The following is a 56353-nucleotide window of genomic DNA, read 5'->3' on the forward strand; positions in this document are numbered from 1 at the left end:
GGGGCGGGTACGTTTGGGCCCCCCCCCCCTCCTCGTGCCTTCGCACCAATCTCAGGCGGTCAGCTCCCGCGCCCTCGCGACCAGGTCGCGGACCGAGTGGTCGGTCAGCTCGGGCAGGCGGTCGTAGTCGAACCAGCGCAGGTCCAGCGACTCCTCGCTGATCAGCTCCTGCGCCCCGGGCGGGGCCACCGCGATGTACTGGACGTCCAGGTGGGTGTTCTCCGGCCGGTCCTTGCCGGTGCAGCGGACGAGGTGTCGGTCGAGCTTGGCGGGCACCGGCAGACCGTCGACGGCCAGCAGGGCGAGGTCCGGGATGCCGGACTCCTCGGTGGCCTCGCGCAGCGCCGCGGCCGCGAGGTCGCGGTCACCGGGCTCGCAGTGGCCGCCCATCTGCAGCCACATGCCGACCTTGGGGTGCAGGGTCAGCAGCACCCGCCCGGCGGTGGGGTCGACGACCGCCGCGCTGGCGGTGACGTGGGCGGGCAGGCAGGACCGGAACAGGCCCTCGGGCTGCTCGGCCAGGTGGTCCAGGTAGTCGCGGCGCAGCTGCTCCTGGTCCGGGTCGGCGGGCCGCCAGCGGCTCAGGGTGCGGACGGCGTCCGCGTGCAGGGCGGACGGGCCCGTCTCGGTGAGCGTCATGCGGTGGGCTCGCCCTTCCCGTTCTCGTCGTCGTCCTTCTTCTCCAGGTCGGGCTTGGAGCCCTCGGAGGACGCGGCCGCCTCGCCGAGCAGCTTGTCGATCGCGTCGAAGTCGATGCCGCCCTCCAGGTCGCTGGCCGCGTCCCGGTGCACGAAGGCGTCCGGGTCGTCCAGGTCGGCGGCGGTGGGGAGCATGTCGGGGTGCTGCCAGAGGTCGTCGCGGCCCTCGACGCCGCGGGCGTCGGCGAGCAGCGCCCAGAGCCGGGAGGCGTCGCGCAGCCGGCGCGGGCGCAGCTCCAGGCCGACCAGGGTGGCGAAGGTCTGCTCGGCGGGCCCGCCGGCCGCGCGGCGGCGGCGGACGGTCTCGCGCAGCGCGCCGGCCTGCGGCAGGTGCGGCTGGGCGGCGGCGTGGACGACGGCGTCGACCCAGCCCTCGACCAGCGCGAGCGCCGTCTCCAGGCGGGCGAGCGCGGCCTTCTGCTCGGGGGTGTCCTCGGGCTGGAGCAGGCCGCCGGCCAGCGCCTCCTGGAGCGCCTCGGGGTTGCCCGGGTCGAGCTGGCCGACCAGCTCCTCCATCCGGGAGGTGTCGACCTTGATGCCGCGCGCATAGGCCTCGACGGCGCCGAACAGGTGGGCGCGCAGCCACGGCACGTGGGCGAACAGGCGCTGGTGGGCGGCCTCGCGCAGGGCGAGGTAGAGCCGGACCTCGTCGGCGGGGACGTTCAGGCCCTCGCCGAACTCGGCGATGTTCTGCGGCAGCAGTGCGGCCTTGCCGGCCGGGGCGAGCGGCAGGCCGACGTCGGTGGAGCCGACCACCTCGGCGGCGAGGGCGCCGAGCGCCTGCCCGATCTGGGTGCCGAACATGGCGCCGCCCATCGAGCGCATCATGCCCATGAGCGGGCCGGCCATGGCCTGCATCTCCTCGGGCAGGACGCCGCCCATGGCGTTGCCGACCCGCTCGGCGACCGGGTCGACCAGGTCCTTCCAGACCGGGAGGGTGGCCTCGATCCACTCGGCCCGGCTCCAGGCGACGGCGGTGCCGGCCCCGGAGGGGAACTCGGTCGCGCCGTCCAGCCAGAGGTCGGCGAGCCGGACGGCCTCGGCGACGGCCGAGCGCTCGGCGGCGCCGACCGACCGGTCCTTGGACTTGCCCTCGGCGGGCTCGGCGACGACGGTCTGGCGGGCGATGTCCTTGGCGAGGTCCCAGTTCACCGGGCCGCCCTCGAAGGAGAGCATCTGCCCGAGCTGCTGGAAGGCGGCGCCGAGGTCGTTGGGGTTGAGCCCGCCGAACATCGCGGCGAACGGGTTGTCGGCCCCGCCGGGCGTGCCGGGGGTGCCGGGGCCGCCGGGCATCCCCATGCCGAACAGCGCGCCGAACGGGTTCCCGCCGAAGCCGAAGGGCTGCGGGCCGCCCTGCTGCGCCTCTCCCGGGTCCTTCTTCGCCTGCTCGTCGCCGGGCTTGCCCTTGCCGTCCTCGGGCTTGGCCTTGCCGTCCTCGGGCTCCTCTGGCGGAACGCCGAATCCGAAGGGAAGGTCGCTCACGGGGTCCTCGATCCGGTCGGCCGTCATGCGGGGTGGTGGCGGGAAAAGTCTGCAGGCCCGGGGCGGTCGGCGGAGTGGGGGACTCGTGGCCGGTGGGCGGCTCCCGCGCGGCTGGTCCGTGCCGGGTGCACCGCCGGGCCTTCGCCTCGGGCAGGATGGACGTACGTGACACGCGTACGTACGCACATAAGCTAACCGTGGAGGATGGCCGGTGAGTTCCCCGCCTTCGGACGTTCGCTCTGGGCTGACCGGAGGAGAGGACGCCCCGGACATCACGGCGTCGCCGCCTCCAGCCTACGGCGGCAAGCCGCTGACCGTGGCCGTGACGGGCGCCGCCGGCGTCCTCGGTGAGCGGGTCGCGGCCCGCCTGGTGGCCTCGCCGGGGGTGAAGAAGGTCCTCGCGGTCGACGACCGCCGGGGCGAGGTGCCGGGCGTGCAGTGGCGCGTCCTGGACGTCCGCGATCCGGCGGTGGCCGAGCGGCTGGCCGGGGTGGACGTGGTCGTCCACCTCGCGATGGACCTCGGCATGGAGTCCGACCCGCGGGCCCGCAGCGCCTACAACGTGCGCGGCGCGCAGACCGTGCTGACCGCGGCCGCGGCGGCCGGCGTGCACCGGGTGGTGCTCTGCACCTCGGCGATGGTCTACGGAGCGCTGGCCGACAACGAGGTGCCGCTGGCCGAGGACTCGGAGCTGCGGGCCACCGAGGAGGCCTCGCTGGTCGGGGACCTCCTGGAGATCGAGCGCCTGGCCCGGCGGGCCCCGCGTGCCCACCCCGGGCTCCAGGTGACGGTGCTGCGCCCGGCCGTCGTGGTCGGTCCCGGCGTCGACACCGTGCTGACCCGGCACTTCGAGGCGCCCCGGCTGCTGGTGGTGGCCGGCTCCCGGCCGTGCTGGCAGTTCTGTCACGTGGACGACCTCGCGGCGGCGCTGGAGTACGCGGCGCTGGGCCTGGTCGAGGGCGAGGTGACGGTCGGCTGCGACGGCTGGCTGGAGCAGGAGGACGTGGAGCGGCTGTCGGGGATCCGGCGGATGGAGCTGCCGGCCGCGCTGGCGCTGGGCACCGCGGCCCGGCTGCACCGCCTCGGCCTGACCCCGGCCCCGGCGGGCGACCTCGCCTACACGATGTACCCGTGGGTGGTCTCCGGCAGCCGGCTGCACGAGGCCGGGTGGCGGCCGGCCCACACCAACGAGCAGGTGCTGGCCGAGCTGCTGTCGCAGGTCTCCGGCAAGCACGCGGTGGCGGGGCGGCGGCTGGGCGGCAAGGAGGCCGCCACCAGCCTGGGCGCGGCCGGGGCGACGGTGGCGCTGGTCGGTACCGCGGCGCTGGTCCGGCGGGCGCGCAAGCGGCGCCGCTTCTGACGGGCCGGGGTTCTGACGGCCCGGGGTTCCGGGTTCCGGGCGCCCGGGTTCTGAAGCCCCGGGGTTCTGAGTGCCCGGGTTCTGAGCGCCCGGGTTCCGAGGTCCGGGGCTCTGAGGGCCTGGCGCGTCGAACCCCCTCTCATTCTCACGATGCGAAATTTCGCAATCGTGATGCGGAAGCCCCTTGCCCGAAACCACTCGGGATGGGGAATCATGGGGTCATGTCCGAGAACCACGACCCCATCCGCCTGCTCGCCATCCGCGACACCCCGCTCTCGCTCGACGAGGTGTACGAGGCGGTCGGCGACGACGCGGCCGGCGGTACGACCGTCTTCGTCGGGACGGTCCGTGACCACGACGGCGGCAAGTCGGTCGCCGCGCTGGAGTACAGCTGCCACCCCACGGCCGAGGCGGAGATGCGCCGGATCGCCGAGAAGATCGTCGCGGACTTCCCCGTCCGCGCGCTCGCGGCCGTCCACCGGATCGGCCGGCTGGAGATCACCGACAAGGCCGTGATCGTCGCGGTCTCCTGCGCCCACCGCGGCGAGGCCTTCACCGCCGCCCGCCGGCTGATCGACGACCTCAAGCACGAGGTGCCGATCTGGAAGCACCAGGTGTTCGCCGACGGCGAGGAGGAGTGGGTGGGCGCGGGCAACTGCTGACCTGCTACAACTCTCCTGACACGCAGGCGCGCCGGGTCCTCACTCGAACGGGTGCGGGCCGGTACGCCGAATACTCCCTGGCAGTGAGCCGATCGGCCGTCCCGTAACCCGGACAGCGCCACCCGCGTTGTCCGCCGGGGTGGTTAATCTGCTCATAGACACGACGAGCTGGGAGTACTGACATGGCTGCGCTCGCCTGGTTGATCATTCCGGTTGTCGCCGCCCTGCTCGCCACGGTGTGGGCGGGCTGGGCCCAGCGGGCCCCGAGAGCCACGGGGGACCCCGCCTCGCTCGCCGAGCACCGCCGCTTCATGGCCGCGATGGAACGGACCACCGCAGGCCCCGGCGAGGGCTCCGGCCGGTAGCCCGGGGGGCGCCCCGTCACCGGCGTCCCGTACTGTCGAGGCATGCCACGCCGCTCTGCGACGATGCTCGCCGCCACCCTGCTGCTCATAGCGCTGCTCTGCGCCTCGGTGCTGATGAAGGTGCCGTACACCGAGATGAGCCCGGGGCCGACGTACAACACGCTCGGCGTGCAGGACAAGACGGGCACGCCGGTGATCACCATCACCGGCCACGAGTCGTACCCGGTCAGCGGGCACCTCAACATGACGACCGTCCAGGTCACCGGAGCCCGGTACGAGCCGAGCCTGGTCAACGCGGTGGTCGGCTGGCTCCGCGACGACGTCCTGGTGGTGCCGCACGACAACGTGTACCCGCGGGGGCAGAGCGACGCGGAGGCCAAGAAGCAGAACGCCGAGGAGTTCACCCTCTCCGAGGACCACGCGCGGACGGCGGCGCTCACCCAGCTCGGCATCCCGATCGGCAGCGAGCTGATCGTCCAGTCGGTCACCGCCGGCGCCCCGGCCGAGGGCCGGCTGCACGCGGGCGACCGGATCATCGCGGTCGACGGCACCCCGGTCACCGACGCGGACGGCGTGGCCAAGGCGGTCACCAAGCACCAGCCCGGCGAGTCGGCGGTCTTCACCGTGCTGCCGATGGTCAAGGACGGCGGCAAGGCCGACCCGGCGGCGGCCCGGACCGACATCACCGTCCCGACCGTGAAGTCGCCGGACACCGGCAGTGCCATGGTCGGCATCCGCCCCGGCGTCCGGCACACCTACCCGTTCCAGATCGACATCGGCCTGCAGGACGTCGGCGGGCCGAGCGCCGGGCTGATGTTCTCGCTCGGCATCATCGACAAGCTGACGCCCGAGGACCTCACCGGCGGCAGGTTCGTGGCCGGGACCGGCACCATCGACGACGGCGGCAAGGTCGGCCCGATCGGCGGGATATCGATGAAGCTGATCGCCGCCCGGGACGCCGGCGCCGAGTTCTTCCTCACCCCGGCCGCCAACTGCGCCGAGGCGGGGAAGAACACCCCGTCCGGGCTGAGGCTGGTCAAGACCGAGACGCTGGACGGCGCGCTGAAGTCGTTGGAGCAGATCCGATCCGGGCAGACCTCCGCGCTGCCGTCCTGCGCCGGGTAGCACCGCCCCGCGCCACGGAGGAGCGGGGCGGGGGAGCGAGCGGCTAGGAGAAGGTCGCGAGCAGGGCCTCGGTCAGGCCCGGGACGAGGTCGGGGCCGGTCAGCACCTCGCGCGCGACGTCCTTGGAACGCAGCCGCAGGGCGATCTCCTTCTTGCCGTTGCGCAGCACGGCGGCGGTGATCCGCACCTCCTCGCGCTTGGGGTGGTTGGCCACCCACTCGGCGAGCTGGGCGTCGGAGGCGTTGCGCGGGCGGGACTGCTCGGAACCCGGCGGCAGCATCAGCCGCTCGACCACCAGGGCGCAGCCGGCCACGGCGTCGGGCCAGGCGATCGTGCCGAGGAACTTGTCCAGCTCCATGCCGGCCGGCAGTTCGTCCTGCTCGACCGGGGTGAGGCCGGGCTCCTCGCTGTCGCCGAGGCCGAGCTGCTCGGCGATCCGGGGGTCGGCCTTGCGCAGCGCGGCGCTGTCCACCAGGGCGAACAGCCGGGCCGGGAGGTCCCAGCCGAGGGTGGCGGCGTACTCGTCGATCTCCAGGGCGGCCCGGGTCAGCGGGGTCGCGGCCGGGAGCTTGGAGACGTCGTCGGGGGAATTGGTGGCATCGGACATGCCTCAATCCTCACACGCCGGGCGCCCCGGGCGGTGCCACCGGCGGGCGCGGGCGGCGGGCCGGTGCGCCGGGGGAAGGTTGTCGTAACCGTCTGCTAACGGCGGGAACTCGGCTAAAGCCTGGTTAAGTTGCACTGACGACCGACCGATTCCAGACGACACAGCTGAGGTGCCCGTGGTATTCCAGATGCCGGAACGCTCAGGGCCGGGATTCCGGCGCAGGGTAGGCCCGCCCTCCCGGCGCGCGCGGGTGCTCCTGCTGACCCTGGGCGTACTCGCGGTGCTCTTCCTGCTGTTCGTCATGTTCGCCGGGTTCTGGACGGACTGGCTCTGGTTCAAGTCGGTCCACTACTCCTCGGTGTTCACCACCCAGCTCTGGACGAAGATCGGCCTGTTCGCCGTCTTCGGCCTGCTGATGGCGGTGATCGTCGGCTTCAACGTCTGGCTGGCGCACCGGCTCAGGCCGCCGCTGTCGGCGATGTCGGTGGAGCAGCAGAGCCTGGACCGCTACCGGGCCGGGCTCGCGCCGTTCAAGCGCTGGGCGCTGGTCGGCGTCTCGCTGGTGATCGGTCTGGTCGCGGGCGCCGCGGCGTCCGGCCAGTGGCGGACGTGGCTGCTCTGGACCAACGAGACGTCCTTCGGCGTCAAGGACGCGCAGTTCGGCCTGGACGTCTCGTTCTACGCCTTCGAGCTGCCGTTCTACGAGTTCCTGCTCGGCTTCGCGTTCAGCGCGGTGATCGTCTCGCTGCTGGCCTCGGTGCTGGTGCACTACCTGTACGGGGGCCTGCGGCTGCAGGGCCCGGGCCGCCGGGCCAGCGCCGGCGCGCAGGGCCACCTGGCGGTGCTGCTCGGCGTGTTCGTGCTGCTGAAGGCGGTGGCGTACTGGCTGGACCGGTACGCGCTGGCGGTGAAGACCGGCTCGTACAAGGGCGTCACCGGCTGGACCGGCCTGCGCTACGTGGACGCCAACGCGTTCCTCCCGGCCAAGACCATCCTGTTCTTCGTCGCGATCATCTGCGCGGTGCTGTTCTTCCTGACCCCGGTCCGCCGCACCTGGGCCCCGGCCCTGATCGGCCTCGGGCTGATGGTGCTCTCGGCGGTGCTGATCGGCGGGGTGTACCCGGCGATCGTGCAGCAGTTCCAGGTCAAGCCGAACGAGCAGGCCAAGGAGACGCCGTACATCCAGAAGAACATCGACGCGACGCGGAAGGCGTACGGGATCGCGGACAGCGAGGTCACCACCTACGAGCCCGGGAACGCGACCAACGCGGACGCGTTGAAGCCGGACGCCCAGACCATCGCGGACATCCGCCTGCTGGACCCGAACGTGGTCGGCCCGACCTTCCAGCAGAACCAGGCGCTGCGGAAGTACTACGCCTTCCCCAAGTCGCTGGACGTCGACCGGTACGGCTCGCAGGACACCGTGCTGGGCGTGCGCGAGCTGGACCTCAACGGCATCCAGCGGAACTGGATCAACGACCACTTCAACTACACCCACGGCTACGGTCTGATCGCCGCCAAGGGCAACCAGGTCGACGCCAACGGCAACCCGGTCTACACCGAGTCCGCGCTGCCGACCAAGGGCGCGTTCGGCCCGTACGAGCAGCGCGTCTACTACGGCGAGAAGACGTCGACGTACTCGATCGTCGGCGGCGGGTACCAGGACATCGACTACACGGCGGAGGACGGCACCCCGGTGCACTTCTCCTACACCGGCGACAGCGGTGTCTCGCTGGGCAACCCGCTCACCCGGGCCGCGTACGCGGTGAAGTTCGCCGAGCCGCAGATCCTCTACTCGGACGCCATCAAGGACGGCGCCAAGGTCATCTACGACCGCACCCCCAAGGAGCGGGTCGAGAAGGTCGCCCCCTGGCTGTCCATCGACGCCGACCCGTACCCGGTGGTGCAGGACAACAAGCTGGTCTGGGTGCTGGACGGCTACACCACCTCGGACGGCTACCCGTTCTCGTCCAAGACGACCCTGGGCGACGTCACCAAGGACTCGCTGACCAACCAGCGCGGTGAGCTGCTGACCGCCGCCAACAAGGTCAACTACATCCGCAACTCGGTCAAGGCGACCGTGGACGCGTACACCGGCGAGGTGACGCTCTACCAGTGGGACGAGAGCGACCCGGTCCTGAAGACCTGGATGAAGGCGTTCCCCGGCACCGTCAAGGCGAAGGCCGAGATCCCGTCCACGCTGATGCCGCACCTGCGGTACCCGCAGGACATGTTCAAGGTGCAGCGCGACCTGCTCGCCGAGTACCACATGACCGACGCCGGCGGCTTCTTCAACGGCACCGACATCTGGCAGGTGCCGGCCGACCCGACCACCAACACCAACGAGGTGCAGCCGCCGTACTACCTGACGGTCCGGATGCCCGAGGCGCAGGCGGCGACCTTCTCGCTCACCACCAGCTTCGCGCCGAGCGGGCGTGACAACCTGGCCGCCTTCATGTCGGCCAGCGCGGACCCGGGCCCGGACTACGGGAAGATCCGGATCGCCAAGATGCCGACCGGCTCCGGGGCGCTCGGCCCGAAGCAGGTGCAGGCGAAGTTCAACTCGGACCCGACGGTCGCCAACCAGCTCACGCTGCTGAAGACCGGCACCGACTCGGACATCGAGTACGGCAACCTGCTGACCCTGCCGGTCGGCGGGGGCCTGCTCAACGTCGAGCCGGTGTACCTGATCGGCCGCAGCGCCAAGGTGCCGGTGCTGAAGAAGGTGCTGGCGACGTACGGGAACGAGAACGCCGTCGTGGCCGTGGAGGACAACCTGGAGAAGGCGCTGGCCAAGGTCCTCGGCGGCGCGGTGACCGGTGCACCGGTCACGCCCACCGTTCCCGGCACCTCGCCGACTACGCCCGTCACGCCGACGACCCCGGTCACGCCGACCACGCCGCCCACGCCGGGCGCCGGCGTCCCGGCGGACCTGCAGAAGGCGATCGCGGACGTGCTGAAGGCGCAGAACGACGTCGACAACGCCCTCAAGGCCGGCGACTGGGTGGCCCTTGGCCAGGCGCAGAAGGCGCAGAGCGAGGCGGCCAAGGCGCTGGCCGCGGCCCAGCAGAAGGCGGGCCTCGCCCCGGCGGCCACGCCGTCGCCGTCGGCGGCCGCGACCGGCTCGCCGGGTGCCACGCCGTCGCCGGGGGCGAGCACCGGCCCCTGAGCTGCGGTAACCGATTGCTGTTCCGCCCCGCGACCGTGCTATGGTTCAACTACCGACGCGGGGTGGAGCAGCTCGGTAGCTCGCTGGGCTCATAACCCAGAGGTCGCAGGTTCAAATCCTGTCCCCGCTACTCAGTAGCAACCAGAGGCCCGGAGGATCATCCTCCGGGCCTCTGGCGTTTTCCCCGGGGGGTGTGTGGGTCCGCTCCGGTACTATCGACCGTCGCCAATGACGCCGGCATTGGGGTTTGTGGTGCCGAAGTGTCGGGAAATCGACAAAGCGTCGAAGCAATTTCGTCGGCTTCGGATCCGCCTCGCCGAAATCGGCCGGGGCAGGTGTACGCGGGTTGCGGGTGATGCGACGATGGGACACATGGGGGACGCCGACCGGCTGCTGACCGGTCGTCCGATCCGACGCGTCCCCTGGGGGTCCCCCCGGCCGAAGGCTGGGGGCAAATGCCGCGACACTCTGGGGGAGCGGGAGTCGGCATGAGGCTGATCGGCAGGAACGGACCAGGGGCCAAGCCCGCTGCGGCCGCCGAGGCGGACACCGACGCCTGGGCGGAGAGCCCCGAGAACCACCCCGGCGCGCTTCCCGCCCAGCGCACCAGCGGCCTGACGGAGCGCCGCCCCTCCGGCGGCTACGGCCCCGACAGCCTGGTGCACGTCTCCGCCCGTCAGTTCGCCGCCTCCATCGGCCCCTACGGCGCCATGACGGAGGCCGCCGACGGGGAGGACGGGCGCGACCCCGCCCGCCGCTACGACGACGGCGACGAGGCCGGCTTCGACTCCGCCAGCTTCGAGACCGCGCTCGCCGCCCGGGAGCAGGCCGCCCTGGAGTCCCGGCACCGCCAGGCCGCTGACGACGGCGACCCGGACGCCGCCGGCCGGCTCGGCACCCTGCTGCTGCGCCGCGGCGACCTGGAGGACGCCGAACCGTACCTGCGCAGCGCCGCGGCCGCCGGGCTGCGCTCCGCCGCCAACAACCTCGGGGTCCTGCTGCACCAGCAGGGCCACCGGGCCGAGGCCGCCCAGTGGTGGCGGCAGGCGGCGGTCGCCGGCAGCGCGCCCGCCGCGCACGCGCTCGGCCTCCAGCTGCGCGACCAGGGCGAGGAGGAGGCCGCCGAGTACTGGCTGCACTTCGCCGCCGACCACGGCCACCCGCTCGGCGCCTACGCGCTGGGCGACCTGATGGAGCACCGGCGCGACGTCCGCGCCGAGCGCTGGTTCAAGGTGTCCGCCGACGCCGGGCACCGGGAGGCCGCCTACCGACTGGCCCGGATGCGCGAGGCCGCCGGGGACAAGGAGACCGCCGAGACCTGGTACCGCACCGCCGCCGCCCGCAGCCACGCCCGCGCCGCGCTGCGGCTGGGCGTGCTGCTGGAGGAGCGCGCCCGCACCGACCAGTCGCTGCTGGACGAGGCCGCTCGCTGGTACCGGCAGTCGGCGCAGAACGGCGAACCGCGCGCCGCCTGCGCGCTGGGCTTCCTGCTGCGCGACTCCGGGGACGTCACGGCCGCCGCCGAGTGGTGGCAGGAGGCCGCCGAGGCCGGCGACGGCAATGCCGCCAACGCCCTCGGCGCACTGCACGCCTCCCGCGGCGAGGCCGCCGAGGCCGAGCGCTGGTACCGCGGCGCGCTGGACGCCGGCGACCAGAACGGCGCCTTCAACCTGGGCCTGCTCTGCGCCGGCACCGGCCGCGACCAGCAGGCCGAGCAGTGGTACCGCCGGGCCGCGTACGCCGGGCACCGGGAGGCCTGCAACGCGCTGGCCGTGGTCCTGCTCCAGCGCGGCGACGAGTCCGGCGCCGAGCCGTGGTTCTCCAAGGCGGCCGAGGCCGGCAGCGTGGACGGCGCCTTCAACCTGGGTGTCCTGCACGCCGGGCGCGGCGAGAACCGCCAGGCGCAGGAGTGGTACGCGCGCGCCGCCGCGGAGGGGCACGGCGAGGCGGCGCTCCAGCTGGCCGTCGTCCAGGAGCAGCGCGGCAACCTGGCGGGCGCGCTGGAGCGCTACCGGCAGGCGGCCGCGGGCGGTTCGGCGGAGGGCGCCTTCCGGCTGGCCTCGGTGCTGGACCGGCGCGGCGACGCCGACGCGGAGGCGGAGCACTGGTACGCCCTCGCGGCCGACGCCGGCCACCGGCGGGCGCAGGTGCGGATGGGCGTGCGGGCGGCGGAGCGCGGGGCGCTGGAGATCGCGGAGAGCTGGTACCGGCGGGCTGCCGAGGCGGGCAGCCGCAGTGCGGCGTTCAACCTGGGCCTGCTGCTGGCCCGGCAGGACAGCGAGGCGGAGGCGATGCTCTGGTACACCCGGGCCGCCGATGCCGGCCACGGCCGGGCCGCGCTGCGACTGGCCCTGCTGGCGCTGCGCCGGGGCGAGCCGGTGCAGGCGGAGAACTGGTGCCGGCGGGCCGCGGACTACGGGCCGGCGGAGGTCGCGGAGCGCGCCGGGCGCCTGCTGGGCGCGCTGCACGCGGAGTTGAGCGCGTAACGGGCGTCGGCGGCCCGGTCAGGGTCTGTTGGTACAGGCCGGACAGAGGCCCCGGTAGGTGATCTCGGCGCCGGAGACGGTGAAGCCGAAGCGCTCGGAGGCGGGCAGGGCGGCCAGCGGGTCGCCCTGCGGGTGGACGTCGCGGATCGCGCCGCAGCCGGAGCAGACCAGGTGCTGGTGGGCGTGGTGCGCGTTGGGGTCGTACCGCTTGGCCCGGCCGTCGGTGGCGACCTCCAGGACCTCGCCGAGGACGACCAGTTCGCCGAGCGTGTTGTAGACCGTCGCGCGGCTGATCTCGGGCAGCAGGGCCACGGCGCGGGCGTGCACCTCGTCGGCCGTGAGGTGGACGTGTTCACCGTCGAGGACCTCGGCGACGACCCGGCGCTGCGAGGTCAGCCGCCACCCACGTCCGCGAAGTCGTTCCAGCAGGTCACTCATGCGTACAGGGTAGGTGAGACTCCGAGTCTGGTTCCAGTGTTGACTTAGACAAAGTCCAAGTTAGGATCGAGTCCGTCACGATCGGAACCCGCGGAGGCACCCTCTTATGACTACCCAGGACGAGCTGCGCCCCACCCTCACCACGGAGGCGGGTGCCCCCGTCGCCGACAACCAGAACACCGAGACCGCCGGCCTCGGCGGTCCGGCGCTGATCCAGGACCAGCAGCTGTTCGAGAAGCTCGCGCACTTCAACCGGGAGCGCATCCCGGAGCGCGTGGTGCACGCCCGCGGCGCGGCGGCGTACGGCACCTTCACGGTGACCGCCGACGTCACCGCCTACACCCGGGCGGCCTTCCTCGGCGAGGTCGGGAAGCAGACCGAGACCTTCCTGCGGTTCTCCACCGTGGCCGGCAACCTCGGCTCCGCCGACGCCGTCCGCGACCCGCGCGGTTTCGCGCTGAAGTTCTACACCGAGGAGGGCAACTACGACCTCGTCGGCAACAACACCCCGGTGTTCTTCATCAAGGACGCCACCAAGTTCCCCGACTTCATCCACACCCAGAAGCGGGACCCGTACACCGGCTCGCAGGAGGCGGACAACGTCTGGGACTTCTGGGGCCTGTCGCCCGAGTCGACCCACCAGGTGACCTGGCTCTTCGGTGACCGCGGCATCCCGGCCACCTACCGCCACCTCAACGGCTACGGCTCGCACACCTACCAGTGGCAGAACGAGGCCGGCGAGCACTTCTGGGTCAAGTACCACTTCAAGACCGACCAGGGCATCAGGAACCTGACGGCCGAGGAGGCGGCGAAGCTCGCGGGCGAGGACCCGGACAGCCACCAGCGCGACCTGCGCGAGGCGATCGAGCGCGGCGAGTTCCCGACCTGGACGGTGCAGGTCCAGATCATGCCGGCGGCGGACGCGGCCCAGTACCGCTTCAACCCGTTCGACCTGACCAAGGTCTGGCCGCACGAGGACTACCCGCCGATCGAGATCGGCAAGCTGGAGCTGAACCGCAACCCCGACAACATCTTCGCCGAGGTCGAGCAGTCGATCTTCTCCCCGGCGCACTTCGTGCCCGGCATCGGCCCGTCCCCGGACAAGATGCTGCAGGGCCGCCTGTTCGCCTACGCGGACGCCCACCGCTACCGCGTCGGCATCAACGCCGACCACCTGCCGGTGAACCGCCCGCACGCCACCGAGGCGCGCAACAACAGCCGCGACGGCTACCTGTACGACGGCCGCCACGGCCGCCAGAAGAACTACGAGCCCAACAGCTTCGGCGGCCCGGTGCAGACCGGCCGTCCGCTCTGGGCCCCGACCGCCGTCACCGGCGCCACCGGCACCCACGAGGCGCCCTCGCACAGCGAGGACAACGACTTCGTGCAGGCCGGCAACCTGTACCGGCTGTTCTCCGAGGACGAGAAGCAGCGGCTGATCGCCAACCTGGCCGGCTTCATCGCCAAGGTCTCGGCCGACCGTGACGACATCGTCGAGCGGGCGGTCGAGAACTTCCGCAAGGCCGACGCCGACTACGGCCGGCGGCTGGACGCGGCGGTGCGGGAGCTGCGCAAGCAGCAGTAGCGGCACCCCCGATGAGCAGCGGGCCCGTCCCGGCCGGAAGACCGGTCGGAACGGGCCCGCACCCATGTCCGGACGAGGCGCCCGGGGCCCTGCGGCTCAGACGCTGAGACGGCGCAGGGTCTCCTCGTGCAGCAGGCCGTTGGAGGCGACCGCGTCGGCGCCGCCCGGGCCCGGGATGCCGTCCAGACCGGTGAAGCGGCCGCCGGCCTCCTCGACGATGACGCAGTTGGCGGCCATGTCCCAGAGGGAGAGCTCGGGTTCGGCCGCGATGTCCACCGCACCCTCGGCGACCATCATGTACGACCAGAAGTCGCCGTAGGCGCGGGTGCGCCAGCAGGCCCGGGTGAGGTCCAGGAACGGGTCGAGCCGGCCGCGGTCCTCCCACCCGGTGAGCGAGGAGTACGAGAACGAGGCGTCCTCGATCCGGGAGACGCCGGAGACGTGGATCCGGCTCGCCTTGGCCAGGCTGCGGCCGGCGAAGGCGCCGAGGTCCTTGGCCGCCCACCAGCGGCGGTTCAGCGCGGGGGCGGAGACGATGCCGACCACCGGGCGCTCGACGCCGTCCGGGCCGTCCTCCAGCAGCGCGATCAGGGTGGCCCAGACCGGCACGCCGCGGATGTAGTTCTTGGTGCCGTCGATCGGGTCGATCACCCAGCGGCGCGGGCCGGAGCCCTGGAGGCCGAACTCCTCGCCGAGCACCGCGTCGCGCGGCCGGGCGCGCTGGAGCACGCTGCGCACCAGTTCCTCGGCGGCCTTGTCGGCGTCGCTGACGGGGGTGAGGTCGGGCTTGGTCTCGACCTTCAGGTCGAGGGCCCGGAAGCGCTCCAGGGTGACCGAGTCGGCCGAGTCGGCGAGGACGTGGGCGAGTCGGAGATCGTCGTGGTAGTCGGCCATGGCCAAGACCCTAGCGAGCCCGCCCTGATCGGGACAGTCGGGCTCGCGGAGCGGACAGGAACGTTCCGGCCGGTGTGCAGCCCCCTCGGGCCGGCCCGAGGCGGGCCGGGCGCGTGCGGGCCCGGCGCGTGCGGGCTCAGTGCGTGCGGGCCGGGCGCGTGCGGGCTCAGTGGGCGGAGCCGCTGAGCTGGAGGCCGATCACCCCGGCGATCACCAGGGAGATCGACACCAGCTTGAGCACCGAGGTGGCCTCGTCCAGGAAGAGCATGCCGTAGATCGCGGTGCCGGCCGCGCCGATGCCGGTCCAGACCGCGTACGCGGGGCCGACCGGCAGGCTCTTGAGGGAGAGGGTCAGCAGGCCGAAGCTGCTGAGCGCGAAGACGCAGAAGCTGATGGTGGGCCAGAGCTTGGTGAAACCTTCACTGAGCTTGAGGTTGATCGCGAAGCCGGTCTCCAGGAGGCCGGCCAGGATCACCAGGGCCCATGCCATCGCGTGCTCTCCCTGTCGATCGACGGGTCGGGCGGTGATCCGGCCCGACTTTCCTATGATCACCAGGCAGGGGCGCTCCGACACCTCGAACGCCCGAAATCGGCCGGGGCCGCCCGTTGTCAGTCGCCCTCGCGGGCCTCCTTGCTGGAGAGCAGGCGGCGCAGCGAGTAGAGCCGGGCGGGATCGGCGTGGCCGTCCGCCACCCACGCGTCCAGCGCGCAGTCCTGCTCGTCGTGGCTGCACGCGCGCGGGCAGCCCTCGGTTCCCGGCTCCAGGTCGGGGAAGGCGTGGATCACCCGGGACGGGTCGATGTGCGAGAGGCCGAAGGAGCGGAAGCCCGGGGTGTCGATCACCCAGCCCGGGTCGAGCGCCTTCTTCGACCCCGGCTTGGCCCCCGGGGGCGGCGGCAGCCGCAGCGCCAGCGCCGAGACGGTGGTGTGCCGCCCGCGGCCGGTCACCGCGTTGACGTGCCCGGTGGTCCGCTGGTGCAGCGGCACCAGGGCGTTGACCAGCGTGGTCTTGCCGACGCCGGAGTGGCCGATGAAGACCGTCGAGCGGCCGCGCAGGTGCGCCCGGACCGCCTCGGCGCCCTCGGTGGCCAGCTCGTCCCGCCGGGTCACCACGTAGCTGATGCCGAGTGGGGCGTAGGACTCCAGCAGCGGTTCGGCCGGGGCCAGGTCGGACTTGGTGAGCACCAGCAGCGGCTCCATGCCGGCGTCGTACGCGGCCACCAGGCAGCGGTCGATCAGCCGGGGCCGGGGCTCCGGGTCGGCCAGCGCGGTGACGATGGCGAGCTGCTGCGCGTTGGCGACGACGATCCGCTCGTACGGGTCGTCGTCGTCCGCGGTGCGGCGCAGCACCGAGGTGCGCTCCTCGACCCGGACGATCCGGGCCAGGGTGTCGGCGTCCCCGGAGAGGTCGCCGACGATGTTGACGACGTCACCGACGACGACGCCCTTGCGGCCCAGCTCACGGGCCTTCATGGCGACGATCTCGCGCTCGTGCTTCGTCCCCGCGTCGAGCAGGCAGGTCAGCCGGCCGCGGTCGACGGTGAGCACCATCGCCTCGGCTGCGTCCTCGTGCTTGGGGCGGATCCGGGTCCGCGGCCGGGAGCCCCGGCGCGCGGGGCGGTTGCGGATGTCGTCCTCGTCGGCGTCCTTGCCGTAGCGGCGCATGTGCCCAGTCTCCCGCTCAGCCGCCCGCCACTGTCCCGGTGAGGAGCTCGTCCCACATCTTCGGGAAGTCCGGCAGGGTCTTGGCCGTGGTGGCCACGTTCTCCACCTGGACGCCCTCGACGGCGAGGCCGATCACCGCGGCGGCGGTGGCCAGGCGGTGGTCCTCGTAGGTGTGGAAGACGCCGCCGTGCAGCGTGCGGGGGCGGATCCGCAGGCCGTCCTCGGTCTCGGTGACGTCGCCGCCGAGGTCGTTGATCTCCTTGGCGAGCGCGGCCAGCCGGTCGGTCTCGTGCAGCCGCAGGTGGGCGATGCCGTAGAGGTGGGACTCGGAGTCGGCGAGCGCGGCGACGGCCGCGATCACCGGGGTCAGCTCGCCCACGTCGTGCAGGTCGGCCTCGATGCCGTGGATCCGGCCGGTGCCGGTGAACTGCAGGCCCTCGTCCGTGAACTCGCACGCGCCGCCCATCCGCGTGTAGATCTCGCGGAGCTGGTCGCCGGGCTGGGTGGTGTGCTTCGGCCAGTCGCGGACGGTGACCCGGCCGCCGGTGACCAGGGCGGCGGCGAAGAACGGCGCGGCGTTGGAGAGGTCCGGCTCGACCACCATGTCGCGGCCGATCAGGGCGCCGGGGGTGACCCGCCAGACGTCCTTCTCGCCGCCGTCCTCGGGGGCGTCGACCTGGACGCCGGCCAGTCGCAGCATCTCGACCGTCATCCGGATGTGCGGCAGCGAGGGGACCGGGCCGCCGACGTGGCGGACCTCCACGCCCTGGTTGTAGCGGGCGCCGGAGAGCAGCAGGGCCGAGACGAACTGGGAGGAGGACGAGGCGTCCAGCTCGACCGGGCCGCCGTCCAGCCCGCCGGTGCCGTGCACGGTGAGCGGGAAGGCGCCGCGGCCGCCGTCGTCGATCCGGGCGCCGAGCGCGCGCAGGGCGTTGATCACGCCGTGCTGCGGGCGCTCGTAGCTGCGCGGGTCGCCGTCGAAGTGCACCGGGCCGTCGGCGAGGACGGCCAGCGGGGGCAGGAAGCGCATGACCGTGCCGGCGTTGCCGACGTCGACCGAGGCCGGGCCGCGCAGCGCGGGCGCGGGGATGATCCGCCAGGCCTCGCCGCCGCCGGTGCCACCGGCGTCGTTGTTGACCTGCTCCTCGATGCCGACACCGAGTGCGCGCAGGCCGTCGGCCATCAGCTGGGAGTCGCGGCTGCGCAGCGGGCGCCGCACCCAGCCGGGCTCGGTGGCGAGTGCCGCCAGCACCAGGGCCCGGTTGGTGACCGACTTGGAGCCGGGGATGGTGACGGTGGCGTCAACGGGGGTGGTCGCGACGGGGGCGGGCCACAGGGTCTCGGTCATGGGGCAAGTTTAGGGGCCGTACGGGAACCGCCCGCGCGGTGGCCGGATGGCGGAACGGGGCTGTGGCCCGCCCGCTCGCCTCCGGGCGCTCGGGCCCGGCGCCGACGCTCATCGTTGCGGCGCTCGTTCCTCGCTTGTCGCTCATCACTTTCGGCACCGGCGCGCCCTTCGGCTCGGGGCGGGCTTAGGCCGCGGGCAGCAGCCAGCTCGCGCCGAGGGCCAGACAGGCGAGTGCGGTGATCAGGAAGAGGGCGATCCAGGCGAGGCCGGGGATGCCGGTGAGCCGGGCCAGCTGGTCGGCGTCGGAGTCCTGGGCCTGGCCGCGGCGGCGCTGGTGCTGGAGCTCCAGGACCGGCCGGACGGCGCCGAGCAGCAGGAACCAGGTGCCGAGATAGGCGAAGCCGGCCTGCACCTCGGGGGTGCCGAACCAGGAGACCAGGAAGAACGCGCCGCCGGCCAGCAGGACGGACAGGAGGCCGAAGGCGTTGCGGATCCGGACCAGCAGGGCCAGCAGCAGGGCGATGGACAGCCAGAGCAGCAGGGTGATCCGGTCGGCGGCGAGCAGCGCGGCGCCGCCGAGGCCGAGCAGGGCCGGGGTGGTGTAGCCGGCGGCGGCGGTGAGCACCATGCCGGGCCCGGTGGGGCGGCCGTAGGAGAGGGTGAGGCCGGAGGTGTCGGAGTGCAGCCGGATCCCGGCCAGTCTGCGCCGGGTGGCGCGCGCGGCGAGGCCGTGGCCGCCCTCGTGGGCGATGGTCACGGCGTTGCGTCCGATCCGCCAGAGCGGCCGCACGAGGACCAGGAGCAGGGCGGTCGCGCCGGTGGCTAGGACGAGCCAGCCGGGCGGTGCGGGCTGGGTGCCGGTGACCCGGTCCCAGACCTCGCCGATGTTCTGTGCGTCCATGTCCGTCTCCGCCTCCGTCCGGCCGTGCCCCGGCCGGGCGCGGGTCGCGGCCGCCGGGGTGGCAGCCTCCCATGCGGGGACGGCCGGGCGGGAGGCGGTGGTTCGTTCCGTGGAATGAGGAAGTGGTGAGAACGGCGGCCGTGGCAAGCTGACGGCATGTGTGGTCGCTTCGCCGCCGGCACCAGGCCGGAGGACATCGTGGAGCTCTTCGGCGTCCGGCAGTGGGACCCGGCCGAGACGCTGGCGCCCAGCTGGAACGTCGCCCCCACCGACAGCGCCTTCGTGGTGCTGGACCGGGTGCCCAAGGGGGAGTCGGCGCCGGTGCGGCAGCTGCGGGTGCTGCGCTGGGGCCTGGTGCCGGCCTGGGCGAAGTCGCCGGAGACGGCGGTGAAGATGATCAACGCCCGCTCGGACACGGTGCACGAGAAGCCCTCGTACCGGCAGGCCTTCGCGTCCCGCCGGTGCATCCTGCCGGTCGACGGCTACTACGAGTGGCAGACGCTGCCCGGCGAGCGGGGCAGGGCGAGGAAGAAGCCGTTCTTCGTCTCCAGGGCGGACGGCGGCCCGCTGGCGCTGGCCGGGCTGTACGAGTTCTGGCGCAACCGGACGGTGCCCGCCGGCCACCCCGAGGCCTGGCTGGTGACCTTCACGATCGTCACCACCGAGGCCGAGGAGCTCCTCGCCCCGATCCACGAGCGGATGCCGCTCTTCCTGGACCGGGAGTCGTACGACGACTGGCTGGACCCGGGGCAGGCCGACCCGGACGAGCTGCGCCGGCTGCTGATACCCCCGCCGCCCGGCGCCCTGCGGGCCACCCCGGTCTCGCCCGCGGTGGGCAGCATCCGCAACAACGGCCCCGAGCTGACCCGGCCATGGGACGAGCCCGAGTACGAGACCACGCTGTTCTGACCCCCCTTTCCCCTGGAGCCCCTGCACGATGACCACCGAACTCGTCCCGACGCCCGCCGGGGACGCCCGGATCACCTGGCACCGCGCGGCCGCCCCGAAGGCGGTGCTGGCGCTCGGGCACGGCGCCGGCGGCGGGACCACGGCGCGCGACCTGGTCGCGCTGGCCGCCGCCCTGCCGGCCCGGGGGGTCACCGTGGCGCTGGTCGAGCAGCCCTGGCGGGTGGCCGGGAAGCGGCTCGGGCCGGCGCCGAAGACCCTGGACGCGGGCTGGACCCCGGTCGCCGAGCTGCTGGCGGGCGGGGGCCTGCCGCTGGTGGTCGGCGGGCGCAGCGCCGGGGCCCGGGTGGCCTGCCGGACGGGCGCGGCGACCGGCGCCGCCGGGGTGGTGGCGCTGGCGTTCCCGCTGCACCCGCCGGGCAGGCCGGAGAAGAGCCGGGCGGCGGAGCTGCTGGAGTCCGGGCTGCCGACGCTGGTGGTGCAGAGCGCGGCGGATCCGTTCGGGGGCCCGGCGGAGTTCCCGGAGCTCCCGGCCGGGCACACGCTGGTGCCGGTGCCGTACGGGAGCCACGGCTTCGAGGTGCCGAAGCGGGCGCCGATGGGGCAGGACGAGGTGCTGGAGCTGATCACCGGGGCGGTCGGGGACTGGGTTCTCGGGCTGCTCTGAGTGGGCTGCCGCGGGGCGGGCCGTGCCGCTCCCGGCCGTTCCCGGCCGCCGCGGACGGGCTGTCGCCGCCCGCTCACCCGTGCGGGTGAAAAGCCGCCCGGGGGCGGGAATGCGGGCGCCGTCGGCGTGGTTGGAACCCCTGTCAGCTTGAGTCCCGGTGGAAGGCAGCACAGATGGGTTCGATCGCGTGCCCCGAGCGGCCGGAGGAGCGCGAGGCCGCCGCGGCCTTCGCCCCTGCGTGGTCCGACTGGATTGTCGCGGGCGAGAAGCCCGTCAGCCCGATATCCTCCATTTCGGGGCGGCCCGCGGTGGGTCGTGCCCGCCATGGCGAGGAGGTGGGTCCGGTCGTCGGGACCGAGCACGAGGCCGAGCCGGGCCGGGGCCCGGAGGAGAGCCTGCCCGCGGGGGAGGCGCTCACCGGTGAGGAGCTGGCCGAGGCGATCGGTGAGGACACCTTCCGGGTGTCGGCGGAGGAGAGCGAGGAGGCCCGGCGGGAGCGTTTCGAGCGCGACGCCCTGGGCTACCTGGATCCGATGTACTCGGCGGCGCTGCGGATGACCCGCAACCCGGCCGACGCGGAGGACCTCCTCCAGGAGGCGTTCGCCAAGGCGTACGCGTCCTTCCACCAGTTCCGCGAGGGCACCAACCTCAAGGCCTGGCTGTACCGGATCCTCACCAACACGTTCATCAACTCGTACCGCAAGAAGCAGCGGGAGCCCCAGCGCACCGCCGCCGAGGAGATCGAGGACTGGCAGCTGGCCCGGGCCGAGTCGCACATGTCGACCGGTCTGCGTTCGGCCGAGACCCAGGCGCTCGACCACCTCCCGGACAGTGATGTGAAGGACGCCCTCCAGGCCATCCCGGAGGAATTCCGCATCGCCGTCTATCTCGCGGACGTCGAGGGCTTTGCGTACAAGGAGATCGCGGACATCATGGGTACTCCCATCGGTACGGTGATGTCCCGACTGCACCGCGGCCGCCGGCAGCTGCGCGGCATGTTGGAGGACTACGCCCGTGAGCGCGGGCTGGTCCCGGCCGGTAGCGGGGCAGGGCAGGAAGCGAAGGGCTCGGGTTCATGAGCTGCGGCGATCCGCACGACACCGAGTGTGGCGAGGTCCTCGACCACCTCTATGAATTCCTCGACAACGAGATGGCCGAGGGTGACTACGCCAAGTTGCGGGTGCACTTCGAGGAGTGCTCGCCGTGCCTGGAGAAGTACGGGCTGGAGCAGGCCATCAAGGCACTGATCAAGCGCTGCTGCGGGTGTGACGACACCCCGGCCGACCTCCGCGGCAAGGTGCTGGCCAGGATCGACTCGATCCGGGCCGGGCAGCGGTCCGGCGAGGCGGTGGTCGCCGTCGACCCCACGGCCGAGGGGCACGGCGAGGTCGCCGGGCAGGGCCGCACGGCCCCGGCCGGTGAGGCCGTCGAGGCCGCGGCCAGGCCGGGTACCCCGGTCGAGGCGGGCGCCCCGGCGGAGTGAGCGGGCCGGCCCGCCGTACGGCGGACGGTCCGGCGCGAGGACGAGGCGGCCCCCGGAGCAGGTGCTCCGGGGGCCGCCCCCTTTCTGCTTGCGTGCGCCGTCACTCGTTCGAGTGAGTTGGCGGTGCGCCAACTGCGGCATTCCGCGATCATGCGTCCTCGTGCCGGAACGGCGGCCTATCCTCCTGACGGACGCTCACCGCCGGTCGCCCCGGCGCGCCGAGCGCAGACCGGGCCAGGACGGCGGGGAGGTCGAGATCGCTACCGACAGTGGAGACCCGGACCTGCCACCGGGTGCGGCGCGCTACCTCGTGGCCGTCCCCGTGGCGGCGCTCTGCTGCCTGCTGCCGCTGCTGGCGGCGCCGCTCCCGCTGGGCGTGCCGCGCTGGCTCGGCGCACCCGTCGACTGGCCCAAGGTCGGACTGCTGGCCTTCCTGCACGGGTGCTGGGGATCGCTCGCCCAGGGGATGCCGACGCCCTGCCTGCGACTGGTCCGCGCCCTGCTGCGCCGTCCGCTGCCCGACCGGGCACCGGCCCGGCCCTGCGCCAACGCATTCTTCCCGGTGCTCTTCGCCGGGGTGCTGATGCTGCCGCCGGCCGCCGCCGCCCTGGTCGCGGTGGTGCCCGCGCTGCTCGGCCCCGGCGAGCCGGAGGGCCGGCGGCGGCAGCTGTGGAACGGCGCCCAGCTCGCGCTCTCCGCGTTCGCCTCCTCCGTGGTCTTCCACCTGCTCGCCGGGCCGCAGCTGCTGCTCGGCTCCCGGTTCCCGGCCGCGCTGCTTCCCGGCTTCGCCTCCCTCGCCGTGTTCTGCCTGGTCAACGGTGTGCTGGTGAGCGCCATGCTGCTGCTGGCCGAGGGTCGGCGCCCGACCCTGCTGCGGCGCGGCCAGGCCGCCGCGGTCGGACTGCCGGTCCTGGTGCACGCGGCCGGCGGGCTGATGGTCGCGGTGCTCTGGCAGGGGCCGTACGGGGCCTTCGCGGCGCTGCTGGCGCTGCTGCCGCTCTCCATCTCGGCCTGGGTGTTCGCCCAGGGCCACCGCGAGCGGGACGCCCACCAGGCCACCGTCCAGGCGCTGGTGCAGGCCGTCGAGATCAAGGACGCCTACACCCGCGGGCACAGCGAACGGGTCGGCAAGGCCGCGGTGCTGATCGCAGGTCAGCTCGGCATGGAGTACGAGCGGCTGCGCACCCTGCGGTTCGCCGGCATCCTGCACGACGTCGGCAAGCTCGGCGTCGCCACCGAGCTGCTGCGCAGAAACGGTCCCCTCACCAACGCCGAACGGCGGGCCGTCGAGGTGCACCCGGTGCACGGGTACGAGCTGGTGCGCGGGATCGCCTTCCTCGGCGAGGCGCACGCGGGGATCCTGCACCACCACGAGCGGATGGACGGCCGCGGCTACCCGAGCGGGCTGGTGGGCGAGCAGATCCCCGAGTTCGCCCGGATCATCTCGGTCGCCGACGCCTTCGACTCGATGACCTCCACCCGCTCGTACCGGCGCGGCCGGCCGGTCGCCGAGGCGGTGGCCGAGCTGGAGCGCTGCTCGGGCAGCCAGTTCGACCCGGTGATGGTCCGGGCCCTGGTCGACGCGCTGGCCGTGCACGACTGGCAGCCGGTGCTGCCGCCGCCCGGCGACTGCATCCGGGCGGTGCCGGACATCCCGCTCGGCGTCCCCGAGCCGGCCCGGGCGGCCCCCCGCCGGGTGCCCGCCCAGGGCGGCACCGCGCCGACGGCCGGTCCGTCGTGATCGCGGCGACCGGGGGCGCGCGGCCGCACCGGCGGGCCCACCGGCGACCGGGCGCGCACCGGCCGTCGCGGCCCGGCGGGCCCCGGCCGGGGGCGGCGGTGCACGGGGGCACGCTGGCGGTGCACGGAGGGGCGCTCGCGCTGCTGGCCCTCGCGTTCGGCGCGGTGGCGGTCCGGGGGATCGCCGAGCCCGGGGTCGCGCTGGCCTTCACGGTGCTGGTCGCCCTCGGCGAGTGCGTCCGGATCACCCTCCCGGGCGACCGCGAGCAGGCGCCGATCGGAGCGGCCGGCGCGCTCGCCTACGCGCTGCTCGGGCCGCTGCGCGGGCTGCCGACGGGGCACGGGGTGCTCCAGACGGTCGCGGTGACCGGTGTCGGCCTGCTGCTCTCCCTGCTTCCGGCCCTCGTCCTGCCGCACCGCGTCCGGCACCACCGGCAGGCGCCCTGGCGCGACCGGGCCCGGCGCGACGGCGCCGCCCGGCGGCTGCTCGGTGCGGGCTTCGCCGCCGCCGTCTTCCAGCCGCTCTACAACAGCGGGCTGGTGGACCGGATCTCGGCGGACGGCCCGGCGTACGGGGTGTTCCTGGCCCTGGTGGCCGCACTGGCCGCGCTCTGCGACGCCACCCTGGCGGCGGTGCTGCGCCGGGACCGGAGCGGGCTGCGGTTCCCGGCGGCGCTGGAGGACGAGCTGCGGTCGCTGTTCGGGATCGGTACGGCGATCACGGCGACGGGGCTGCTGGTCAGCCTGGCCGCGGGCGAGGTCGGGCTCTGGGCCCTGCCGCTGTTCTGCACGCCGCTGCTGCTGGCCCAGGTCTCGTTCCGGCGGGCCGCCGCCGTCCGTGCCACCACCGGGCAGACCATCGCCAGCCTGGCCCGGGCCACCGAGGTGGCCGGCTACACCCCGCCCGGCCACGCCCGGCGGGTCGCCGACACGGCGTGCGCGGTCGGGCGCGAGCTGGGGCTGGGCACCCGTGAGCTCGCCCTGCTGGAGTACGCGGCGCTGATGCACGACATCGGACAGCTGTCACTGGTCGAACCGGTGCCGGACGGGGCGACCGCGCTGCTGCCGGAGGAGGAGCAGCAGCGGATCGCCCGGCTCGGGAGCGAGGTGATCAGGCGGACGGGGGTGCCGCGGCAGGTGGCCGAGCAGGTCGCCCGGCTGGCGGATCCGCCGGGCGGGCGGCCGGAGGGAGGGCCGGACGGGAGCGGGCCCCAGGTGCCGCTGGCGGCACGGATCATCCGGGTGGCCAACGCCCACGACGACCTGCTGACGGCGGCGCGCGGCCGTGGGGTGGGCGAGGCGGTGGGGCGGCTGGAGGTGCTGGAGGTGCTGCGGCTCGGGCGGGGGCGGGTCTACGACCCCCGGGTGGTCGACGCGTTGGTCCGCGTCCGGGGCTAGCCCCGGACGCGGCGGGGCGGAGGGGACGGGGAGTTCGGCCCGCTGGGGTTGAGGTGGGGCGGCGGGGCGGGCAGGCTGGGTAGGGGCGGGAGCCCGATGGCTGCGGCAACCGTGGGCGGTGGGGAGCGCGGGCGGTGGCGGGCGTGGTTGGATGCGGTCGTAGCGTGGAACACCGACCCGGGGTACCGGGCCCGTGACGCGGGAGCGGATGCGGGACTTGAGCGGACGACGACGGCAGGGACGAACGTGAGGATCTTCCACCGGGCACGGCACCGGCCGTCCGCCACCTGGCGGCAGACGACCGACCGGGCTTTCACGCTGATCGGCGACGGCCGGTTCGAGGACGCGGGTGCCCTGCTGGTGATGGCGGCCGATCTGGAGCCGTGGCTGTCCGACTCCTGGTTCAACCTGGCGCTGCTGCACAAGTTCCGCCGGGACTGGGAGCAGGCGCGGGCGGCCGGGCTGCGCGCGGTGGCGCTGCTGGACCGCGAGCACGGTGCCCCCGACTGGTGGAACCTCGGGATCACCGCGACGGCGCTCCAGGACTGGCCGTTGGCGCGGCGGGCCTGGCAGGCGTACGGGCTGCGGCTGCCGGGCGGGCCCGGGGCGCAGCCGGAGGGCCCGGTGAGCCTGGACCTGGGGACGACACCGGTGCGGCTCTCGCCGGAGGGCGAGTCCGAGGTGGTCTGGGGCCGACGGCTGGACCCGGCCCGGATCGAGGTGCTGTCGATCCCGCTGCCGTCGTCGGGCCGCCGCTGGGGCGAGGTGGTGCTGCACGACGGCGCCCCGCACGGCGAGCGGGTCGCGGACGGGGTCGCGTACCCGGTGTTCGACGAGATCGAGCTGTGGGCGCCGTCCCCGGTGCCGACGTACGTGGTGCTGCTGCAGGCGGCCACCGCGGCGGACCGGGACGCGCTGGAGCGGCTGGTCGCCGAGGCGGGGTACGCGGCGGAGGACTGGACGTCCTCGGTGCGGCTGCTCTGCCGGGCCTGTTCGGAGAGCCGGATGGCCTCGGACGACGGGCACACCGCGCACCACGATCCGCACGACGACGGGGACGCGGCCCACCCGGGGCACCTGAGCCATCTGAGCCAGGGCGCGGGCGGGATGTCCTGGCTGGTGGAGCGCGAGTGCGGGATCGCGGCGCCGGCCGCCCTGGTGCGGACGCTGCTGGACCGCTGGGTGGCGGCCTCCCCGGGGAGCCGCGCGTATCGTGATCTTGAGGAGGTCTGCTGAGCGAATCCTGAGGAGTCTGCTGAGCGAGCCGCTTACCCTTGAGCGGTACAACTCGACAGTTCTCGGATTCGGAAGCGAAAAGGCAGCGATGGCGGAGCAGCACGACCACCAGCACGACCACGACCACGAGCCCGCTGGGGACGCGGCTCAGCCGGTGAAGGTGGTCGGCGAGGAGCCGGACCTCTCGAAGGGCACCGCACGGCCGATCACCGTGTTCGGCAACCCGGTGCTGCACCGGGAGGTCAAGGACGTCACCGCGTTCGACGGTGAGCTGTCCGCGCTGATCGACGACATGTTCCAGTCGATGTACGCCGCCGAGGGCGTCGGCCTGGCCGCCAACCAGATCGGCGTGGACCTCAAGGTCTTCGTCTACGACTGCCCGGACGACGAGGGCGTGCGCCACATCGGCCACGTCATCAACCCGGTGCTGGAGGAGCTGCCGGCCGGGAGCAGGCGGGTGCTGGACGACGGCAACGAGGGCTGCCTCTCGGTGCCGACCGCCTACGCCGAGCTGCCCCGCCCGGACTACGCCGCGGTGACCGGCGTCGACAAGGACGGCAACCCGATCCGCGTCGAGGGCACCGGCTTCTTCGCCCGCTGCCTCCAGCACGAGACCGACCACCTGTACGGGTTCCTCTACATCGACAAGCTGTCGAAGCGGGACCGCAAGGACGCGCTGCGGCAGATGGCCGAGGGCACGCCGCGCTACGCGACCGTGCCGAACGCGTAACGGCCGAAGGCCTGTTGAAGGCCGGTGCGGAGGCTCCGCACCGGCCTTCTGGCTGTTCGGGGCTGCGGGCTACGGGAGGAAGAGCCACTCCGGGCCGTAGGTGAAGCGGTGGTCGAGGGGGAGCTCGACGGCGTTGATCTTCTGGGCGGCCTTGCGCATCTTCCCCATCAGAGTGGGGGCCGAGCCGACCGTGCCGTCCCCGGCATCGCTCCAGGCGGTTTCGAGGTCGTGCAGCATCTGGCTGTAGAGCTGGTTGAAGTCGTGCAGCAGCCCGGCGGTGTTCGCGTCGGGCTCGTTGCCGGGGGAGTTGATCCAGCCGCCCCCGGGGATCCGGGCGATCGAGGAGGTGTCCGGCAGCGGGATGTCAGGACCGACGAAGTCGAAACCTCCGTCCTGGCCGACGGGGACGAACTTCTTGCCGACCGCGATCTCCTTGAAGGCGTAGTAGTGGGCGAGTTCGTCCGGGGCACCGGGAAAGGGGTTGTCCGGGGAGGCGTCGGTGCCCTCGCCCTGGGTCTGGATGATGTGGATGGCGGCGAGCACGTCGTCGATGTGGTTCATCTTGACGATGTCGTTGCCGGCGCCGTGGCTGGTGAGCGTGGCCTCCACCTGGCGCTGCCCGTTGATGAGGCCGGCGAACCTGGGGAAGACGTTGGCGATGCGCTGGTAGAACGCGCCGATGGTGTTGCCGTCGGCCGCGAAGCCGAGCGGGTGCTCGGGCTTCTCGATGGCGGCGAACAGGGCGGCCGACTCGCGGCTCAGCCCGCTGAGATATACCTCCAGGCCGGGGTTGACGCCGCCGGGCAGCTGGCCGGGGTACTTCGGCACGGTGGCGGGGTCGGTGAGGACGACCCTGCCGCCGATGGTGGTGAGCATGTTGCAGACCAGCCCGAAGTGCGACATCTCGTCGAAGATGATCTCGCGGATGGTGTGGCGGACCGGCTTGTTGTTGTCCGGGTCGGTGATCGACCAGAGGGCGGTGGCGTAGGGCGGGATGGTGGAGAGCTCCAGCATGATCGCGCGCTGGAGCGCGTCCTTGAGCTCCTGTTCGGTCCAGTCCTCCTCCGCGACGTTCATGAGCTGGACGATCGCGTCGCTCTGGTAGTCGAGGATTCCGGTCGTCACGGTGGGCCCCTTTCGTTCGGCTGTGCGCCGGACCGTAACCGGGGGCGGATCGTGTGCGGAGGTCCGGCGCCGGTGAGGCCCGGGAGTTCATCCGGACGGGCGGCGTGAAGTCCTTCCCTGCCACGCCCGGTGGGGCGGAGGCCGGGGCATGGTCGTCCCACTCCCCGTCGGCCGGAGTGGGACGTCGCAAGTTCGGCGGTGCCGACGTCGCGCCGGCTGGGAGGAGAGCGGCTGAAGCCGCGGGCGGAGTGCGGTCACAGGAAGTCGGGCCGGCCGACTTCCTGTGTTGGGCCGTCCGGCCGTCCTCCGTCAGCGCTTGGTGCCGTCCACGATGACCGGTGTGCCGTTGGCGCCGCAGGGGCTGGCGTAGACGGGGTTCTTCTCGGCGGCGGCCTTGAAGGCCTCGATGCACTGGCTCAGCAGGATCTTGTCGGTGAGCGAGTTGGCGATCGCGGCGTTGGCGGCGGCGGTGCTGTCGGCCTCGATCTTGCGCTTCTCGGCCTCGGCCTTGGCCGTGCGCACGGCCGCCTCCGCCTGGGCGGTGGCCTGATCCTGCTGGATCTTCTGGTCGATGGCCTTCTGCAGGCCGTCGCTCGGCCGGACGTTGCGCAGGTTGACGCCGTTGACGAGGATGCCGCGCGGGGCGAGCCGGGCGGTGATCAGCTTGTCGATCTCGGAGGCGATCGCCTCCCGCTGCGAGCTGTAGCCCTCGACGCTGGTGTGGCGGGCGAAGACGTTGCGGACGATCTCCCGGCTGTCGGGGTAGACCAGGCGTTGCTGGACGGCGTCGGCGCTGCCGGCCAGTTTGAACAGGTCGGCGGTGTGCTGGGGGTCGATCGACCACTTCACCGTGAGGTCGGCGAACAGCACCCCGCCTTCGGAGGAGCGGACCTCGACGGTGGAGTCACCGGTCAGGTCGAGATCGGCGGGGCGGGTCGAGAAGGTGGTCACGTCGGTCAGCGGCGACTTGAAGTGGAGCCCCGGCTGCCAGGTGCGGCCGACCTTGCCGAGGCTGGTGGGCACCGCGACCTCGGTCGGCTCGACCACGTGGACGAAGGTCGTGAGCCCCAGCAGCAGCCCGAGACCGCCGGCGAGGATGCCGGTGAGGGTGACCGGCCAGGAGCCGATCTTGCGCCACCGCAGTATGAGCAGGCCGAGGCCGACGGCCAGGAACAGCAGGGACAGGATGAGCATGGTGAGGTCCCTCGGGCTGGAGTGATCAGGGCGGACGGCCGCAGCCTAGGTAGCCGGTTCGCGCCCTGAGGTCGCTTCAGGTGATGTTCATACGATCACTCCCTCCCGTTGGCCATCAGCGCTCGTGCGGGTCCCGCCGGTGCATGCCCGGCCGGACCCGCGCGGGCCCCTCGCGCAGGCGGGGGCGGGGAGTTCAGGGGGTGCGGGTGGTGATGGTGATGGGGTGGGCGGTCCAGCCGGTGAGTTCGCCGACGTAGAGGGTGGTGCTCCAGCTGCCGCCCCGGGAGAGGCAGTGGGCGACTCCCTCGCCTCCGCCGGGGCCGAGGCAGATCCTGATGAAGTCGCGATGGGCCTCGCGGACGGCGAGTTCGCGGACGTGCTCCCAGAGGACGGGGAGCGCGTGGTCGAGGCTGGGGAAGAGGGTGGGCGCCATGATGCCCTCGATCTCGGCCCGGACGGTGGTCACGCGGCGGTCCCCTCGGGGGAGATGTGGCACCAGACGAACTTGCCGATGCCACCCCTGCGCGGGCAGCAGCCCCACCGGGTGGCCAACTCGTGGACGAGGAGCAGGCCTCGGCCGGCCTCGTCGGAGTCGGCGGCGTCGCGGAGGGTGGGCCTCCCGCTGTCGGCGTCGTGCACCTCGATGCGGAGGGTGACGTCCGGGGCGAGGTGGAAGCGGACGAAGATCAGGCGTCCGCGCGGGGCACGGGAGTGCTGGACGGCGTTGGTGACGAGCTCGCTGACGAGCAACTCGCCGGTGGCAAGGAGGCGTTCGCCGGAGGGGTGCGGGAGGAGGAAGGAGCGGAGCTCCTGGCGTGCGGCCCGGGGGGACTTGCGGTGCCGGGGCAGCCAGCAGGTCTGCTCGGTGGGGATGGGGGAGAGGGAGGGGGAGACGGTTTCAGGCATGGCGGGGCCACCTCCGGGGTGTGCGGGTGACAGCGGCTGAAGAAGGCATGGGCATGCCCGGGTGAAGAGCCCGCCATGATCACGTTGTGTCTCTAGCGGACTACGTTGAGTAGCATGCTCCTGGGGACTTCTAAAGTGCAAGTCCCTACTTTGGAAGTGATCAAAGATTGTTGTCGATGCCGGGGGGAGGCAGACTGACAGCTCACAGAAGTGGGGAGGTCGCGGCGGTGCCCGTGAACAGGAACCCGACAGTTCGGCAGCGTCGGCTGGCCCGAACGCTCAAGGAGCTGCGGACAGAAGCGAATCTGACGATCGCCCAGTCGGCTCGGCAGCTTGCCTGCGCGGAGAGCAAGATCAGTCGGATCGAGGCTGCTCAGTCGGGTATTCGGCTGGTGGATCTTCGACTGTTGCTCGACCTCTACGGGGTGGCGGAGTCCGAGACGCGGAGTCGGCTGGAGGCCATGTCGCGCGAGGGTCGTCTGCGTGGATGGTGGGATCGCTACTCGGACACGCTGTCGCCGCTCTATGCCGACTTCATCGCACTGGAATCCGATGCGTCGGACATGTACAGCATCCAGACGTTCCTGGTGCCGGGTCTCCTGCAGACCGAGGACTACACGCGTGCGGTGGTCCGTGCCCAGATAGAGGATGCGACGGCCGAGCAGGTCGAGCAGCTGACGAAGGTCCGTCAGGAGCGTCGCGCGGTTCTCACGCGGGAAGCGCCGCTTCGCATGTGGGTCGTCCTCTCCGAATCCGTGCTGAAGCATCGGATCGGCGGCCGGTCGGTGATGCGCGAGCAACTCGACTGCCTGATGACGAGTGCTGAGCAGCCGAACATCAATATCCAGGTCCTGCCGGAGGAATCCGACGTTCACGCTGCGCTCTTCGGCCCTGTCGCCATCCTGAGTTTCCCCGAGGCGACAGAGACGGACGTGGTGTACGTCGACAGCCTCCTCAGCACGCTTTACATCGAGGAGCCGGAGGAAGTGTTCAAGTACACCAACCTGTTCCGCCGTGCCCTGGCGGAGTCGCTGCCGCGTACCGAATCGGTCGCACTCATCGAGCGTGCAAAGGACAAGGTCTAGAAATGAGTATGTTCCTGCCGTCTGCTTCCGCTGCCGGGCTCGAGTGGCGCAAGTCTTCCTACTCGGGGGCCCAGAGCGACTGTGTCGAGGTGGCCGAGGTTGTTGTGGCCGCGGCTGCCGGACGTGAGTGGCACAAGAGCAGCTACAGCGCGGTGCACGAGTGCGTGGAGACCCGATTCTTGACGCCGGGTGGAATGGGCGTCCGGGACTCCAAGGACCCGGGCGGGCCCGCTCTGCTCTTCGCGGCGGTGGTCTGGTGTTCCTCCCTCGGTGGGTTCTTGCCCGGCTTCTTCCCCACCTATATAAACAACAGTGGTGCCCCGCACGGGCTGTGGCCGTGCGGGGCACCACTGTTGTTTCAGGTGAGGTTGTCGACCCAGAAGAAGACGGTCCGCAGGATCACGCCCGGGGCGCCGGCGCCGAAGCCGAGGACCATGGCCTGGCCGATCGCGACGTCCGTCGGGTCGATGCCCTGGGACCAGGTGATCCCCGCGTCGCGGCCGGGGATGGTGCTCCCCGGGGCGTACGAACGGAACGATCCGCGGGCGTGGGCGATGAGGGTGCCGTTGCGGCGCAGTTCGGCGCGGCGGAGGCTGGTGGGCCTCAGCTCGTAGCTCCGGTCGCCGACGACGGCGGTCCGAGTGCGGTTGCGGGTCCGGCTCGTCGGCACGTGGTGCCCGTTGATGTTCATCGCGCCGTGGTCGCGGTCGGGCACCACCGTGACGGCGGGCATCCCCGCCCCCTGGATCCGCGCCACGACGGACGGCCGGCGGTCGTAGTTGATCTGTATCGGCCCGAAGGGGCCTTCGATCACACGCTGTTGGAGCTTGGGCATGCCTGGGCTACTCCTGAACACCGGGTACCAAACAGCGGAGCCGCCGTGACGGCAGCTCCGCTGTTCGCTGAACGATCTTGATTTAGAAGTCGTCGTCGAAGGCGACCGAGCCCTCGACGGCGACCTGGTACGCCGAGACCCGACGCTCGAAGAAGTTGGTCAGCTCCTGGACGTTCTGCAGCTCCATGAAGCCGAACGGGTTCGTCGAGCCGTACCGGATCGGCATGCCCAGGCGGGCGAGGCGCTGGTCGGCCACGGCCTGGAGGTACTCGCGCATCGACGCGGTGTTCATGCCGGGCAGGCCGTCACCGCAGAGGTCCTGGGCGAACTGGAGCTCGGCCTCGACGGCCTCCTCCAGCATCTCCGTGACCTGCTTGGCCATCTCGTCGTCGAAGAGGTCGGGCTCCTCCTCGCGGACGGTGTCCACCACCGAGAACGCGAAGTCCATGTGCATGGACTCGTCGCGGAACACCCAGTTGGTGCCCGTCGCGAGACCGTGCAGCAGGCCCCGGCTCCGGAACCAGTACACGTACGCGAACGCGCCGTAGAAGAACAGGCCCTCGACGCACGCCGCGAAGCAGATCAGGTTCAGGAGGAACGCGCGGCGGTCCTCCTTGGTCTGCAGCGAGTCGATGTGGTCGACCGCGTTCATGTACTTGAAGCAGAACTGCGCCTTCTGGTGGATGGAGGGGATGTTCTCCACCGCGGCGAAGGCCGCGTTGCGGTCCTCCGGGTCCGGAAGGTAGGTGTCCAGCAGCGTCAGGTAGAACTGGACGTGCACGGCCTCCTCGAACAGCTGGCGCGACAGGTACAGGCGCGCCTCCGGGGAGTTGATGTGCTTGTAGAGGCTCAGCACCACGTTGTTCGCGACGATCGAGTCACCCGTCGCGAAGAAGGCGACCAGCCGGCCGATCATGTGCCGCTCGCCCTCGCTGAGCTTGGCGAGGTCGGCGACGTCGGAGTGCAGGTCCACCTCCTCGACGGTCCAGGTGTTCTTGATCGCGTCCCGGTACCGGTCGTAGAACGACGGGTAGCGCATCGGGCGCAGGGTCAGCTCGAAGCCGGGGTCGAGCAGCATCTTGCGGTCGTCGGGGGTGCTCACTGGCAGGCCTCGCAGGACTCGGGGTTCTCCAGGGAGCAGGCGATGGCGTCCTGCTCGGCCTGGGTCATGGTGGGGGCGGGAACCGGCACGGGCGCGGCGGTGCGGGCGGCACCGGACGCGGCCTGGGCGATCCGGGTCGCCGGGCGCGAGCGCAGGTAGTAGGTGGTCTTCAGACCGACCTTCCACGCGTACGCGTACATCGAGCTGAGCTTGCCGATGGTCGGCGCCGCCATGAACAGGTTCAGCGACTGGCTCTGGTCGAGGTACGGCATGCGGGCCGCGGCCAGGTCGATCAGCGCGCGCTGGGGCAGCTCCCAGGCGGTGCGGTAGAGCGAGCGGACCTCGGCGGGCAGCCAGTTCAGCTCCTGCACCGAGCCGTTGGCGTCGCGCAGCGCGTCCCGGGTCTGCTGGTCCCAGACACCGAGCTCCTTGAGCTCACGGACCAGGTACGGGTTGACCTGGAGGAACTCGCCGCTCAGCGTCTCGCGCTTGAACAGGTTGGACACCTGCGGCTCGATGCACTCGTACACGCCGGCGATGGAGGCGATGGTCGCGGTCGGCGCGATGGCCAGCAGCAGCGAGTTGCGCAGGCCGGTCTCGGCGATCCGGGCGCGCAGCGCCGTCCAGCGGTCGGCCCAGGCGGGCGCGGCCGACGGGAAGTGGTCGATGTGCAGCTCGCCGCGGGCGGCGCGGGTCTCGCCGTACGCCTCGTGGCGGCCCAGCTGCTCGGCCAGGTCGGCGGAGCGCTCGTACGCGGTGAGCATGATGCGCTCGGCGATCAGCGTGGAGAGCTGCTTCGCCTCCGCGGAGTCGAAGTCGATCCGCAGCTGGAAGAAGACGTCCTGGAGGCCCATCACGCCCAGGCCCACCGGCCGCCAGCGGGAGTTGGAGGTGCCGGCCTCGGTCGTCGGGTAGAAGTTGATGTCCACCACGCGGTCGAGGAAGGTGACGGCGGTGCGCACGGTGGCGTCCAGCCGCTCCCAGTCCATGGCGTTGAGGAGGTCCTCGACGGACGCGCCCGGGGCCACGTGGGCGCCGAGGTTGACCGAGCCGAGGTTGCAGACGGCGGTCTCGGAGTCGTCCGTGACCTCCAGGATCTCGGTGCAGAGGTTGGAGCTGTGCACCGTCCGGCCGGGCAGCGCGGTCTGGTTGGCGGCGCGGTTGGAGGCGTCCTTGAAGGTCATCCAGCCGTTGCCGGTCTGCGCCAGGGTGCGCATCATCCGGGCGTAGAGGGTCTGTGCGGGGATGGTGCGGACGGCCTTGCCGGCCAGCTCGGCCTTGCGGTACGCCTCGTCGAAGTCGGCGCCCCAGAGGTCGACCAGCTCGGGCACGTCGGCCGGGGAGAACAGCGACCAGTCCTCGTTGGCGTTGACCCGGCGCATGAACTCGTCCGGGATCCAGTGCGCCAGGTTGAGGTTGTGGGTGCGCCGCGCCTCCTCGCCGGTGTTGTCGCGCAGCTCCAGGAACTCCTCGATGTCCGCGTGCCAGGTCTCCAGGTAGACGCAGGCCGCGCCCTTGCGGCGGCCGCCCTGGTTGACGGCGGCGACCGAGGAGTCGAGGGTGCGCAGGAACGGGACGATGCCGTTGGACTTGCCGTTGGTGCCCCGGATCAGGCTGCCGCGCGAGCGGATCCGCGAGTACGAGAGGCCGATGCCGCCGGCGTGCTTGGAGAGGCGCGCGATCTGGGCGTACCGGGAGTAGATCGAGTCCAGGTTGTCCAGCGGCGAGTCGAGCAGGTAGCAGCTCGACATCTGCGGGTGCCGGGTGCCGGAGTTGAAGAGGGTCGGCGAGGAGGTCAGGTACTCCAGCCGGCTCATCAGGCCGTACAGCTCGGCGACCTCGCGCACCGACTGCTCGCTGTCGCCGACCGCCAGGCCGCAGGCGACGCGGAGCAGGAAGTGCTGCGGGGTCTCGACCACCTTGCGGGTGATCGGGTGACGCAGCAGGTAACGGGACTGCACGGTGCGCAGGCCGAAGTACTCGAAGCGGTCGTCGCCCTTGGCGTCGATCAGCGCGTCGAGCGCGGCGGCGTGCTTGGCGACGAAGTCGGCGGTGACGTCGCCGATCAGGCCCTCGGCGTGGCCGACGGCGATCGAGGCGGAGAAGGAGACCGAGCCCTGGGAGACCGCCTCGTCGACGATCTCCAGCGCGAGCAGCCGGGCCGCCAGCTTCGAGTACTGCGGGTCCTCGGCGATCATCGACGCTGCGGCGTCCACGGCCAGCCCGCGCAGCTCGGCGAAGTCCGAGCCGGCGTGGCGGCCGCGCAGCGCGGCGGCGGCGACATGGCCGGGGTCCACCTGGGGAAGGTCGACGCTGCGGTCGGTCAGCAGCCGGAGCAGCGCACCGCCGGGGTCGGAGACCGTCGGGTCGGCGGGGGCGGAGCTGGAACCCTGGGCGGGCAGGGTGGCTGAGGCAGCGGTGGTCAAGGCGCTCTCTCCTGGCGGCGATCGGCGGCGGTGGATCGGGGCACCGGGCCGTTTGGGGCAGGGGAGCACGGCGCGGCGGCCGGACGGCTCCGCGCGACGGTGTCATCCCCGGCCCGCCCGCGAGGCCCGGAAGTACTGCTGTGCTGGAGGCCTCTGCGGGGAGGCCGGGCGGCACGCCGTCGGCAGGTACTCGGACTCGCGGACTCTGGTCGGAGCCGCCCGCACACCGCTGCGGGGCAGTCCCGGATTCGCACCGGGTTCCCCTGCGTCGACAGCAGGGACGAGCATACATCTAGTGGCGGCTGACTTTCGCGGCACCATATGTAGTAGCCGGTGTGTCGCGGGGCGTGGCCCGGCGCTCCGGGCTCTCAGTGCAGCAGGAACACTTTGTACGTGCCGGAATCGCCCGTCGGGGAGCTGAACTGAGCGATCAGTCGGTAGCGTCCGCCGGCCTTGACCGCCTCGCTGACGGCCCGGTCCGTGGCGGTGGGCGCGGTGCTGTCGAGGACGATCATGGTGAACCAGGCGTTGCGGATCGCGGCGACCGTGCCCTCGTCCCCGTGGTGCATCACCCCGGCGGGATCCCGGTAGTCGGTCCCCTTGCGGGCCGAGACCCACTGCTCGGGCTTGCTGACGGCGCCCAGGTAGTACTCGGGCAGTCCGTCGACCTCGGTGAGGTAGCGGCCCTGCGGGGTGGTGTGCAGGCGCAGCACGCCGAGCAGCCGGCCCGAGTCGGGCCCGTCCTGGTACCGCAGGGCCGACTGCTCCAGCCCGAGGGCGAGCAGCACCACCCAGACCAGGATGCCCAGCTGGGGGTTGCGGAAGTGCGCGCCGACCAGCCTGGTGATGCCCACGCCGGCCAGCGGCGCGGCGAAGAGCATGCCGAAGCCGAGGTGGCGGAACATCACGCCGGAGGTGCCCAGGCACGCGTACACGACCGGGATCAGCAGCGCCGTCGCGCACAGCGTCACGCTCAGTGTCGTGCGGCGCAGCCGGGACGCCGTGATCGCGGCGTCCTCGGGCGACTCGTTCAGCCGCTCGCGGAGCGAGTAGGCGATCCCGCCCGCGCAGGCCAGCACGGCGAACAGGCCGCTCCACTGGACCGCGGAGAGGAGGACCGAGCCGGCCGGGCGGGCCTCGTGGCCGGCCGCGGGGGACCAGGCCCAGACGTCGTCCAGCAGGCCGGACACCAGGAGTCCCCCGAGGGCGCCCGCGGCCAGGAGGAGGGCGCGCCCGGCGGCGGGCCCGCGGCCCCGGTAGGGCCAGGAGGTGATCAGTGCTAGGGCGGCCAGGACGGGCACCGCGATCACTGCGGCGTACTCCACGGCGGCCGCCAGCGCAGCCGCCGGCACGGCCAGCAGGACGGTGGCCACGGGGGCGCGGGCGGTCCTCACGACGATCCAGGTGGCGAGCGCCACCAGGGCCACCGCGAGGGCGTCCGGAGCGGCGTAGAAGCCGACGACCACGGTGGACTGCAGGACGGCGTACGCGGCGGCGGTGCAGATGGCCACGCGCTCGTTGAAGAGCCGGCGGGTCAGCGAGTAGAGCAGGGCGGTGGTGGCCAGCGCGAGCACGAGGCTCACCAGCCGGGCCCCGAAGATCCCGCTCGCGTTGGCGGCGGCGCCGGCCAGCGGGGGGTAGAGCCAGGGCGACCCGGGGATCTGGCCGATCAGGTCGGTCGTCACCGGGGTGCCGTGGAGCAGGTGGTCCAGCTGCTGGCGGCCGACGATCATGGCGACGGCCTCGTCGGGGTGCGCGGCGCCGAGCAGGCGCAGCGAGAGCGCCGCCTGGACGGCCAGCACGCCGAAGAGCAGGCCGCGGCCGATCCAGCGGCGCCGGGGGCTGGAGGCGGGGTCCCAGCCGGTCGCGGGGACGGCGGGGATCGTGTACGGCGCCAGCTGGACGGCCGGGCCGTCCTCGCCGTCGCCGGGGTGGGCGCGGCCGTGCGTGTCGCCCTCGGCGTCGTCGTGCTCGTCGGCCGGGTCGTACGCGTGGTCCGCCGGGTGCCCGTCGGCGGGGTCGGGGTCGGGGTCGGCGGGGTCGGCGGGGTCGTACGGCCGGTCCGCCGCGTACCCGTCGGCGGGGTCGTACGGCTGGTCGGACCCGTGCGCCTGGTCCGGGCCGTGCGCGTCGTACCCCTCGGCCGTGGCGGAGTCGTGGGTCGCGTCGGCGTCGAGGGTCGTGGCGGTCCGGCGGGCCCGACGGGAGCGTCTGGGCCCCTCGGTCACGGCGGCCTCCTCGGCCGCGCCGGCGTCGTGGGCCACGGCGGTCCCCTCGGCCGCGTCGGCGTCGAGGGTCGCGTCGGCCCCGTGGGTCGCGGCGGTGCCGTGGCTCGCGCCCGTGCCGTCGGCCGCGGCGGTCCGGCCGGCGCGCCGGGAGCGCCTGGTCCCCTCGGCCCCCGCGGCCGGCCCGTTCTCCCGCGGGCCGGGCGGACGGGCCCGGGAGCCTTCGTCGTCCGGGGTCCGGACCGGGGTCTGCGGGGTGAACCAGGAGTCGGTCTCTGAAGGCATCATGGGTTCCGGATGTCGAAGCCGTAGCGGGGATCGGACGCGCGCTGCTTGTAGTCCGCGAGCGTCTGCGGGGTGATCTCGATGCGCCAGTCCGCCCGCTTGACGATGTTGAACCAGACGAAGCCGACGAGGTCGTCGTGCGCCTCGATCCCGCTGAAGAGCTGGTCGATGTCCGCGCGCTGGCGCTTGCCCTGCTGGGAGGCCGTCTCGCTGATGAAGAACGGCTTCTGGCTGAAGGTGCGGATCTCCGCCATCGTCGGCCCGTAGAGCGCGTCGAAGGTCTTCGGCCCGGTGAGGGTGAAGTAGCCGGTCATGCCGGCCCAGTCCACGTAGGTGTCCCCGGGGTAGTAGGGCGCGAGGCGGGTGTTGGGCGCGGGGTCGGTGATGTTGGGGCTCCAGACCCAGATCACGTTGGTCGCGCCGGCCCGGTCGAAGATGTCGTGGACGCGGCGCCAGGCCGCGACGAAGTCCTCGGCGCTGGCGGCCTGCCGGCCCCACGGGTACCAGTCGCCGTTCATCTCGTGGGCGATGCTGATGGCGATGGGCAGGTTGAGCTTGGCGGCGGCCTTGGCCACGCTCTTCACGTAGTCGTCGGTCTCGCCGGCCGCGATCGCCGCCATCGAGGGGGAGTGCGGCTCCCACGCCATGTAGGGCAGCGCCCCGGCGTCGTAGATCCGGCGGACCCCGGCGGTGTCGAAGCCGTCGCCCCAGCCCGCGTAGTACTCGAGGACGTTCGGCTGCTTGCCGATCGCGGTGGTGTAGCCGCCCAGCGCGTCCATCTTCGCGGGGACGTCGGGCAGCGCGGCGCCCAGGTACTTGCGCTGCGGCTTGAGCAGGGGCGTGACGTCGTACGGGAGGTCGGCGGCCGGGCCCGCCGGCTTCCGGGCCGGGGCCGGGGCCGCGGTCGCGCCGCCGGTTCCGGCTGGCTGCGGCGCGGCGGCCTCGGGCACGGCGAACCCCGGGTCCGCGGGGCCGCAGGCGGTGGCCGGCAGCAGGGTGGCGGTCAGCAGCGCGAGCACGGCGAGCGGACGGCGCAGACCTGTCCGGCGGCGGGCGGACACGGCGGACACGGCGGGTACGGCGGGCACGGCGATCACACAGCTTCCGTGGGACGCGGCTGGACGAGGACTCGGCCCACGATGACGGCGTAGAAGAGGCCGGAGGCGAGCACCAGGGCGAAGTTCAGCGGGCCCATGGTGAGCATCCGCCAGATGCCGGCGCCCACCCAGAGGGCGGCGGTCCCGCCACCCCAGACGATCATGCCCGTCCAGAACCGGCGGGTCTTGTTCTTCTTGGCGCCGCTGGAGCCGGTCGGCTGCCAGGCCATCCGGTTCTTCCGCAGGATGTCCCAGATGGCGAAGACGTGCGCCCAGCCGTACATCATGCGGGCGGCCCAGGCCTCCAGCCGGTACGGGTTGCGGTGCCAGAGCGGGAAGATGAGGGTGGCGTACACCAGGCCCGGGATCACCAGCATCGTGTTCTCCCACCGGATCAGGTCGGGACGCATGAGCAGCAGCACGATGGGCACGAGCGGGGAGACGATGGTGAACAGCGCGGTGTGGATGTAGTAGAAGAATCCGGACATGTAGCACATCCGGGTTATCAGCCGGAGCTTGGTGCCCCAGAACTTCCGGCTGCCCAGCAGGCTCATCGAGCCGGTGCACCACCGGTACTGCTGGTTGAAGAACCCGCCGACGTTGTCGGGGCAGACCCCGGCCGCCAGGGCTATCGGCACGTAGTGGAGGTTCCAGCCGAGCCGGCGCAGGTCGAAGCCGGTGTGCACGTCCTCGGAGTGCTCGATCAGCGTGGTGCCGCCGTTCTGCTCCAGCGCGGCCCGCCGGTAGAGGGCGCAGCTCCCGACGCAGATCGCACCGTCGTTGCGCTGCCGGGAGACCTGCACCGTCCGGTAGAAGAGCTCCTGGACGGCGCCGGCGCCGCGCTCGATCCAGTTCTGGGAGTCGAGGATGCGGAAGAACTGCGGGGATTGAACGATTCCGAGCCCGGGGTCGTTCTCCATGTAGGGGAGGAGCTCGTCGAGCAGGTCGGAACGGGGTGCGAAGTCGGCGTCGAGGATGAGGATGTAGTCGCTGTCGGAGTTGCGGAAGCCGAACTGGAGGTTGCCGGCCTTCTTGAACCAGCCGCGGTTGTTACGCGTGCCGTACACGAACTCGAAGTCCACGGCCATCTGCGCGAGTTCGGGGCTGTCGCTGTCGTCCAGCACGTAGGGGGTCACTTCGCCCGGGTACTGGTCGCGCAGCCTGGCGACGTGCGTCCAGGTGTTGTGCAGCACCTCGATGGGCTCGCCCGCGACGGGCAGGAACACGTCGACGGTCGGGTACCGCTCCGGGCGCCAGCCGCGCACCAGCGCGCGGTGGCCCTTGAGGTCGAAGGTCTCGTTGAACCCGTGCACCCAACGGGACATCAGGTAGTAGACGACGGTGAACGCCAGGAACGGGACGAAGAGCCAGAACCACGGCGTCGCCCGGAGCAGGCCGACCTCGCTGGCCACCATGGAGCCGAAGCTGAGGAGGGAGAAGCAGGTCAGCACCCAGAGGTGACTGCGCGTGTAGGAGTACTTCTCCACGTTGTCCGGAGGCTGCGGGAGCAGGCCGCTCGGCACGCGGGCGCTCGCGTCCTGTCGGGTTCTCCGGCGTGAGGTGGCTGCTCTCCTGCCGCCCGTGAGCTGCGTACTCTCGGTGACAGTCACTTGGCTCTCTCCCCCAGAAACCGTATCGAAGTGGACCAGAAGCGACGTGGGTCGTTCGTTCCACGGCCGCATGGACGTCAGGATCGTACGGGAAGCGGTCCGGTGAAGCTCCGCCCGGCCTTCCGCCTGGCTGCCCGGAACCGGGATTGAGCTCCGATCGTGATGTGGAGCGGGCGTATACGGTTGGCGCTCGCTACGGCCACGGGTCGGTTCAGCAGACACCGGATCAGGGGAGACGGAGGGGCATCGTGACGCGCACTGCCGCACGCTTGGCGCGGGGGATACGGGCCCTGGCGGCCCACGGCACCGTGGCCGTGCTGCTCATCGGCTGCACGAGCCAGCCCTCCGCGGCGCCCGCCCGGCCGGGCACGACGGTCTCCGCCGGACCGGTGGACAACGGCTCCGGCAGGCTCTGTTCGACCAAGGACGTCCCCTTCCCCAAGAAGCCGGTCGACGGCGGCACCAAGGTGATCGAGCCGAACCCCTGGAACACCGACGGCACGGTCTGCCTGGACGCCCCGGGGGACACCGGCTTCACGGTGACGGAGCTGCGCGACTTCACGGCCAAGACCCCGCTCGCCCCGGGCGCCTACCCCAACATCTCCACGGCTCCCGGCGCCAGCGGCCTGCCCGTCCCGGTCAGCGCACTGGGCGACGCGACCAGCGACTGGGACGCCACCGCCAGGGCGACCGGCTCGTACAACCTCTCCTACGACCTCTGGTACGGGCCCAGCCCCGACAACTGCCTCCCCGGGGAGAGCGCGGAGGTGATGGTCTGGCTGGACGCCACCGACAGCGTCAAGCCCGCGGGCAAGAAGGTGACGGACGCCCAGACCCTGGGCGACACCACCTACGACGTCTTCCAGGCGCCCATCACCGGTCCGCACAGCGTGATCAGCTACGTGCGGAAGGCGTCGACCCACAGCGCCCACGGCCTGAACCTGCGGCTGTTCACCGCCGACGCCATGATGCGCGGCTACGTCCCGCCGGGGTCGTACCTGTGCCGGGTGCAGGCGGGCTTCGAGATCTGGAGCGGCGGGGTGGGCCTGCAGAGCTGGTCGTTCGCCTTCCACAACCGGGTCGGCCTGCCCGCCGGCGAGGTGCCGGCCGGTGCGCCCGGGATCTGCCTGCGGCACGGCGGCGGCGGCCTCGCGGGCACGCCGGTGACCGTCGGATCCTGCGGCGACCAGGCCGTGTCGACGAGCTGGACGGTGGGCAACGACGGCTCGCTGCGGGGCGGCGCGGCCTGCCTGGCGCCGTCCGGGGACGGCGGCACCGCGGCGCTGGCCCGCTGCACCGGAGGGGCCCAGCAACGCTGGGCGGCCGGGGCCGGCCAGAGCCTGGTCCACCTGGAGTCCGGCCTGTGCCTCGGCACCGTCGGCGGCACCCTCGCGGACGGAACGGCGGTGAACCTCAAGCCGTGCAACGGCGGGGTCTCGCAGCGGTGGAAGCTCCCCTACAACGGCCTGCCGTAACGGACCGCCACAAGGGCGGGCCCGTCAGCCGAAGCACCCTCCATGGGCGTTGGGCGAACCATGCCTTACCATTCCGACACATGAGCGATCGACCGGTACCGACTGGCGAGCCGGAGCAGAACCAGGGGTGGTCCCCGCAGCAGCCGCCGATCGGCGCGTTCGGGCCGCCGCCCCCGGACCCGGCCTCCCCACAGCCGCCGGTCTCAGCGCAGCCCCCGGCCGGCCCGATACCTCCGGGTCAGGTGCCGCCGCCCGGTGCCGTGCCGCCCGGTCAGGTCCCGCCGCCCGGTGCCGTGCCGCCCGGTCAGGTCCCGCCGCCCGCTCCGGTGAACCCGGGGCCGGTGCCGCCTGCCCCGGTGCCGCCGGTGGCCGGTGTGCCGCAGCAGCAGCCGGGCGGTGCGTTCGGCCCGCCGCCGGGTGCGCCCGCCGCGCCCGCCGCGCCTGCCGCGCCGACCGGGCCGACGTCGCCGCTCGCGTCCACGGTGCCGATGACACCCTCGTCGCCGCTCGCGTCGACCGTGCCGATGACGCCCACGTCGCCGCTCGCGTCCACCGTGCCGATGACGCCCACCGCGCCCACCGGCCCCGCCAACCCCGGCGCGCCCGCCCAGCCCTGGCAGCAGGGCGGCTTCCCGGCGCAGGCCTCCAGCACGCCCGACTGGGAGGCGCTGGCGACCCGGAACGAGGAGCAGGCCAAGCGCAAGCGCCGGTTCCGGCTGATCGGTGCCGCCGTGGCCGTCGTGGTCATCGGCGCCGCCGGCGCCGGCGTCATGGTGATGCGTCAGGGGGACAAGACCCCGTCCGCCGACGGCACTCCCAGCGCGACGGCCGAGGCGCCCAAGTCCCCCGACGCCACGTCAAGCGGGACCCCTGGCGCGAGCTCGACGGGCGGCGGAACGCCCAGCGGGCCGCCGCGCGCCATCCCGGGCCCGACGACCGTCGGCTCACTGCCGGCGACCAAGGGAACGGCCGCGCTGGGCCTGGGTTCCGACGCGAAGACGGGCTCGGTCGCCGGGTTCGCCGGACAGGTGCTCAAGCTGCCCAGCGGGCAGAACTCCTTCGCCCAGAGCGCCCAGCCGGTCGTCGACACCGGGAAGAGCTTCACCGTGTCCACCCGGGTGTTCGTCGACGTGCCGGCGGGTGTCCGCTGCGCGGTCAGCCAGGGCGACGGCGCCTACTACTCCTACGCGCTCGGGCGCGCGACCAAGGACGGCCGCAACCTCTGGTACTTCAAGGTGCAGCTCCCCGGCGGCGGTTCCGTGGTCGTCTACTCCAAGGGCGACGCGACGGTCAACCAGTGGGCCCTGCTGACCGGCGTCTACGACGCGTCGAGCAAGCAGATCACGCTCTACGTCAACGGCGCGGCGCAGGCCTCGGCCCCGGCGGCCGGCGTGCAGAGCAGCGGCACCAACGCGCTCCAGCTGGGCCGGCTCAGCTCGAACTCGCAGTGGAGCGACCCCTGGCACGGGGCCGTCGCCGACATCCAGGCCTGGGACCAGGTGCTGCCGGAGGCCGACATCGTGAAGATCGTCGCAGGCCCCAGCTCGCCGCCGGCCGTCCCGCCGACGGCCGCCTGGCTCACCGGCGGCTGAGCAACTCCCGTACGGGCCGGCCGTCCGTCGTAAGACACCCGTCATGGCGCCGGGGCGAAGGACCGCCCCGGCGCCTCATGGCGCACCGAGCCCCGGTACCCGGCGTACCGGGCGCGTCGTCCCGAAGTTGAGGAGCAGTACCTGATGAGCGCGGACGGCCGTTGGATCCGGCCCGAGTCCACCCGGCGGCCCGTACTCGCCTCCGCGGGTGCCGTCCGGCCCGGTGCGGTCGGCGCGGCCGGTCCCGGTTCCGGCCCAGGCCCCGCGTCCGGTCCCGGCGGACCGGCGGGCCCCGACGGCGGGCCGTCGTCCCCGCGCGGGCGCCGGAGACGGACGGCGGTGCCGGTGGTCAAGGTGCCCCGGCCCGGGCTCCGGACGGACCTGCTGCCGCTGCTCGCCGTCCTCCTGGTCCAGGGCGCGCTCTCCTTCCACCTGCTCCGCAGCAACACCGCCTTCGTGGACGAGGGCACCTACATCTACGCGGGCTACCAGGAGATCGCCAACCTCGCGCACGGCACCCCGGTCGCGACGTACGAGACCTTCTTCTCGGGCTCCCCGCTGATCTACCCGGTGGTCGTGGCGGTGGCCGACATGCTCGGCGGGCTGACCACCGCGCGGCTGCTGAGCATGGCCTTCATGCTCTCCGCGACGGTGGCGGTCCACCTGGCCACCCGGCGGCTGCACGGGTCGCTCGCGGCGTTCTGCGCGGCGGCGGCGTTCGCCGCGCTCGGTCCGACCCAGTTCCTGGGCGGGCTGGCCACCTACGACTCGATGGCGCTGGCGCTGCTCGCCTGGGCCGGCTACCTCGCGGTGCGCCTGACCACCGGCGGCGGCTATCCGAGCATGGTCCTGTCCGCCCTGCTGCTGGCGCTGGCCGGCTGCACCAAGTACGCCGCGCTGCTCTGGGTCCCTGTCGTGTGCGGGGTCGCGGTCTTCGCAGGCTCCGGCGGCGCCCCCGGCGCGTGGGTGCGGTGGAAGCGCGGGCTCCAGCTCCTGGCCGCCTTCGTGGCGGCGATGGCCGTGGCGGCCCTGCTGGCGGGGAAGCGCTACATCGACGGCTTCAACCACACCACCCTGAAGCGCGCCCCCGGCCACGACGCCTACTCGTACGTGGCCGAGGAGGCCGCCAAGTGGGTGGGCCCCCTGCTGCTGGTGGCCCTGGTGGGCGTGGTGGTGCAGCTGGTGGCGGCGCGCAGGCGCGGCGGGAGCGCGTGGTCCGAGGCCTGCCTCGCCGGCGTCCTGCTGGTCGCCGGGATGCTCGCGCCGGCGAACCAGATCCGCATCCACACCTGGCTCTCGCTGCAGAAGCACGTCGACTTCGGTGCCTGGTTCGCCTGCATCGTGGTGGGCGCACTGCTGGCCCGGGTCGTGGTCGCGCTGAAGAAGCGCGTCCACGTCACGGCCGGTGTCGTGGTCGCCGCCCTGGTGGTCGGCCCGCTCGGCTGGGCGGGAGCGGCCCAGGGCCGGGAGATGTTCGGCGAGTGGTCGAACACGGAGTCCTTCGTGGCCGCCCTCAAGCCGTACATCGCCAAGGGCGACGACAGGTACCTGGTCGAGAACTACAACGTGCCCGCCTACTACCTGCGCGAGCAGAGCAACTGGCAGCAGTGGCACGACCTGGTGGCGGTCTACCGCCGGGACCCCGCCACCGGAAAGCAGCAGGTCGGGGTGCCCGCCATCCAGGCCGGCATCGAGGCGCACGAGTGGAAGGTCGTGGTGCTGGACTTCACCCAGACCGGCGCCACCGACAAGGCGATCCAGCCGACGCTCAAGAGCGCGGGGTACCGGGTGGTCACCGTGGTCAAGAGCGGGGAGCACGGCCGGTACACCATCTACGTGGCGCCCGGCTACGACAAGAAGTGACCCCGGCCCCGCCGGTGGTCCGTCACCGTCGGGGCTTCGTGGGGGCCTTCGTCCGGGGCGTGGTCCGGGGCGGCGCCGTTCAGAAGGTCATCGTGTAGACCAGCAGCGGGACGCCGGGGCGCACCTCCCAGTCGCGCTCCGGCGTCCGCCGGAAGCCCAGCCGCTCGTAGAGCCGGTGCGCGGAGGTCATCGACGGCCGGGTGGAGAACGCCATCCCCTCCAGGCCCAGCTCCCGGCTGCGCGCGATGCAGGCCCGGACCAGCGCCTCGCCGACCCCCCGGCCCCGGGCCGCGCCGCCGACCGCGAGCATCCGGATCTCGCCCTCGTGCGGCCGCGCGATGTCGGCGAAGGCCGTCCCGCCGACCGCGAAGGTCACGCAGCCGAGCAGCAGTCCGCCGGCCGGGTCGACCGCGACGAGGAGTTCGGCCTGCTCGAAGCGGGGGCGGGCGTCGACGAGCTGCGCGGCGTAGGGACCGTCGGCGGGGCTGTGACCGTCACCGACGAAGGCCTCGTGGGTGACGGCTCCGACTGCTTCGAGATCGGCCTCGACGGCCCGGCGGATGACGATGTCCATGCGGCAAGTGTGGCGGAGCGCCCGGAAGCGGACGGCACCGGGGCGGCGACGCGCGGCGCGGCGACGCGCGGCGCGGTGGCCGGGTCCGCGGACGGGCGGAGCGAGGCGGCGGGCATCGTGCCGTAGAGCCGGTCGGGCAGGGCCGGGTCGACCGGGTGGCCGCCGGGCCGGTGCCAGTTGTCGCGGCCGTTGGCGGCGCCCCGGGCGACGTCCCGCCCGATCAGGGTGCCGAGCAGTCCGAAGCCGCCGACGATGCCGGCGAAGGCGAGCGCGCTCGCGAGAGTGTCGGAGTCCATGGCTCCACTCTCCCGGCGCCGCCGGACGGCCACGAGTGGCAGGAATGCCCGATCACATCGAAATACTGCCACCGCGACCCTTCCCCCCGGCCCGCTCGCGGGGGCATGCTGGGCGGCATGCTCAAGAACGTGGTCGCGGTGGTGCTGGAGGAGGTCCACCCCTTCGAACTCGGGGTGGCCAGCGAGGTGTTCGGCCTGGACCGGACCGCCGACGGCCTGCCCGGCTACGACTTCGCCCTCGCCGGGGCCCGCCCGGGCCTGCACCGCACGCACGCCGGTTTCTCCGTCGACGTCCCGTACGGCCCGGAGCGCCTCGCCGAGGCGGACCTGGTGGTGGTCACGGCGGTCGGGGCGCTCCAGGAGTTCCCGGCGCCGCTGGTGGACGCCGTCCGCGCGGCCGTGGACCGCGGCGCCCGGGCGCTCTCCATCTGCAGCGGCGCCTTCGTCCTCGGCGCCGCCGGGCTGCTGGACGGCCGACGCTCCACCACGCACTGGCGCCACACCGCCGAGCTGGCCGCGCGCTTCCCCCGGACCACCGTCGAGCCCGACGTGCTCTACGTGGACGACGACCCGGTGATCACCTCGGCCGGCACGGCCGCCGGCATCGACGCCTGCCTGCACCTGGTGCGCAGGCTGCAGGGCGCGGAGGTGGCCCGGGGGATCGCCCGCCGGATGGTGGTGGCCCCGCACCGGGAGGGCGGGCAGGCGCAGTTCGTCGCCCGCCCGCTGCCGGAGGGGACCGGCGAGTCGCTCGCCCCGCTGCTGGACTGGATGCGTCACCACCTGGACGAGGAGTCCACCGTCGAGCAGTTGGCGGCCCGGGCCCACATGTCGCCGCGCACCTTCGCCCGCCGGTTCCAGCAGGAGACGGGTACGACGCCGCACCGCTGGCTGATCGGGCAGCGGCTGCTGCTCGCCCAGCGGCTGCTGGAGTCCACCGCCGAGCCGGTGGACGCGATCGCCGCCCGCTGCGGGTTCGGCAACGCGGCGACGCTGCGCCACCACTTCGGCCGCCGGCTGGGGACGACCCCGTTGGCCTACCGCCGCTGCTTCGCCGAGCCGATGGCGGGCTGACGGGCCGACAGGCTGACGAGCCGACGGGCCGACGCACGGGCGGGCCGTCCGCCGGGGAGCGCGGGCGCGGGCCGGCCGCCCAGCCGTCGGCCGCCCAGCCGCCGGCCGGCCCGGTGCGGTCAGCCGACGGCCAGGTGCCCGGTCTCGTTCCAGTGCGCCGGCCGCAGCCGTCCGCCCTCGGCGCGCCAGAGGCTGGTGGAGCAGTTGCGCACCGGCTCCAGCGCGGTCAGCTGCTCCTCGGTGAGCCGGTCCAGCGCGTAGCGGAGCATCAGCACCGTGCAGTCGTGCGCGACCACCAGGACGGGCCGGCCGGCCTCCTCGGCGCAGAGGTCGCGGAGCAGGCTGCGCACCCGCAGCGCCACGTCCGCCCAGGACTCGCCGCCGGGCGGGCGGTAGTACAGCTCGCCCATCTTGCGGCGTCTGGCGGCCTCCTCCGGGTGCTTGGCCTCGATCGCGGCCCGGGGCAGCATCTCCAGGACGCCCAGCTCGCGGTCGCGCAGCCGCTCGTCGTGGCGGACGGCCAGCGAGACCGGTACGGCGCCGAGCCCGGCCGCCTGGGCGAGGGCGATCCGCGCCGTCTCGGCGGTGCGCACGTACGGCGAGCACCAGACGCTGCGCGGCCGGTCGGCGCTGGGTAGGCCGGCCCACCAGCGGCCGAGGGCCTGGGCCTGCTGCCGGCCGTGCAGCGAGAGCGGGATGTCGGCGTCCCGGCAGTTGATCGGGACGCTCAGCGCGCCGGACGCCTCGGCCAGCTGGAACTCCACGTTGGCGGTGGACTCGCCGTGCCGGGTGGCGATCAGCACGGACGGCAGCCGGACGGCCGGCGCCGCGTCGGCGGGCGGTGCGGCGGGCGGTGTGCCGGGTGCGTGGGCGTGCTGGTGGGCGTGCTGGTGCTGGCCGTTGAGTGTGGTGCCGAGTTCTGCCATCGACGCTGCTCCCCGTGGGTCGATCCGTGGGTTCGGTCGGTGCCGGCCGGCTGCCGGCCCGGTCCGGTGGTTCCCTGCACGTGCGGCCGTTCATACATATGATCGCGCCGCCTCCTCCAGTGTTCACGGAGGAGACGGCGCGGTCACAGGGCGCGCGCAGGGGGAATCAGTGCGCCGCCACGGGCTCCGGCGCGTTCTTCAGCTCTTCGTCGCCGGTTTCGGCGCTGTAGTCGCCGGGCCGGGTCTCGTCCGGGCTCTCCGGGGCCTTGAAGGCCTTCAGCGCCAGCGTGAGGACCACCGAGACCGCCAGGTTGAGCACGAAGGCGGTCAGGCCGATGTAGCCCAGCTCGCCGATGCCGGGGATCTCGGCCGCGTTGCCGCCGAAGTGCTTGGTGGCGGGGCTGGCGATGTCGTACGCCTCCCAGGTGCCGTAGATCATGCCGACCGCCCAGCCGGCGAACAGCGCCCAGTGGTGGAACCAGCGGGTGAACAGGCCGCCGACGATGGAGACGAAGGTCTGCAGGATCCAGAGGCCGCCCAGCAGCTGGAGGTTGATCGCGGCCTGCTTGTCCATGGTCATCACGAAGGCCAGCGCGCCGACCTTCACCAGCAGCGAGGCGAGCTTGGCGACCCTGGTCTCGTCGGCCGGGGTGGCCGACGGCTTCAGGAACTCCTTGTAGACGTTGCGGGTGAACAGGTTGGCCGCGGCGATCGACATGATGGCGGCCGGAACCAGCGCGCCGATCCCGATCGCCGCGAAGGCCACCCCGGTGAACCAGTCCGGGAACATGTTCTCGAACAGCTGCGGGACGGACAGCTGGGCGTTGAACTTCTTGTCGCCCTTGCCGATGCCGGCCGCGATCGCCATGAAGCCGAGCAGCGCCAGCAGGCCCAGCATCAGCGAGTACGCGGGCATGATCGCCATGTTGCGGCGCACCGTGTTGCGGGACTTCGAGGCCAGCACGCCGGTCACCGAGTGCGGGTACATGAAGAGCGCCATCGCCGAGCCGAGCGCCAGCGTGGCGTACGTCCACTGCTTGTTCTCCGGCACGGTCAGCGAGCCCGCCGCCTTGGGCGCGCTGAACTTCTGGCCGACCGCGTCGAAGATGTGGCCGTAGCCGCCGAGCCGCATCGGGATGTAGATCACCGCGACGATGATCACGATGTAGATGAGCGTGTCCTTGACGAACGCGATCAGCGCCGGGGCCCGCAGGCCGGACGAGTAGGTGTACGCGGCCAGCACGCCGAAGGCGATGAACAGCGGCAGGTCCTTGACGAACCAGTTGGCGTTCTCGCCGCCGCCGACGCCCAGCACGTCCAGCACCGCCTGGATGCCGACCAGCTGGAGCGCGATGTACGGCATGGTGGCGAGGATGCCGGTGAGCGCGACCACCAGCGCGAGCGGCTTGGAGCCGTACCGCCCGCGCACGAAGTCGGCCGGGGTGACGTAGCCGTGCACCCGGGAGACCGACCAGAGCCGGGGCAGGAAGAGGAAGACCAGCGGGTAGGCGACGATCGTGTACGGCACCGCGAAGAACCCGGCCGCGCCGGTCGCGTACACGGCGGCCGGGACGGCCACGAAGGTGTACGCGGTGTAGAGGTCGCCGCCGAGCAGGAACCAGGTGATCCAGGTCCCGAAGCTGCGGCCGCCGAGGCCCCACTCGTCCAGGTGCTGGGCGTCGTCGGCCCGGCGCCAGCGCGAGGCGAGGAAGCCCATCACGGTGACCAGGACGAAGAAGAGCACGAACACCGTCAGGGCCGGGACGTTGACACCGCTCATCGCGCGCCCCCGGTCGTCCGGACGGCCTTGCGGGCCTTCTCGTCCCGGGTGATCAGCAGGTAGGCGGCCACCGTGAAGACGGCCGACACCGGCACCCAGAGCAGCTGGTACCAGTAGAAGAACGGCACCCCGCCGACCTCGGGGTCGGTCTTGTCGTAGGAGGACACCCAGAGCATCGCGACGATCGGCACGAGGAGGGCGAGCCCGGCCAGCACCCGTTCCGGTGTCACGGCGGGAACGGACGCGGGGTCCGGTGGCTCGGGCATGACAGGTTCGTTGGGTTCGAGGTCTGACGACATTTATCGGCTCCGCTCGGAGGGCTCACCCCCTGGGGCCGCAACCCAGAGGAGCCGCACAACCCCCGTGAGCCCGCCGAGCAGCACCGGTGGTGATCAGCAGTCAGTACGGTCGCGAAATCTAGAGCATGAAGTGATCTGTGTCACCGGAATTGACAGAACTTCCCGCTATCCGGACGCCCGCACCCGGGCCGGACGCGAACGGGCACCGGCGTACGCGCCCGCGTACGCCGGTGCCCGTGGAGCACTCGGGGGAGTGGCCGCCCTACTCGGGGCGCTTGAGGCGGGTGATGAACTTGTAGCGGTCGCCGCGGTAGATGGAGCGGACCCACTCGACCGGGGCGCCGTCGGCGTCGAAGGAGTGCCGGGCGAGCTGGAGCATCGGCAGCCCGAGGTCGGAGCCGAGCAGGCCGGCCTCGCGCGGGGTGGCGAGGGTGGTCTCGATGGTCTCCTCGGCCTCGGCGACGGTGACGCCGTAGACCTCGCGCAGGGCGGTGTACAGGGAGTTGTGCTTGGCCAGGTTGCGGCGCAGGGCGGGGAAGCGCTTGGCGGAGAGGTGGGCGACCTCGATGGCCATCGGGTCGCCGTTGGCCAGCCGGAGGCGCTCGATCCGCAGCACGCGGCCGCCGGGCTTGATGTCCAGCAGCGGGGCGAGCCGGTCGTCGGCGGTGATGTAGCCGATCTCGATCAGCCGGGAGGTCGGCTCCAGGCCCTGGGCGCGCATGTCCTCGGTGTAGGAGGTCAGCTGGAGGGCCTGGGCGACCTTGGGCTTGGCGACGAAGGTGCCCTTGCCCTGGATGCGCTCCAGCCGGCCCTCGACCACCAGCTCCTGGAGGGCCTGGCGGACGGTGGTGCGCGAGGTGTCGAACTGCGCGGCGAGCGCCCTCTCGGGCGGGACGGGGGTGCCGGCGGGCTGGGTCTCCGTGAGCTGGAGGAGGTGGCGCTTGAGGCCGTAGTACTTCGGCACCCGCGCGGTCGGGTCTGCGCCGGCCTGCGTCGGGAGGTTCTTCACCTGGGGGTCGTTGACCTGGGCCGTGCTGCCCCCGTCGCTGCTCATCGGACCTGTCTCCCGCTTCTCGCGCGGCCCTTGAGGGTCGCGCCACTTCGTTAACAGCTCACATCGTTGCATGTATGGCTACGGAACGAATACCTCATCACGCGATGAACGATGTGCGGTGTCGGCTTGATAACGGGTGGTCCAGATCGCTTGAACAGCCGTTGACAGGCCCATTGGTCTAGGCCAAGCTCCAGGCATCTGGTCTACACCACTAGGCCGGTCACTATGAATCCCCCCACCCGTTCGCTGGGGTCCGCGGCGCCTTTCCTCCCGCTTTACGTGGGTCTGCCGCTGCCACCCGACGGGGGTAACCCAGGCATCCCTCAGGAGGATGGCGTGAAGCGTCAGCTCATCGCGGCGGTCGGCGTCGCAGCAATGGTCGTCGGCCTGGCGGCCTGTGGCTCGGACGGCAAGAAGGACAACGACGCCAGCGGCTCGACCTCTGCTGCAGCCAAGGACTACAACGGCAAGACCCTGACCGTCTGGCTGATGGACGGCTCCGCCCCCAAGGGCTGGGAGGACAGCGTCAAGGCCGACTTCGCCACCGCGTACCCGGGTGCCAAGCTCGACATCCAGACCCAGAAGTGGAACGGCATCGGCCAGAAGGTCACCGCCGCCCTGTCCGAGGGCTCGGTCGACGTCCTGGAGATCGGCAACACCCAGACCTCGGGTTACGCGGCCACCGGTGGCCTGCTGGACATCACCAAGGACAAGAACGACCTCGGCGGCGCCGACTGGGCCGCCAACCTGAACGAGTCCTCGATCTTCGAGGGCAAGCAGTACGCCGCCCCGTGGTACTTCACCAACCGCGTGGTCACGTACAACAAGGACATCTGGACCAAGGCCGGCATCACCACCCCGCCGAAGACGCTGGACGAGTTCTACGCCGACCTGGACAAGGTCAAGGCCGTCGCGGGCGTCAAGGACGCGCTCTACATGCCCGGCCAGGAGTGGTACGCCTACTTCGGCCTGCTGACCAGCGAGGGCGGCAAGCTCGCCAAGAAGGACGGCGACAAGTGGGCGGGCGGCCTGTCCTCCCCCGAGGCGCAGAAGGCCTTCGAGACCTACAAGAAGCTGCAGAGCTACTCGGCCACCGCCCCGAAGGACAAGGACGAGGCCACCCCGCAGCAGAAGGACGTCTTCGCCAAGGGTGACATCGGCACCATCATCGGCCTCGGCTGGGAGCTCCCGAAGCCCGAGGAGCTGGCCGCAGAGAAGATCGGCTTCTTCCCGCTCCCCGGCAAGACCGCCGACAAGCCGAGCGGCGTCTTCCTGGGCGGCTCGAACCTGGCCATCGCCCAGCAGAGCAAGAACCCGGAGCTCGCCAAGGGCTTCCTGAAGATCGCCATGAACGAGAAGAACGAGGGTCTGGTCGCCTCGTCCGGCTCGATCCCGAACAAGACCGCGCTGAACAGCAAGGTCACCGGCGACTTCGCCAAGGCCGCCCTGCCGGCCTCCGCCAACGGTGCGGTCACCCCGAACGTCCCGACCTGGACCAACGTCGAGAACGAGCCCAACCCGATCAAGGACTTCCTGACCTCCGCCCTGACCGGCGACTACGCCGCGGCGGCCAAGAAGGCCGACGACGAGATCGCGAAGCGTCTCAACCAGAAGCAGTAGGCAGTTGAGCGGCGTCGCTCACCGACTCCCGGCGGGGAGCCGGTGAGCGGCGCCTGTCCGTCGTGGTCGGTTGTCAGGAAGAGAGAACGATGGCTGTGCATTCGGAGCGGGTGCAGACACAGTCCCGGGAATCAGGGAAGGCCGCCGTGGCCATTACCGAGGAGATCACCGGCGTCGGCGCCGGCGCCCCGAAGAAGAGCGGCAGACGCGCGGACGGCCCCGGCCTGGCGGCCAGGTCCACGCCGTACCTGCTACTGCTGCCGGCCATCGCCGCGACACTCGTGCTGCTGGGCTGGCCGCTGCTGAAGACGGTTGTGGTCTCGTTCCAGAACCTCAACAAGCGGCAGTTCATCCAGCACCTGACCGAGTGGAACGGGTTCGAGAACTACACCGACCAGCTCGGCAACTCCGAGTTCTGGACGATCACCCTGCGCACGGTGGTCTTCACCGTGGTCAACGTCGTCCTGATCATGGTGATCGGCTCGCTGATCGGCCTGCTGCTCGAACGCCTGGGCAAGCGGATGCGGCTGATGCTGTCGATCTCGCTGATCCTGGCCTGGGCCATGCCGGTGGTCGCCGCGACCACCGTCTACCAGTGGCTCTTCGACCAGAACTTCGGCGTCGTCAACTGGTTCCTCGACCAGCTGGGCTGGCACTCGATGGCCCACTTCAACTGGACCAGCGGCCAGTACTCGACCTTCTTCGTGATCATCCTGCTGATTGTCTGGCAGTCGGTCCCGTTCGTGGCGTTCAACATGTACGCGGGCCTGACCACGATCCCGAAGGAGCTCTACGAGGCGGCCCGGATGGACGGCGCCGGCTCCACCAAGATCTTCGGCGCGGTGATCTTCCCGATCATGAAGCCGTTCTTCCTGGCCACGACCTTCCTCGAGGTCATCTGGGTCTTCAAGGCCTTCACCCAGGTCTACCTGATCAACAAGGGCGGCCCGGACGGCCTCACCCGCACCCTGCCGGTCCACGCCTTCCTGGAGGGCATCGGCGCCCAGCGCTTCGGCGCCGGCTCCGCGATCGCGGTACTCACCATCCTGATGCTGGGGGCGCTGATGGCGTACTACTTCCGCATCATTCTGAAGCAGGAGGACGAGCTGTGAGGCGCTCGCTCATCGGACGCACCTGGCCGAACGCGATCGCGGTCGTCCTCTTCGTCTTCTTCCTGTTCCCCGTCTACTGGATGTTCGCGACCGCCTTCAAGCAGGACAAGGACATCATCAGCCGGACGCCGGTCTTCCTGCCGCTGGACGGCACCCTGGAGCACTTCGACCGGGCCGTGCACGTCCCGCACTTCTGGACGTACGTCACCAACAGCCTCATCGTCACCGTCGGCGCGGTGCTGATCTCCCTGGCGATCGCCACCCTGGCCTCCTTCGCGATCGCGCGGATGCGCTTCCGCGGCCGCAAGGGCTTCGTCCTGGTGGTCATGGCCGCCCAGATGGCGCCCTGGGAGGTGATGGTCATCGCGGCCTACCTCATCGTGCGCGACAACGACATGCTGAACAGCCTGGTCCCGCTGACCGCGCTGTACATGATGATGGTCCTGCCCTTCACCATCTGGACGCTGCGCGGCTTCATCGCGGCGGTGCCGAAGGAGCTGGAGGAGTCGGCGATGGTCGACGGCTGCACCCGGGCCCAGGCCTTCATGAAGGTGATCTTCCCGCTGCTCGCCCCCGGCCTGATGTCGACCTCGCTGTTCGGCTTCATCACCGCGTGGAACGAGTTCCCGCTGGTGAACATGCTGAGCAAGAAGGACTCGGCGCAGACCCTCCCCCTCTGGCTCTCCTCCTTCCAGACCAACTTCGGCACCGACTGGGGCGCCACCATGGCGGCGTCGTCGCTCTTCGCGATCCCGATCCTGGTCCTGTTCGTGTTCCTCCAGCGCAAGGCCGTCGGCGGCTTGACCGACGGTGCAGTGAAGGGCTGATCCCACGTGAGCATCCTCATCCCCACTCTGCCTGCCAGTGACCAGCTGCACCGTGACGCGCTGACCGTCCTCCAGCCCGGCTTCGTCGGCACCGAGCCGCCGGAGTGGGTCCGCCGCCACCTGGCGGCCGGGCTCGGCTCGGTCGCCCTGTTCGACCGCAACGTCACCGACCTGGACCAGCTCGCCGCCCTCACCAAGGCGCTGCGCGAGGAGAACCCGGACCTCCTGATCGCGATCGACGAGGAGAGCGGCGACGTCACCCGCCTGGAGGCCGGCTCCGGCTCGTCCTGGCCGGGCAACTTCGCCCTCGGCGCGATCGACGACCCGGCGCTCACCCGGGACGTCGCCCGCGAGCTGGGCCGTGCGCTGGCCGCGGCCGGCGTCAACTACAACTGGGCGCCCACCGCGGACGTCAACTCCAACCCGCGCAACCCGGTGATCGGCGTCCGCTCGTTCGGCGCCGACCCGGAGCTGTGCGCCCGGCACACCGCCGCCTGGGTGGAGGGCCTGCAGTCGGCCGGCGTGGCCGCCTGCTCCAAGCACTTCCCCGGGCACGGCGACACGGCCGTCGACTCGCACCACGGCCTGCCGGTGATCGACGTCGACCTGGACGTGCTGCGCGCCCGCGACCTGATCCCGTTCGAGGCCGCGATCGCCGCCGGGACCAAGGCCGTGATGACGGCCCACATCATGATCCCCGCGCTCGACCCGGAGCTGCCGGCCACGCTCAGTCCCCGGGTGCTGCGCGACCTGCTGCGCGCCGCCCCGGCCGACGGCGGCCTGGGCTACCAGGGCCTGATCGTCAGCGACGCCATCGAGATGGGCGCCATCGCCGACACCTTCGGGATGGGCGAGGGCACCGTGCTGGCCCTGGCGGCGGGCGCGGACGCGATCTGCGTCGGCGGCGGCCTGGCCGACGAGGAGACCGTGCTGATGCTGCGCGACGCCATCGTGGCGGGCGTGCAGTCCGGCAGGCTGCCGGAGGAGCGGCTGGCGGACGCGGCCGGCCGGGTCCGCGCGCTCGGC

General features: G+C 72.3%; 49 protein-coding genes, 1 tRNA gene, 1 pseudogene and 1 riboswitch (1 of these 52 cut by a window edge). Of the genes and pseudogenes, 26 read left to right on the forward strand and 25 right to left on the reverse strand.

Features of this window, described 5'->3' with window-relative positions; genetic code table 11:
- Positions 1–51: 51 nt before the first annotated feature.
- Positions 52–639, reverse strand: a complete 588-nt coding sequence (locus tag ACFC1F_RS01265) for an NUDIX hydrolase (RefSeq protein ID WP_376154841.1) — start codon at positions 637–639, stop codon at positions 52–54.
- Positions 636–2180 (reverse strand): zinc-dependent metalloprotease, encoded by a 1545-nt coding sequence (locus ACFC1F_RS01270; protein WP_376154843.1) that lies wholly within the window; start codon positions 2178–2180, stop codon positions 636–638. The genes ACFC1F_RS01265 and ACFC1F_RS01270 overlap by 4 nt, the downstream gene beginning before the upstream one ends.
- Positions 2181–2391: 211 nt before the next feature.
- On the opposite strand from ACFC1F_RS01270, the gene ACFC1F_RS01275 reads away from it, so the two are divergent.
- The 4 genes from ACFC1F_RS01275 to ACFC1F_RS01290 all read left to right on the forward strand — a co-directional run bounded on the left by ACFC1F_RS01275 (position 2392) and on the right by ACFC1F_RS01290 (position 5692).
- A complete protein-coding gene (locus ACFC1F_RS01275; protein ID WP_376154845.1) occupies positions 2392–3540 on the forward strand; it encodes an NAD-dependent epimerase/dehydratase family protein in 1149 nt (382 codons plus the stop codon).
- A 221-nt stretch (positions 3541–3761) separates the two neighbouring features.
- Positions 3762–4202, forward strand: coding sequence for a molybdenum cofactor biosynthesis protein MoaE (locus ACFC1F_RS01280; protein WP_241002573.1), 441 nt, complete (start codon positions 3762–3764; stop codon positions 4200–4202).
- A gap of 182 nt (positions 4203–4384) precedes the next feature.
- Positions 4385–4567, forward strand: a complete 183-nt coding sequence (locus tag ACFC1F_RS01285) for a hypothetical protein (RefSeq protein WP_209411189.1) — start codon at positions 4385–4387, stop codon at positions 4565–4567.
- A 42-nt stretch (positions 4568–4609) separates the two neighbouring features.
- A complete protein-coding gene (locus ACFC1F_RS01290) occupies positions 4610–5692 on the forward strand; it encodes a PDZ domain-containing protein (protein ID WP_209411190.1) in 1083 nt (360 codons plus the stop codon).
- 43 nt (positions 5693–5735) lie between these two features.
- Here ACFC1F_RS01290 and ACFC1F_RS01295 read toward each other — a convergent pair whose 3' ends face one another.
- A complete protein-coding gene (locus ACFC1F_RS01295) occupies positions 5736–6299 on the reverse strand; it encodes a PPA1309 family protein (RefSeq protein WP_376154847.1) in 564 nt (187 codons plus the stop codon).
- A gap of 187 nt (positions 6300–6486) precedes the next feature.
- On the opposite strand from ACFC1F_RS01295, the gene ACFC1F_RS01300 reads away from it, so the two are divergent.
- The 3 genes from ACFC1F_RS01300 to ACFC1F_RS01310 all read left to right on the forward strand — a co-directional run bounded on the left by ACFC1F_RS01300 (position 6487) and on the right by ACFC1F_RS01310 (position 11954).
- Positions 6487–9468: a UPF0182 family protein gene (locus ACFC1F_RS01300; RefSeq protein WP_376154849.1), complete on the forward strand. Its 2982-nt coding sequence runs from the start codon at positions 6487–6489 to the stop codon at positions 9466–9468.
- A 56-nt stretch (positions 9469–9524) separates the two neighbouring features.
- Positions 9525–9598, forward strand: a tRNA-Met gene (locus tag ACFC1F_RS01305).
- A 580-nt stretch (positions 9599–10178) separates the two neighbouring features.
- The gene (locus ACFC1F_RS01310) at positions 10179–11954 is read left to right on the forward strand and encodes a tetratricopeptide repeat protein (protein WP_376155031.1); all 1776 of its coding nucleotides are present in this window, start codon (positions 10179–10181) and stop codon (positions 11952–11954) included.
- Between the two features lie 18 nt (positions 11955–11972).
- Here ACFC1F_RS01310 and ACFC1F_RS01315 read toward each other — a convergent pair whose 3' ends face one another.
- Entirely contained in the window at positions 11973–12392 is a 420-nt protein-coding gene (locus ACFC1F_RS01315) for a Fur family transcriptional regulator (RefSeq protein WP_376154851.1), read from the reverse strand.
- Positions 12393–12498: 106 nt separating this feature from the next.
- Between ACFC1F_RS01315 and ACFC1F_RS01320 the strand changes: the two genes are divergently transcribed.
- Positions 12499–13977, forward strand: coding sequence for a catalase (locus ACFC1F_RS01320; RefSeq protein ID WP_209411194.1), 1479 nt, complete (start codon positions 12499–12501; stop codon positions 13975–13977).
- 96 nt (positions 13978–14073) lie between these two features.
- Here the strand turns inward: ACFC1F_RS01320 and hisN are convergent, their stop codons facing one another.
- From hisN to ACFC1F_RS01345, 5 genes are all read right to left on the reverse strand, one after another.
- Positions 14074–14871: a histidinol-phosphatase gene (gene hisN / locus ACFC1F_RS01325; protein WP_209411195.1), complete on the reverse strand. Its 798-nt coding sequence runs from the start codon at positions 14869–14871 to the stop codon at positions 14074–14076.
- A 166-nt stretch (positions 14872–15037) separates the two neighbouring features.
- Complete coding sequence (locus ACFC1F_RS01330) at positions 15038–15361, reverse strand: DMT family transporter (protein WP_376154853.1); 324 nt, start codon at positions 15359–15361, stop codon at positions 15038–15040.
- Positions 15362–15480: 119 nt separating this feature from the next.
- A complete protein-coding gene (gene rsgA / locus ACFC1F_RS01335) occupies positions 15481–16536 on the reverse strand; it encodes a ribosome small subunit-dependent GTPase A (protein WP_376154855.1) in 1056 nt (351 codons plus the stop codon).
- A gap of 16 nt (positions 16537–16552) precedes the next feature.
- Positions 16553–17884, reverse strand: a complete 1332-nt coding sequence (aroA, locus tag ACFC1F_RS01340; protein ID WP_376154857.1) for a 3-phosphoshikimate 1-carboxyvinyltransferase — start codon at positions 17882–17884, stop codon at positions 16553–16555.
- 184 nt (positions 17885–18068) lie between these two features.
- A complete protein-coding gene (locus ACFC1F_RS01345) occupies positions 18069–18785 on the reverse strand; it encodes a M50 family metallopeptidase (protein ID WP_376154859.1) in 717 nt (238 codons plus the stop codon).
- Positions 18786–18941: 156 nt separating this feature from the next.
- Between ACFC1F_RS01345 and ACFC1F_RS01350 the strand changes: the two genes are divergently transcribed.
- The 8 genes from ACFC1F_RS01350 (at position 18942) to def (ending at position 26945) form a co-directional block, all read left to right on the forward strand.
- Complete coding sequence (locus ACFC1F_RS01350) at positions 18942–19694, forward strand: SOS response-associated peptidase (RefSeq protein WP_376154860.1); 753 nt, start codon at positions 18942–18944, stop codon at positions 19692–19694.
- 28 nt (positions 19695–19722) lie between these two features.
- On the forward strand, positions 19723–20358 hold the full coding sequence (locus tag ACFC1F_RS01355; protein WP_376154862.1) for an alpha/beta family hydrolase: 636 nt from the start codon (positions 19723–19725) through the stop codon (positions 20356–20358).
- A 335-nt stretch (positions 20359–20693) separates the two neighbouring features.
- Positions 20694–21437: a sigma-70 family RNA polymerase sigma factor gene (locus ACFC1F_RS01360; protein WP_374105976.1), complete on the forward strand. Its 744-nt coding sequence runs from the start codon at positions 20694–20696 to the stop codon at positions 21435–21437.
- The gene (gene rsrA, locus ACFC1F_RS01365) at positions 21434–21841 is read left to right on the forward strand and encodes a mycothiol system anti-sigma-R factor (RefSeq protein WP_148642994.1); all 408 of its coding nucleotides are present in this window, start codon (positions 21434–21436) and stop codon (positions 21839–21841) included. Before ACFC1F_RS01360 ends, rsrA begins: the two co-directional genes overlap by 4 nt.
- Positions 21842–22151: 310 nt before the next feature.
- Complete coding sequence (locus ACFC1F_RS01370) at positions 22152–23582, forward strand: HD-GYP domain-containing protein (RefSeq protein WP_307853000.1); 1431 nt, start codon at positions 22152–22154, stop codon at positions 23580–23582.
- A gap of 98 nt (positions 23583–23680) precedes the next feature.
- Positions 23681–24979, forward strand: coding sequence for an HD-GYP domain-containing protein (locus ACFC1F_RS01375; RefSeq protein ID WP_376154864.1), 1299 nt, complete (start codon positions 23681–23683; stop codon positions 24977–24979).
- A 246-nt stretch (positions 24980–25225) separates the two neighbouring features.
- Complete coding sequence (locus ACFC1F_RS01380; RefSeq protein ID WP_209411203.1) at positions 25226–26215, forward strand: hypothetical protein; 990 nt, start codon at positions 25226–25228, stop codon at positions 26213–26215.
- Positions 26216–26303: 88 nt separating this feature from the next.
- Positions 26304–26945, forward strand: a complete 642-nt coding sequence (def, locus tag ACFC1F_RS01385) for a peptide deformylase (protein ID WP_148642991.1) — start codon at positions 26304–26306, stop codon at positions 26943–26945.
- Between the two features lie 69 nt (positions 26946–27014).
- Here def and ACFC1F_RS01390 read toward each other — a convergent pair whose 3' ends face one another.
- The 4 genes from ACFC1F_RS01390 to ACFC1F_RS01405 all read right to left on the reverse strand — a co-directional run bounded on the left by ACFC1F_RS01390 (position 27015) and on the right by ACFC1F_RS01405 (position 30170).
- Complete coding sequence (locus ACFC1F_RS01390; RefSeq protein WP_376154865.1) at positions 27015–28070, reverse strand: ferritin-like protein; 1056 nt, start codon at positions 28068–28070, stop codon at positions 27015–27017.
- A gap of 309 nt (positions 28071–28379) precedes the next feature.
- Positions 28380–29264: a prohibitin family protein gene (locus tag ACFC1F_RS01395; protein ID WP_376154866.1), complete on the reverse strand. Its 885-nt coding sequence runs from the start codon at positions 29262–29264 to the stop codon at positions 28380–28382.
- A 193-nt stretch (positions 29265–29457) separates the two neighbouring features.
- Complete coding sequence (locus tag ACFC1F_RS01400) at positions 29458–29730, reverse strand: hypothetical protein (RefSeq protein WP_376154867.1); 273 nt, start codon at positions 29728–29730, stop codon at positions 29458–29460.
- Positions 29727–30170, reverse strand: a complete 444-nt coding sequence (locus ACFC1F_RS01405; RefSeq protein WP_376154868.1) for an ATP-binding protein — start codon at positions 30168–30170, stop codon at positions 29727–29729. Before ACFC1F_RS01405 ends, ACFC1F_RS01400 begins: the two co-directional genes overlap by 4 nt.
- 233 nt (positions 30171–30403) lie before the next feature.
- Here ACFC1F_RS01405 and ACFC1F_RS01410 point away from each other — a divergent pair, with 233 nt between their 5' ends.
- Both ACFC1F_RS01410 and ACFC1F_RS01415 read left to right on the forward strand, forming a co-directional pair.
- A complete protein-coding gene (locus ACFC1F_RS01410; RefSeq protein ID WP_376154869.1) occupies positions 30404–31255 on the forward strand; it encodes a helix-turn-helix domain-containing protein in 852 nt (283 codons plus the stop codon).
- 8 nt (positions 31256–31263) lie between these two features.
- Positions 31264–31500 (forward strand): annotated as a pseudogene (locus ACFC1F_RS01415) (DUF397 domain-containing protein); the annotation flags it as partial.
- Positions 31501–31613: 113 nt separating this feature from the next.
- On the opposite strand, the gene ACFC1F_RS01420 reads toward ACFC1F_RS01415, so the two are convergent.
- The 6 genes from ACFC1F_RS01420 to ACFC1F_RS01445 form a co-directional block, all read right to left on the reverse strand.
- Positions 31614–32090, reverse strand: coding sequence for a hypothetical protein (locus ACFC1F_RS01420; protein WP_376155047.1), 477 nt, complete (start codon positions 32088–32090; stop codon positions 31614–31616).
- An 82-nt stretch (positions 32091–32172) separates the two neighbouring features.
- On the reverse strand, positions 32173–33168 hold the full coding sequence (locus tag ACFC1F_RS01425) for a ribonucleotide-diphosphate reductase subunit beta (protein WP_148644778.1): 996 nt from the start codon (positions 33166–33168) through the stop codon (positions 32173–32175).
- Between the two features lie 20 nt (positions 33169–33188).
- The gene (locus ACFC1F_RS01430) at positions 33189–35594 is read right to left on the reverse strand and encodes a ribonucleoside-diphosphate reductase subunit alpha (RefSeq protein ID WP_376155033.1); all 2406 of its coding nucleotides are present in this window, start codon (positions 35592–35594) and stop codon (positions 33189–33191) included.
- A 187-nt stretch (positions 35595–35781) separates the two neighbouring features.
- Positions 35782–35923: riboswitch (cobalamin riboswitch) on the reverse strand.
- A gap of 63 nt (positions 35924–35986) precedes the next feature.
- Complete coding sequence (locus tag ACFC1F_RS01435) at positions 35987–38131, reverse strand: glycosyltransferase family 39 protein (RefSeq protein WP_376154871.1); 2145 nt, start codon at positions 38129–38131, stop codon at positions 35987–35989.
- Positions 38128–39225 (reverse strand): glycoside hydrolase family 26 protein, encoded by a 1098-nt coding sequence (locus ACFC1F_RS01440; RefSeq protein WP_376154872.1) that lies wholly within the window; start codon positions 39223–39225, stop codon positions 38128–38130. The genes ACFC1F_RS01435 and ACFC1F_RS01440 overlap by 4 nt, the downstream gene beginning before the upstream one ends.
- Positions 39222–40640: a glycosyltransferase family 2 protein gene (locus ACFC1F_RS01445; RefSeq protein ID WP_245204518.1), complete on the reverse strand. Its 1419-nt coding sequence runs from the start codon at positions 40638–40640 to the stop codon at positions 39222–39224. Before ACFC1F_RS01445 ends, ACFC1F_RS01440 begins: the two co-directional genes overlap by 4 nt.
- A 443-nt stretch (positions 40641–41083) precedes the next feature.
- On the opposite strand from ACFC1F_RS01445, the gene ACFC1F_RS01450 reads away from it, so the two are divergent.
- The gene (locus ACFC1F_RS01450) at positions 41084–42310 is read left to right on the forward strand and encodes a ricin-type beta-trefoil lectin domain protein (protein WP_376154874.1); all 1227 of its coding nucleotides are present in this window, start codon (positions 41084–41086) and stop codon (positions 42308–42310) included.
- Between the two features lie 304 nt (positions 42311–42614).
- On the opposite strand, the gene ACFC1F_RS01455 is transcribed toward ACFC1F_RS01450, so the two are convergent.
- Positions 42615–42881 carry a hypothetical protein gene (locus ACFC1F_RS01455; RefSeq protein WP_376154875.1) on the reverse strand — a complete coding sequence of 89 codons (267 nt, stop codon included), beginning with the start codon at positions 42879–42881 and terminating at the stop codon, positions 42615–42617.
- On the opposite strand from ACFC1F_RS01455, the gene ACFC1F_RS01460 reads away from it, so the two are divergent.
- The gene (locus tag ACFC1F_RS01460; RefSeq protein ID WP_209411211.1) at positions 42871–43902 is read left to right on the forward strand and encodes a LamG domain-containing protein; all 1032 of its coding nucleotides are present in this window, start codon (positions 42871–42873) and stop codon (positions 43900–43902) included. The genes ACFC1F_RS01455 and ACFC1F_RS01460 overlap by 11 nt on opposite strands.
- Positions 43903–44247: 345 nt before the next feature.
- Positions 44248–45765, forward strand: a complete 1518-nt coding sequence (locus ACFC1F_RS01465) for a hypothetical protein (protein WP_376154878.1) — start codon at positions 44248–44250, stop codon at positions 45763–45765.
- 79 nt (positions 45766–45844) lie between these two features.
- On the opposite strand, the gene ACFC1F_RS01470 is transcribed toward ACFC1F_RS01465, so the two are convergent.
- Positions 45845–46339: a GNAT family N-acetyltransferase gene (locus ACFC1F_RS01470; protein WP_376154880.1), complete on the reverse strand. Its 495-nt coding sequence runs from the start codon at positions 46337–46339 to the stop codon at positions 45845–45847.
- Positions 46340–46752: 413 nt separating this feature from the next.
- On the opposite strand from ACFC1F_RS01470, the gene ACFC1F_RS01475 reads away from it, so the two are divergent.
- A complete protein-coding gene (locus ACFC1F_RS01475) occupies positions 46753–47709 on the forward strand; it encodes a helix-turn-helix domain-containing protein (RefSeq protein ID WP_148642978.1) in 957 nt (318 codons plus the stop codon).
- Between the two features lie 119 nt (positions 47710–47828).
- On the opposite strand, the gene ACFC1F_RS01480 is transcribed toward ACFC1F_RS01475, so the two are convergent.
- From ACFC1F_RS01480 to ACFC1F_RS01495, 4 genes are all read right to left on the reverse strand, one after another.
- Complete coding sequence (locus tag ACFC1F_RS01480) at positions 47829–48635, reverse strand: histidine phosphatase family protein (RefSeq protein WP_376154882.1); 807 nt, start codon at positions 48633–48635, stop codon at positions 47829–47831.
- Between the two features lie 166 nt (positions 48636–48801).
- Positions 48802–50415 (reverse strand): monocarboxylate uptake permease MctP, encoded by a 1614-nt coding sequence (mctP, locus tag ACFC1F_RS01485; protein WP_376154884.1) that lies wholly within the window; start codon positions 50413–50415, stop codon positions 48802–48804.
- Complete coding sequence (locus tag ACFC1F_RS01490) at positions 50412–50681, reverse strand: DUF3311 domain-containing protein (RefSeq protein ID WP_209411216.1); 270 nt, start codon at positions 50679–50681, stop codon at positions 50412–50414. The genes mctP and ACFC1F_RS01490 overlap by 4 nt, the downstream gene beginning before the upstream one ends.
- Positions 50682–50976: 295 nt before the next feature.
- Positions 50977–51768 carry a GntR family transcriptional regulator gene (locus ACFC1F_RS01495; protein WP_241002571.1) on the reverse strand — a complete coding sequence of 264 codons (792 nt, stop codon included), beginning with the start codon at positions 51766–51768 and terminating at the stop codon, positions 50977–50979.
- 336 nt (positions 51769–52104) lie between these two features.
- Between ACFC1F_RS01495 and ACFC1F_RS01500 the strand changes: the two genes are divergently transcribed.
- The 4 genes from ACFC1F_RS01500 to ACFC1F_RS01515 form a co-directional block, all read left to right on the forward strand.
- Positions 52105–53388: an extracellular solute-binding protein gene (locus tag ACFC1F_RS01500; RefSeq protein ID WP_209411217.1), complete on the forward strand. Its 1284-nt coding sequence runs from the start codon at positions 52105–52107 to the stop codon at positions 53386–53388.
- 89 nt (positions 53389–53477) lie between these two features.
- Entirely contained in the window at positions 53478–54500 is a 1023-nt protein-coding gene (locus ACFC1F_RS01505; protein WP_209411218.1) for a carbohydrate ABC transporter permease, read from the forward strand.
- Entirely contained in the window at positions 54497–55327 is an 831-nt protein-coding gene (locus ACFC1F_RS01510; RefSeq protein WP_209411219.1) for a carbohydrate ABC transporter permease, read from the forward strand. The genes ACFC1F_RS01505 and ACFC1F_RS01510 overlap by 4 nt, the downstream gene beginning before the upstream one ends.
- A 6-nt stretch (positions 55328–55333) precedes the next feature.
- Positions 55334–56353: the 5' portion of a glycoside hydrolase family 3 protein gene (locus ACFC1F_RS01515; RefSeq protein WP_376154886.1), read on the forward strand. It continues 534 nt past the right edge of the window; only the first 1020 of its 1554 coding nucleotides appear in the window; the start codon lies at positions 55334–55336; its stop codon lies beyond the right edge, outside the window.

It is taken from the genome of Kitasatospora sp. NPDC056181 (assembly GCF_042266225.1).
Lineage (GTDB): Bacteria > Actinomycetota > Actinomycetes > Streptomycetales > Streptomycetaceae > Kitasatospora.

Excerpts from the sequence above, each read along its gene's own strand:
- ACFC1F_RS01475 (WP_148642978.1), top strand. The coding sequence starts at position 46,753 with ATGCTCAAGAACGTGGTCGCGGTGGTGCTGGAGGAGGTCCACCCCTTC.
- rsrA (WP_148642994.1), top strand. The coding sequence starts at position 21,434 with ATGAGCTGCGGCGATCCGCACGACACCGAGTGTGGCGAGGTCCTCGAC.
- ACFC1F_RS01355 (WP_376154862.1), top strand. The coding sequence starts at position 19,723 with ATGACCACCGAACTCGTCCCGACGCCCGCCGGGGACGCCCGGATCACC.
- ACFC1F_RS01300 (WP_376154849.1), top strand. The coding sequence starts at position 6,487 with ATGCCGGAACGCTCAGGGCCGGGATTCCGGCGCAGGGTAGGCCCGCCC.
- ACFC1F_RS01295 (WP_376154847.1), bottom strand. The coding sequence starts at position 6,299 with ATGTCCGATGCCACCAATTCCCCCGACGACGTCTCCAAGCTCCCGGCC.
- def (WP_148642991.1), top strand. The coding sequence starts at position 26,304 with ATGGCGGAGCAGCACGACCACCAGCACGACCACGACCACGAGCCCGCT.
- ACFC1F_RS01495 (WP_241002571.1), bottom strand. The coding sequence starts at position 51,768 with ATGAGCAGCGACGGGGGCAGCACGGCCCAGGTCAACGACCCCCAGGTG.
- ACFC1F_RS01470 (WP_376154880.1), bottom strand. The coding sequence starts at position 46,339 with ATGGACATCGTCATCCGCCGGGCCGTCGAGGCCGATCTCGAAGCAGTC.
- ACFC1F_RS01345 (WP_376154859.1), bottom strand. The coding sequence starts at position 18,785 with ATGGACGCACAGAACATCGGCGAGGTCTGGGACCGGGTCACCGGCACC.
- ACFC1F_RS01330 (WP_376154853.1), bottom strand. The coding sequence starts at position 15,361 with ATGGCATGGGCCCTGGTGATCCTGGCCGGCCTCCTGGAGACCGGCTTC.
- ACFC1F_RS01280 (WP_241002573.1), top strand. The coding sequence starts at position 3,762 with ATGTCCGAGAACCACGACCCCATCCGCCTGCTCGCCATCCGCGACACC.
- ACFC1F_RS01315 (WP_376154851.1), bottom strand. The coding sequence starts at position 12,392 with ATGAGTGACCTGCTGGAACGACTTCGCGGACGTGGGTGGCGGCTGACC.
- ACFC1F_RS01420 (WP_376155047.1), bottom strand. The coding sequence starts at position 32,090 with ATGCCCAAGCTCCAACAGCGTGTGATCGAAGGCCCCTTCGGGCCGATA.
- ACFC1F_RS01395 (WP_376154866.1), bottom strand. The coding sequence starts at position 29,264 with ATGCTCATCCTGTCCCTGCTGTTCCTGGCCGTCGGCCTCGGCCTGCTC.
- ACFC1F_RS01490 (WP_209411216.1), bottom strand. The coding sequence starts at position 50,681 with ATGCCCGAGCCACCGGACCCCGCGTCCGTTCCCGCCGTGACACCGGAA.
- ACFC1F_RS01425 (WP_148644778.1), bottom strand. The coding sequence starts at position 33,168 with ATGCTGCTCGACCCCGGCTTCGAGCTGACCCTGCGCCCGATGCGCTAC.
- rsgA (WP_376154855.1), bottom strand. The coding sequence starts at position 16,536 with ATGCGCCGCTACGGCAAGGACGCCGACGAGGACGACATCCGCAACCGC.
- hisN (WP_209411195.1), bottom strand. The coding sequence starts at position 14,871 with ATGGCCGACTACCACGACGATCTCCGACTCGCCCACGTCCTCGCCGAC.
- ACFC1F_RS01505 (WP_209411218.1), top strand. The coding sequence starts at position 53,478 with ATGGCTGTGCATTCGGAGCGGGTGCAGACACAGTCCCGGGAATCAGGG.
- ACFC1F_RS01435 (WP_376154871.1), bottom strand. The coding sequence starts at position 38,131 with ATGATGCCTTCAGAGACCGACTCCTGGTTCACCCCGCAGACCCCGGTC.
- ACFC1F_RS01320 (WP_209411194.1), top strand. The coding sequence starts at position 12,499 with ATGACTACCCAGGACGAGCTGCGCCCCACCCTCACCACGGAGGCGGGT.
- ACFC1F_RS01310 (WP_376155031.1), top strand. The coding sequence starts at position 10,179 with ATGACGGAGGCCGCCGACGGGGAGGACGGGCGCGACCCCGCCCGCCGC.
- ACFC1F_RS01480 (WP_376154882.1), bottom strand. The coding sequence starts at position 48,635 with ATGGCAGAACTCGGCACCACACTCAACGGCCAGCACCAGCACGCCCAC.
- aroA (WP_376154857.1), bottom strand. The coding sequence starts at position 17,884 with ATGACCGAGACCCTGTGGCCCGCCCCCGTCGCGACCACCCCCGTTGAC.
- mctP (WP_376154884.1), bottom strand. The coding sequence starts at position 50,415 with ATGAGCGGTGTCAACGTCCCGGCCCTGACGGTGTTCGTGCTCTTCTTC.
- ACFC1F_RS01265 (WP_376154841.1), bottom strand. The coding sequence starts at position 639 with ATGACGCTCACCGAGACGGGCCCGTCCGCCCTGCACGCGGACGCCGTC.
- ACFC1F_RS01460 (WP_209411211.1), top strand. The coding sequence starts at position 42,871 with ATGACGCCCACCGCGCCCACCGGCCCCGCCAACCCCGGCGCGCCCGCC.
- ACFC1F_RS01285 (WP_209411189.1), top strand. The coding sequence starts at position 4,385 with ATGGCTGCGCTCGCCTGGTTGATCATTCCGGTTGTCGCCGCCCTGCTC.
- ACFC1F_RS01290 (WP_209411190.1), top strand. The coding sequence starts at position 4,610 with ATGCCACGCCGCTCTGCGACGATGCTCGCCGCCACCCTGCTGCTCATA.
- ACFC1F_RS01445 (WP_245204518.1), bottom strand. The coding sequence starts at position 40,640 with ATGGTGGCCAGCGAGGTCGGCCTGCTCCGGGCGACGCCGTGGTTCTGG.
- ACFC1F_RS01350 (WP_376154860.1), top strand. The coding sequence starts at position 18,942 with ATGTGTGGTCGCTTCGCCGCCGGCACCAGGCCGGAGGACATCGTGGAG.
- ACFC1F_RS01405 (WP_376154868.1), bottom strand. The coding sequence starts at position 30,170 with ATGCCTGAAACCGTCTCCCCCTCCCTCTCCCCCATCCCCACCGAGCAG.